The organism is Corynebacterium sp. HMSC074A09, from assembly GCF_001811545.1.
GTDB lineage: Bacteria > Actinomycetota > Actinomycetes > Mycobacteriales > Mycobacteriaceae > Corynebacterium > Corynebacterium hiratae.
The window spans coordinates 41,453-99,123 of record NZ_KV805146.1 but is presented as its reverse complement, the minus strand read 5'-3'; the positions used below and the strand labels follow the sequence as shown (position 1 = coordinate 99,123).

General features: G+C 65.4%; 44 protein-coding genes and 2 pseudogenes (1 of these 46 cut by a window edge). 15 read left to right on the top strand and 31 right to left on the bottom strand.

Annotation, left to right across the window (positions count from 1 at the left end; translation table 11 throughout):
* The 3 genes in view from HMPREF2807_RS05235 to HMPREF2807_RS14310 are tightly spaced (at most 31 nt apart) and all read left to right on the top strand, a layout consistent with a single transcriptional unit that may run on beyond the window.
* Positions 1-446, top strand: partial view of a universal stress protein gene (locus HMPREF2807_RS05235; RefSeq protein ID WP_070510956.1) — the 3' portion only. It extends 58 nt beyond the left edge of the window; the window shows 446 of its 504 coding nt (coding positions 59-504); its start codon lies off the left edge, out of view; its stop codon occupies positions 444-446.
* A 31-nt stretch (positions 447-477) separates the two neighbouring features.
* A complete protein-coding gene (locus HMPREF2807_RS05230; RefSeq protein WP_010188604.1) occupies positions 478-675 on the top strand; it encodes a DUF2613 domain-containing protein in 198 nt (65 codons plus the stop codon).
* A gap of 1 nt (position 676) precedes the next feature.
* Positions 677-3,961: an alpha-(1->3)-arabinofuranosyltransferase domain-containing protein gene (locus HMPREF2807_RS14310; protein WP_070510954.1), complete on the top strand. Its 3,285-nt coding sequence runs from the start codon at positions 677-679 to the stop codon at positions 3,959-3,961.
* Positions 3,962-4,120: 159 nt separating this feature from the next.
* On the opposite strand, the gene HMPREF2807_RS05220 is transcribed toward HMPREF2807_RS14310, so the two are convergent.
* Positions 4,121-5,335 carry an acyltransferase family protein gene (locus HMPREF2807_RS05220; RefSeq protein ID WP_070510952.1) on the bottom strand — a complete coding sequence of 405 codons (1,215 nt, stop codon included), beginning with the start codon at positions 5,333-5,335 and terminating at the stop codon, positions 4,121-4,123.
* Between the two features lie 53 nt (positions 5,336-5,388).
* Between HMPREF2807_RS05220 and HMPREF2807_RS05215 the strand changes: the two genes are divergently transcribed.
* Both HMPREF2807_RS05215 and HMPREF2807_RS05210 read left to right on the top strand, forming a co-directional pair.
* On the top strand, positions 5,389-6,363 hold the full coding sequence (locus HMPREF2807_RS05215) for a PorA family protein (protein ID WP_049156963.1): 975 nt from the start codon (positions 5,389-5,391) through the stop codon (positions 6,361-6,363).
* A 6-nt stretch (positions 6,364-6,369) separates the two neighbouring features.
* A complete protein-coding gene (locus HMPREF2807_RS05210) occupies positions 6,370-7,854 on the top strand; it encodes an MmpA family trehalose lipid delivery protein (RefSeq protein WP_070510950.1) in 1,485 nt (494 codons plus the stop codon).
* Here HMPREF2807_RS05210 and HMPREF2807_RS05205 read toward each other — a convergent pair.
* Positions 7,778-8,869, bottom strand: coding sequence for a glycosyltransferase family 4 protein (locus tag HMPREF2807_RS05205; RefSeq protein ID WP_070510948.1), 1,092 nt, complete (start codon positions 8,867-8,869; stop codon positions 7,778-7,780). The two genes, HMPREF2807_RS05210 and HMPREF2807_RS05205, sit on opposite strands and share 77 nt — an antisense overlap.
* A 24-nt stretch (positions 8,870-8,893) precedes the next feature.
* Between HMPREF2807_RS05205 and HMPREF2807_RS05200 the strand changes: the two genes are divergently transcribed.
* Positions 8,894-9,649, top strand: a complete 756-nt coding sequence (locus tag HMPREF2807_RS05200; protein ID WP_049156958.1) for a class I SAM-dependent methyltransferase — start codon at positions 8,894-8,896, stop codon at positions 9,647-9,649.
* 14 nt (positions 9,650-9,663) lie between these two features.
* On the opposite strand, the gene HMPREF2807_RS05195 is transcribed toward HMPREF2807_RS05200, so the two are convergent.
* The 5 genes from HMPREF2807_RS05195 to HMPREF2807_RS05175 form a co-directional block, all read right to left on the bottom strand.
* Complete coding sequence (locus tag HMPREF2807_RS05195; RefSeq protein ID WP_049156979.1) at positions 9,664-10,425, bottom strand: hypothetical protein; 762 nt, start codon at positions 10,423-10,425, stop codon at positions 9,664-9,666.
* Positions 10,422-11,159 (bottom strand): ABC transporter ATP-binding protein, encoded by a 738-nt coding sequence (locus tag HMPREF2807_RS05190; RefSeq protein ID WP_049156956.1) that lies wholly within the window; start codon positions 11,157-11,159, stop codon positions 10,422-10,424. Before HMPREF2807_RS05190 ends, HMPREF2807_RS05195 begins: the two co-directional genes overlap by 4 nt.
* Positions 11,160-11,168: 9 nt before the next feature.
* Positions 11,169-11,984 (bottom strand): MTB12 C-terminal domain-containing protein, encoded by an 816-nt coding sequence (locus HMPREF2807_RS05185; protein WP_053089094.1) that lies wholly within the window; start codon positions 11,982-11,984, stop codon positions 11,169-11,171.
* Positions 11,981-12,793 carry a class I SAM-dependent methyltransferase gene (locus HMPREF2807_RS05180; protein WP_049156954.1) on the bottom strand — a complete coding sequence of 271 codons (813 nt, stop codon included), beginning with the start codon at positions 12,791-12,793 and terminating at the stop codon, positions 11,981-11,983. The genes HMPREF2807_RS05185 and HMPREF2807_RS05180 overlap by 4 nt, the downstream gene beginning before the upstream one ends.
* Before the next feature lie 140 nt (positions 12,794-12,933).
* A complete protein-coding gene (locus tag HMPREF2807_RS05175; RefSeq protein ID WP_049156952.1) occupies positions 12,934-14,754 on the bottom strand; it encodes a phosphoenolpyruvate carboxykinase (GTP) in 1,821 nt (606 codons plus the stop codon).
* Positions 14,755-15,112: 358 nt separating this feature from the next.
* On the opposite strand from HMPREF2807_RS05175, the gene trmB reads away from it, so the two are divergent.
* The 6 genes from trmB (at position 15,113) to HMPREF2807_RS05140 (ending at position 21,246) form a co-directional block, all read left to right on the top strand.
* The gene (gene trmB / locus HMPREF2807_RS05165; protein ID WP_049156950.1) at positions 15,113-15,886 is read left to right on the top strand and encodes a tRNA (guanosine(46)-N7)-methyltransferase TrmB; all 774 of its coding nucleotides are present in this window, start codon (positions 15,113-15,115) and stop codon (positions 15,884-15,886) included.
* The gene (locus tag HMPREF2807_RS05160; protein ID WP_070510944.1) at positions 15,886-16,497 is read left to right on the top strand and encodes an NYN domain-containing protein; all 612 of its coding nucleotides are present in this window, start codon (positions 15,886-15,888) and stop codon (positions 16,495-16,497) included. The genes trmB and HMPREF2807_RS05160 overlap by 1 nt, the downstream gene beginning before the upstream one ends.
* A 7-nt stretch (positions 16,498-16,504) precedes the next feature.
* A complete protein-coding gene (locus tag HMPREF2807_RS05155) occupies positions 16,505-18,721 on the top strand; it encodes an MMPL family transporter (protein ID WP_070510942.1) in 2,217 nt (738 codons plus the stop codon).
* Entirely contained in the window at positions 18,718-19,731 is a 1,014-nt protein-coding gene (locus HMPREF2807_RS05150; RefSeq protein WP_070510940.1) for a lysylphosphatidylglycerol synthase transmembrane domain-containing protein, read from the top strand. The genes HMPREF2807_RS05155 and HMPREF2807_RS05150 overlap by 4 nt, the downstream gene beginning before the upstream one ends.
* Entirely contained in the window at positions 19,732-20,079 is a 348-nt protein-coding gene (locus HMPREF2807_RS05145; RefSeq protein WP_070510938.1) for a DUF3054 domain-containing protein, read from the top strand.
* 144 nt (positions 20,080-20,223) lie between these two features.
* Positions 20,224-21,246, top strand: coding sequence for an HNH endonuclease signature motif containing protein (locus HMPREF2807_RS05140; RefSeq protein ID WP_070510936.1), 1,023 nt, complete (start codon positions 20,224-20,226; stop codon positions 21,244-21,246).
* A gap of 460 nt (positions 21,247-21,706) precedes the next feature.
* Here HMPREF2807_RS05140 and HMPREF2807_RS05135 read toward each other — a convergent pair whose 3' ends face one another.
* The 12 genes and pseudogenes from HMPREF2807_RS05135 to HMPREF2807_RS05080 form a co-directional block, all read right to left on the bottom strand.
* On the bottom strand, positions 21,707-23,278 hold the full coding sequence (locus HMPREF2807_RS05135; RefSeq protein ID WP_070510934.1) for an acyl-CoA carboxylase subunit beta: 1,572 nt from the start codon (positions 23,276-23,278) through the stop codon (positions 21,707-21,709).
* The gene (locus HMPREF2807_RS05130; protein ID WP_070510932.1) at positions 23,251-28,050 is read right to left on the bottom strand and encodes a type I polyketide synthase; all 4,800 of its coding nucleotides are present in this window, start codon (positions 28,048-28,050) and stop codon (positions 23,251-23,253) included. The genes HMPREF2807_RS05135 and HMPREF2807_RS05130 overlap by 28 nt, the downstream gene beginning before the upstream one ends.
* 213 nt (positions 28,051-28,263) lie before the next feature.
* Positions 28,264-30,123 (bottom strand): FadD32-like long-chain-fatty-acid--AMP ligase, encoded by a 1,860-nt coding sequence (locus HMPREF2807_RS05125; RefSeq protein WP_070510930.1) that lies wholly within the window; start codon positions 30,121-30,123, stop codon positions 28,264-28,266.
* 125 nt (positions 30,124-30,248) lie between these two features.
* The gene (locus HMPREF2807_RS05120) at positions 30,249-31,181 is read right to left on the bottom strand and encodes a cutinase family protein (protein ID WP_070511010.1); all 933 of its coding nucleotides are present in this window, start codon (positions 31,179-31,181) and stop codon (positions 30,249-30,251) included.
* Positions 31,182-31,247: 66 nt separating this feature from the next.
* Entirely contained in the window at positions 31,248-31,766 is a 519-nt protein-coding gene (locus tag HMPREF2807_RS05115; protein WP_070510928.1) for a hypothetical protein, read from the bottom strand.
* An 8-nt stretch (positions 31,767-31,774) separates the two neighbouring features.
* Positions 31,775-33,688, bottom strand: a complete 1,914-nt coding sequence (locus tag HMPREF2807_RS05110; protein WP_369816140.1) for an alpha/beta hydrolase-fold protein — start codon at positions 33,686-33,688, stop codon at positions 31,775-31,777.
* Positions 33,689-33,984: 296 nt separating this feature from the next.
* Complete coding sequence (locus HMPREF2807_RS05105) at positions 33,985-35,016, bottom strand: alpha/beta hydrolase (RefSeq protein WP_175973789.1); 1,032 nt, start codon at positions 35,014-35,016, stop codon at positions 33,985-33,987.
* A gap of 144 nt (positions 35,017-35,160) precedes the next feature.
* A complete protein-coding gene (locus HMPREF2807_RS05100; protein ID WP_070510922.1) occupies positions 35,161-36,906 on the bottom strand; it encodes an arabinofuranosyltransferase AftB family protein in 1,746 nt (581 codons plus the stop codon).
* An 11-nt stretch (positions 36,907-36,917) separates the two neighbouring features.
* A complete protein-coding gene (locus HMPREF2807_RS05095; RefSeq protein WP_070510919.1) occupies positions 36,918-37,925 on the bottom strand; it encodes a decaprenyl-phosphate phosphoribosyltransferase in 1,008 nt (335 codons plus the stop codon).
* Positions 37,922-38,449 (bottom strand): phosphatase PAP2 family protein, encoded by a 528-nt coding sequence (locus tag HMPREF2807_RS05090; RefSeq protein WP_070443283.1) that lies wholly within the window; start codon positions 38,447-38,449, stop codon positions 37,922-37,924. The genes HMPREF2807_RS05095 and HMPREF2807_RS05090 overlap by 4 nt, the downstream gene beginning before the upstream one ends.
* A complete protein-coding gene (locus HMPREF2807_RS05085; protein WP_070510917.1) occupies positions 38,439-40,391 on the bottom strand; it encodes a glycosyltransferase in 1,953 nt (650 codons plus the stop codon). The genes HMPREF2807_RS05090 and HMPREF2807_RS05085 overlap by 11 nt, the downstream gene beginning before the upstream one ends.
* A 94-nt stretch (positions 40,392-40,485) precedes the next feature.
* A pseudogene (locus HMPREF2807_RS05080) lies at positions 40,486-40,644 on the bottom strand (protein tyrosine phosphatase); the annotation flags it as partial.
* Positions 40,645-41,571: 927 nt separating this feature from the next.
* Between HMPREF2807_RS05080 and HMPREF2807_RS13890 the strand changes: the two are divergent.
* A complete protein-coding gene (locus HMPREF2807_RS13890; RefSeq protein WP_154762579.1) occupies positions 41,572-41,739 on the top strand; it encodes a hypothetical protein in 168 nt (55 codons plus the stop codon).
* Positions 41,740-41,756: 17 nt separating this feature from the next.
* Here the strand turns inward: HMPREF2807_RS13890 and HMPREF2807_RS05075 are convergent, their stop codons facing one another.
* The 9 genes from HMPREF2807_RS05075 to HMPREF2807_RS05035 form a co-directional block, all read right to left on the bottom strand.
* On the bottom strand, positions 41,757-43,448 hold the full coding sequence (locus HMPREF2807_RS05075) for an ABC transporter ATP-binding protein (protein ID WP_232751630.1): 1,692 nt from the start codon (positions 43,446-43,448) through the stop codon (positions 41,757-41,759).
* 38 nt (positions 43,449-43,486) lie between these two features.
* Positions 43,487-45,265, bottom strand: a complete 1,779-nt coding sequence (locus HMPREF2807_RS05070) for an ABC transporter ATP-binding protein (RefSeq protein ID WP_046647600.1) — start codon at positions 45,263-45,265, stop codon at positions 43,487-43,489.
* Entirely contained in the window at positions 45,262-45,942 is a 681-nt protein-coding gene (locus HMPREF2807_RS05065) for a class I SAM-dependent methyltransferase (RefSeq protein ID WP_046647601.1), read from the bottom strand. Before HMPREF2807_RS05065 ends, HMPREF2807_RS05070 begins: the two co-directional genes overlap by 4 nt.
* A 73-nt stretch (positions 45,943-46,015) precedes the next feature.
* Positions 46,016-46,753: an ABC transporter permease gene (locus HMPREF2807_RS05060; protein ID WP_046647602.1), complete on the bottom strand. Its 738-nt coding sequence runs from the start codon at positions 46,751-46,753 to the stop codon at positions 46,016-46,018.
* Entirely contained in the window at positions 46,750-47,502 is a 753-nt protein-coding gene (locus HMPREF2807_RS05055) for an ABC transporter permease (protein WP_046647603.1), read from the bottom strand. Before HMPREF2807_RS05055 ends, HMPREF2807_RS05060 begins: the two co-directional genes overlap by 4 nt.
* Entirely contained in the window at positions 47,499-48,542 is a 1,044-nt protein-coding gene (locus HMPREF2807_RS05050; RefSeq protein ID WP_070510915.1) for an ABC transporter ATP-binding protein, read from the bottom strand. The genes HMPREF2807_RS05055 and HMPREF2807_RS05050 overlap by 4 nt, the downstream gene beginning before the upstream one ends.
* A complete protein-coding gene (locus HMPREF2807_RS14160; RefSeq protein ID WP_232751629.1) occupies positions 48,539-49,066 on the bottom strand; it encodes a hypothetical protein in 528 nt (175 codons plus the stop codon). The genes HMPREF2807_RS05050 and HMPREF2807_RS14160 overlap by 4 nt, the downstream gene beginning before the upstream one ends.
* A 166-nt stretch (positions 49,067-49,232) precedes the next feature.
* On the bottom strand, positions 49,233-51,479 hold the full coding sequence (locus HMPREF2807_RS05040) for an ATP-binding cassette domain-containing protein (protein WP_232751628.1): 2,247 nt from the start codon (positions 51,477-51,479) through the stop codon (positions 49,233-49,235).
* Between the two features lie 107 nt (positions 51,480-51,586).
* The gene (locus HMPREF2807_RS05035) at positions 51,587-52,300 is read right to left on the bottom strand and encodes an ECF transporter S component (protein WP_232751627.1); all 714 of its coding nucleotides are present in this window, start codon (positions 52,298-52,300) and stop codon (positions 51,587-51,589) included.
* Positions 52,301-52,720: 420 nt separating this feature from the next.
* Here HMPREF2807_RS05035 and HMPREF2807_RS05030 point away from each other — a divergent pair.
* Positions 52,721-53,116, top strand: a pseudogene (locus HMPREF2807_RS05030) (IS110 family transposase); the annotation flags it as partial.
* 2 nt (positions 53,117-53,118) lie between these two features.
* Here the strand turns inward: HMPREF2807_RS05030 and HMPREF2807_RS05025 are convergent.
* From HMPREF2807_RS05025 to glf, 3 genes are all read right to left on the bottom strand, one after another.
* A complete protein-coding gene (locus tag HMPREF2807_RS05025; protein WP_070510909.1) occupies positions 53,119-53,727 on the bottom strand; it encodes a three-helix bundle dimerization domain-containing protein in 609 nt (202 codons plus the stop codon).
* Positions 53,728-53,817: 90 nt separating this feature from the next.
* Positions 53,818-54,015, bottom strand: coding sequence for a hypothetical protein (locus HMPREF2807_RS05020; RefSeq protein WP_070510907.1), 198 nt, complete (start codon positions 54,013-54,015; stop codon positions 53,818-53,820).
* An 81-nt stretch (positions 54,016-54,096) separates the two neighbouring features.
* A complete protein-coding gene (gene glf / locus HMPREF2807_RS05015; RefSeq protein ID WP_070510905.1) occupies positions 54,097-55,293 on the bottom strand; it encodes a UDP-galactopyranose mutase in 1,197 nt (398 codons plus the stop codon).
* 169 nt (positions 55,294-55,462) lie between these two features.
* Between glf and HMPREF2807_RS05010 the strand changes: the two genes are divergently transcribed.
* Positions 55,463-57,403: an N-acetylmuramoyl-L-alanine amidase gene (locus HMPREF2807_RS05010; protein ID WP_070510903.1), complete on the top strand. Its 1,941-nt coding sequence runs from the start codon at positions 55,463-55,465 to the stop codon at positions 57,401-57,403.
* Positions 57,404-57,671: the final 268 nt, after the last annotated feature.

The window sequence follows — 57,671 nt, the reverse complement described above, 5'->3', positions numbered from 1 at the left end:
CCCTCGAGTACGCCGCGCGGCTCCTGCGCCCCACCGACGTCGAAATCCTCACCGCCTGGGAGCCGTCCGCGCGCCAGGCTGCCCGCGCCGTCAGCCGCACCGGGCTGCACCAATCCACGGTCTCGCCGGACAGCGTGGAGGACGATCCGGCCTACGAGGAGGCCCTCGCCATCTGCCGCCAGGGCATCGCCAAGGCGGAGACCTTGGGGCTGCGGGGCCATGCCCACCTGGTGGAATCCGTAACGACGATTCAGAGCGCGATTGTCGACGCCGCCCAAGAACTCAACATCGACGTCATCGTCACCGGTACTCGCGCCCTCACCGGCTTCCGCTCGCTGTGGACGAATTCCACGGCGGAGTACATCGTGCGCAACGCCGGTCTGCCGGTCTTCATCGTGCCGCCGGAGAACGACGATGAGGACGACGCGGAAGAAAGCGACTCCTAAAGGCAGCTTTTAGCTGCTAGAATCTGGCGCCATGGCATTCGACAGCGATTCCCTCAACAAGCGCACCCTGGGCCCGGCCCTGGGCAGCGCGGTCGTCGGCGTGGCGCTGGGAGTCGTAACCATCCTGGGCATTGCCCAATTCTCGCAGGCAGATGCCGTACCGAACGATAACTCCGTCAAGGCCTCCGACGCCGTGATGGGCGGGCCGGAGTACGGCTCCCGCGAGTAGCGTGCGCGCACGCATCGGGGGGCTTTTCTTTTTAGCCCTCGTGGTTCTGGTGCAGCCGTGGGGGCTGACCGCCGCCGATACCAAGCACGATCTGGTGGCCAACCCGGCTGGGTTTTTGGCCGGCGCGCTGCATGCTTATACCGATACTTTCACGCTGGGCCAGCTACAGAACCAGGCCTATGGCTATCTCTTCCCGCAGGGCTTGTTCTTCTTGCTGGCGGATCCACTTCCGGATTGGATAGCGCAGCGCGCCTGGTGGTTCTTAGTCCTGGCGGTGGGCTTTCTGGGTTTCTTCCGCGTGGTCCGCACAGTACTTCCCGCCGCGCCGGGCTATGCCGCGCTGATGGGCAGCCTCCTCTACGCGCTCTCCCCGCGCACGCTGACCACGCTGGGCGCGATTTCCTCGGAGACCTGGCCGGTCATGCTAGCACCCTGGGTGCTGCTGCCCTTCCTGCGGCCGGGCACACTGGGCTGGCGGGATGCCGCGCCCTCGGTCGTCGCAGTGGCGTACATGGGCGCGGTCAACGCCACGGCCACGCTGGCTGCCTGCTTGCCGGCGGGTGTGATTCTGTTGTGGCGGCGCGCGGGCAAGACTGGCCTGGCCTGGTTGGCCGGTTGCGCGGCGGTATCCGCGTGGTGGATTATCCCGCTGCTCATCTTGGGCCGCTATGCCCCGCCCTTTACGGAATTCATCGAGTCCGCCGGCGTAACCACTCGCTGGCTTAACCTGGCAGAAATCCTGCGCGGCACCACCAGCTGGGCGCCGTTTGTGGATACCGAGCGCGTCGCCGGCAATGAGCTGGCCACCGAGCCGGTCTTCGTGCTCGTCACCGTGAGCGTTGCCACCTTAGGCCTGGTGGGCCTGTCCCGCCTGCCGCGACTCTGGTCTGCGATGTTGCTCGTGGGCGTGGCCGTACTGGGCACGCATGCCGCCTGGTACCTCGACGCGCTCGACGGCCCGCTGGCCGCGCTGCGCAACGTGCACAAGTTCGACCCGCTGGTGCGCCTCCCGCTGCTGCTCGGCGTGGCCGCGATTGCCGCCCGGGTGAGGTTGCCGCGGACGTTGTCCCCGGGGCGTCGTGAAGCAGCGGGCCTTCTGGTGTGCCTCGTGGTGGTGGGCGCGACCGCCCCCGCCTGGGCAGGCCGGCTGCTGCCGAAGGGCGCCTACGAGGAGGTTCCCGCCTATTGGCACGAAGCCGCCTCTTTCATGAACTCGCTGGATACGCGCGTGCTCATCTACCCCCCGGCCTCCTTTGCGCGGCAGGACTGGGGCTGGACGCGTGACGAGCCGGCGCAGCCGCTTCTCGACGTCCCCTGGGCCGTCCGCGACGCCGTTCCCCTCATCCCGCCCGAGGCTATCCGTGGCCTGGACGGTGCGATGGCGCAGATTTCCCGTGATCCCGCGTCCGCGCCTTATGTGTTGCAGCGCCTGGGCATCGGGGCCGTCGCGGTACGCCACGACCTGATTTCTGGTTCTTCGGTCCATATTCCAGGCGAGGTCCACACCTTCGGGGAGGTCGATGTCGTTGTCTTCGACCGCGACCTCTCCATGAACCTGGCGCCTGCGGATCCGCCACGCGTGGCGGGCGGTGGGGAATCGCTCGCGCTCCTCTCCGGTCCCCATGAACTCGTCTCCGCCAACGCCGACATCGTGACCGACACACCCACCTTGCGCGACCGCAACTACGGCACGCTTACCGGCCCGGTCTCCGCGCCGCTAGCCCCTGATGACCCCTCCACCGTGCGCAATCGCCTGCGCGATTACCCCTCCGCCGGCCCTCTGACCCAAGTGGTGGAGCACGATGGTCGCGTCACCGCGTCCTCGTCTTCCGCGGATGCCTCTTCCTTCGGCGGGGCGAACCCGGCGCGCGCTCTCACCGCGGCCGTTGACGGCGAGAACTCCACCGCGTGGTGGCCAGCGCCCGGCGATTCCGGCTGGTTGGAGCTGCACTCCGACTCCACGTGGACCTCGCCCACGCTGCGTCTAATGACCACCGGCACGACTGAGGTGACCATCCACAACGGCGATTCCAAGGTGACGGTCACCATGGAGGCCTACCGCGCCCGCGATATTCGCGTGCCCGGCGCGAAGGCCTCCACCATCCGCATCGAGCCGCAGCGCCGCACCGGGATTGCGGAGGCGTCCATCGTGGACCAGCCCACCCCGCGGCGCCTCATCACCGTGCCCGATACCTCGCCCGATGCCGAGCAGTTCCTCTTCCAGCAAGACAACGAGCACATCCTCATCCGCTCCTTTACTACCCCGCGCGACATGACAGTGCGGGTCTCCGGTGAGAAGACAGTGCTTATCGACGGCTCCCCCCACGCCCCCAACTCCACCCTCAATCTGTCCGCCGGGCAGCACCTCCTGCGCACCACCGGCGACTGGGCGGCCCTGACCGATACCGCGTCCTCCCTGCCCGATCCCCTCCCCGCCTCCTCGCGTGCAGCTTCCGAGGACAAAACCGGTTCCTCCGCGGACCCGGCCGCCGCCGCTGCCGACCCATCCGACACCGGCTATACCCCGCTCGCTTCCGGCGAGCCCATCGAGCCCGCCGACCACGACCGCCTCCTTATCACCGGCCGCGCCTTCAACGAGGGCCTGCGCGGCGAGCTGCGCTCCCGCAGCACAGCCGCGGTCTCGACGTCAGGTTCGGCACAAGACTCAGCGCCGGACTCAACGCCGGCCTCCAGCTCGGAACCGCAGGCCCTCGAACCGCGCTCCATCGATGCCGACACGCAAGCCTTCCTCATCCCCGCCGGCGCTAGCGGGACCTTCCACATGTCCTTCGTGGCTGACCGCGCCTACCGCGTGGGCCTCGGCCTCGGCGGCGCGCTCGCCGCGCTGACCACCGCACTGTGCCTGCTCGTCATGGCCCGTCGCCCCCGCCATTCCGCTACCTCTGTCGCGGCTGCGTCTTACGCAGCTCACGACGCAGCCTCGACCAGCCCAGCCAGCTCCACCACTTCCGTTGCTTCTCGTACGCTCTCCCCTGGCCGTGTTTCTCCCTCGGCTTCGCTCCTACTTATCGTGCTCATTGTCTTAACCATGACACTCGTCGCGGGGTTGCCCGGTGTGGCCGCCGCTGCCGCGGCGTGGGGCGTTACCCGCTGGACCACGCTGCGCCCCGACTACTTAGCGGGCGCGCTCACCTTGGCCGCGGGCGCGATGCTCGCCCGCGCCCCCTGGCCCGCGGAGGGCTACGCCGGCGATTCGCTGCTCGTGCAACTGCTGTGCGTCGCGGCTATCACGTGTGCCTGCCTCCCGCCCCGCCGCACGTCCTAGATACGCGGCCCCGCCCCAGATGGTTCCCCTCAAAAGGCATTAGTCAGAAGGTGTCTTTGGGGTCAAGGAAACCATCTGCGGCGATGTAAAAGGTTTGTTTGGGGGCAAGGAAACCGTTTGACTAATGCCTTCTGGAAAATGCCATGTGTGAAGTGGCGTCTACGACCCCACCGAACCGGCGGAATCAGTCGAGCCAGCGGCGCTGGCGAGGGATCCGGAGCCCACGGTAGCGGAATGGGATCCGGAACTGGCAGAGCTCGCAGAAGCGGAGCCGGCAGGGCTATCTGCCTGGCGCGGTAACGAACGCGGGACGGCGATGCGGCCGCGAGTAAAGGCGAGAGAGCGGATGAGGTCGCGGCCGGGGACCTCCACAAGCACGTAGGTCGCAGCGGACAGCACACAGCTGACCACCACCGTAAAGACCAGTACCACCGCGAAATCCCAGGCAGCACCCGAGAAGGCAGACACGCCCAACAGCGGGAAAGCGATGGCCAGCACCGCCACATGCCACATGAAAACCCCATAAGACCAGCGGCCCAGCGCCCGCATCACAGCGGAGGAGAGCCAGCTTTCGCGCGGTGCCAGCGCTACCGGCACCACGATGCAAGCCCCGCACACCGCCCCCGCCGCAATGCGCCGCGCAAACTCACCCGGTTCTGGATGCACCAAGCCCTGCGGGCCGAACCACTCGCGGCTGGCCAGCCACACGCAGCCCGCGGCCACCACCCAACAAGCGAGCCGCACAATGCGCCCAGCGCGCAGGCGCACCCCAGCCGCCTCAGCCTCCGCGGCCAACATTCCCACCGCGAACCACGAAAAGTACGCCGGCGGCCAAATCTGCGTGTTGATATCGCCGGATTCATAACCGGCGACAAAGGGTAGGAAGCCCCACAACAGACTCAGCACGCTAGCAACCGCAATGAGCACAACCCGCCAACGCACAGAAAACCTATCCAATCCCCACGCCAACAGCGGCAACACCGCATAGAAGGCGAACTCCACGCACAGCGACCACAATTGCGTAAGCCCGGGAACCAGGCCATCGGCAATATAGAGCTGCGTACCAGTCAGGTTGGTGATGACTTGCGGGAGGGTTAAGGGGGAGGCGTCGGGAAGCAAGGCGAGTACCGCCACCACGCACACCACATACAGCGGTGCCAAGCGCGCCACGCGGGAAAGAAGATACTGCCCCGCCGTGTGCGCGTGCCGCCGGCGCCACAGCAAGAAACCACTGAGCACGAAGAAGACCGCCACCCCATAATCCAGCCTCTCAGCCCAGGCCCAGCCGGTTGCCGTCTGGAAAGACACGTGCGTGATCACGACCGCCAACGCTGCCAGCGCACGCACGCCTTCGAGCTCAGGGAGAAAGCGCATGGCCCACTACGATACTATTTCTGCAGTGAATCCCTCGACCGATCGGAGCTGACGTGTTCCTTCGCTCCCGCCTAGCGCAGGTGACGATTGCCGCCGCGGTGTTCCTCATACTCGGGTCCATCCTTCCGCCGCTGTATAACAACCAGGCCCGCCCGCTGCCCAGGGACCTCGACATCACGGTCCGCGCGGAACAGGACGGGGTCGAGTTCACCCGCCACACCACGACTGCCTCTGCGGAGAAGGATTCCGTGGCCCGCGCACAATCCACCACCACGCTCACCTTGGACAGCGACACCGTCGTGCACATCACCGAGGAATCCCTGCTCAACCGCGAGTCCACCTACCCGGTGGCGGGCCCGAACACGACGCAGAATATCGAGCTTCCCGCCCTTGACCTGCAGGTGGAAGACCAGGTCGAGCGCGACGGCATCAGCTACTTCTTCCCCGCCGGGGCGGAACAGCGCTCCTACCCTTTCTTCGACCCACTCACCCAGGACGCGGAGCCCATCGACTTTCTGCGCGACGAGAAGCTCGACGGCATCCCCACCTACGTCTTCCGCCAGGATGTCGCGCCGGTTTCGCTCGCGGAGGTCTTCGACCTCGATGCTCGTCGCTCCGGCCCGGCGGGTGATTTCTACTCGCCCGAATCCCTGGAACGCTACAACCTCAAGCCGAAATCGCACGTCATCCTCGAGCCCTTCTACGCGGTGAGCCGCACCGTGTGGGTCGAACCCACGACCGGCACCATCGTCAACGAGGAGGAACACCCGCGCATCTTCTGGGCCACGGATGCGAGCCAGGCCCAGGCCATGGTCGACGCCGATGACACACAAGAACGCGCGCTTCTCGACGTCCCCCTCTCCTGGTCCGATTCCACCCGCACCGAACGCCTCGACTCGGTTCGCAGGGTCATCGATACGGTCAAGGTCTTGAGCCTCGTCGGCTGGCTGGGCAAGGCCATCGGCGTGGCATTGTTGGCGGTGGCGGCCGCGATGTTCATGCGCCGTCATGCCGCCCAGAGCGCGTAGGCGCCCGTGACTACCTCCCTTGCGACGCGCGCCGCCCTCGGCGCGTGGGGCGTGGTGCTCGTGCTCGCGGTGTGCTGGCCTTTTGTGCTGCCCGGCGAGTTCCTGTGGCGCGACATGGTGCTGATTGATAACCCAGCTCTGAGCGCCTCTGCCTTCGGCGCCGGCGACCTGCCCGCACGCAATGCTCCGCAAGACGGGGTGCTGGCCCTGTTCGGCGGGGCGTGGCTGGCCCGGGTTTTTATCCTTGCTGCTGCGAGTGCCTCGGCGTGGGTGGCGGGCCGGTGGGCGCGCGAGTCCAGCCCGTGGGCAGCAGCCGCGGCGATGGCGTGCGCGGTGGCCAATCCTTTCGTCATCGAGCGCCTCCTGCAGGGCCAGTGGTCGCTGGCGGTCGCGGCCTGGTTGGCGCCCGTGATCGCGTGGGGTTGCCTCAACGCGCGCCCGCGCGTGGCGTGGCTAGCGCTGTGGGCCGCGTCCTTGACGCCCACCGGCGGGCTCTTCGGGGGCCTCATCGCGGTTGCCTGTGAGCGCGAGGGGCGAAGAAGGTGGCTCTTCGCGGGCGGCTCAGTCTTGTTGTGGTTGCCGTGGCTGGTTCCAAGCCTCGTGGGCGGTGTTCTCACCGCCCCTGCCGCTCCCGGCGACCCCGCCGCCCAGGCCGCGGCCTTCGCCCCGCGCGCGGAGGCCTACGTGGGTGCGGTCGGCTCGCTGCTCGGCTTCGGCGGCATCTGGAATGCCGCGGCGGTGCCGGCCTCCCGCGAGCAGGGGTTCGCCCTGGCAGGCTTGGCCGTCGCCGCCCTCGCCATTCTTGGCGCCACCCGCCTGCCCCGGCGCGAGCTGCGCCCGCTCGCGGCCCTGGCGATAATCGGGATGGGGCTGGCCATCTTCGGTGCACTGGCGCCCGGGCTTACCGCCTTCGCCATCGAGCACATCCCCGGCGCGGGCCTGCTGCGCGATTCCTCCAAGCTCACCTTGCTCGCCCTACCCCTTGCCATCGCGGGCATCGGGGCCCTGCGCCAGCTTCCGGCCGCGCTCGCCCTGTGCGCCTGCTTGCTCCAAGCCCCCGATGCCCCGCGGGAGCTCGCCGTGTTGAAACCACGCGAAACGGGCATCGATCGCCAGCTCATCGAAGACCTCGACGGCCGCCTCACCTTCTTCGCCGACCGCCCCGCCATGATTACGCTCGACGGCGGCATCGCCCTCGACCCCTACTCCAAAGCCGCCAACAAACTCGACTCCGGCGAGCTCACCGTCGACGGTGTGACAGTGGATGAGCCATCGCCGCGTTACCTCGCAGCCGCCGAGGCCTGGACCAACCGCGACCTCGACCGGCTGGAAGAGCTCGGTGTGGGCGCGGTCGTCGAGGACGGCCGCATCGCCGCCACCACTAACGCGCAACCGGCATCCGCCCCGTGGGGGCTTAGCGCCGCTTGGTGCGCACTTCCGCTTCTAGTAATTCTTCGAAGCGCGCGCCGGTCTTCTCCCACGAAAAAGTAGCCGCCAATTCGCGGGCAGCCTGGCCGAGGCGGGTGCGGAGGAGGGGGTCGTCGACAAGCATGCGCACCGCCGGAGCGAACTCGGACTCGTGGTGGACCAGCACGCCCGTCTTGCCGTCGATGACGCTGTCTTGCAGGCCAAATGCATAACCCACCGTGGGAACCCCATGTTGGGCCGCCTCCATGACTGCCAAACCCCAGCCTTCTTTGCGGGAGGGCATAAGGTGCACGTCGGCGCGCGCGAGGAGCGCATGTTTATAGTCCTCAGTGACCTGACCGCGGAAGCGCACGCGGTCTTCCACCCCGTGGGCCCGGGCGTACTCGCGCAGCTGGGATTCCCACCAGCCGGAACCGATGACGTCGAGAAGCGCGCCCGGAATCCGCGCCACGGTGTCCATGGCGTGCTCAATCTGCTTGTGCGGAACTAGGCGCGACAAGGTCACCAGGTGGATATCGGCCTCACGCTCCAAGGTGGGCACGTGCTGCGGCAGGGGATCAAGGCCGTTCTCAATGATGCGCGCACCGTGAATCCCCAGCTTCTCTAGGTCACGCTTCGAAGCCTCCGAGACCGTCACCCACGTGTTCTCGCGATACAGCGCGGGGACCACGCGAGATTCCAGGAACCAGCCCAGCCGCGCCAGGACGGGCCCGGCCACCGGCCACTGCTCGCGGTGGCAGTGGTGCGTCAGGATCACCACGGGCGCCCGGGTGGCCAGGCGCGCGAAAAAGGGAATGCCGTTGTGGGTATCCACCACAACGTCAGCGCCGCGCAAAGCGCGGCGCCCCAATAAAATCGACAACAGCGCACGCGGGTAGACGCTGAACTTGGCCCCGGCGCGCGAATAGAGCACGCCGTTGCGGCGCTCGCGCTTGGCGGCGTTCATGTGGCGCGCGGTGCGGAAGACCACCTCGTGGCCTTGGGCAGCGAGGTACTCGCCGACGCGCTCAAGGTAGCGCTCGGAACCGCCACCCTGCGGGTGGGTGGAATCGCGCCAACATAAAAGAAGGATTTTCATGACGATGCTTTAGCCTAGTGGGTTATGAAACGCACCCGCGCCTTGGCCACCCTGCGCCGCTCCTGGCGGCTGCTGCGCTCCTTCCGCTTCGAGCAGACAGCACCCGCGATCTTTTATGGCGGTCTGGCTGAGGACACCGCCGCGCTTGTCGACGCCCTCTCCCGCGATCATTCTTTGTCCCTCACCGGCGCGCGCGTGCTCGACGTCGGGGGCGGGCCCGGCTATTTCGCGTCCGCCTTTGCTCAGCGCGGTGCCAGTTATGTGGGGCTGGAGCCGGACGTGGGTGAAATGGCCGCCGCCGGCATCTCAGTGGCCCAGGCCGTGCGCGGCGACGGCACGTGCTTGCCCTTCGCGGATGACACCTTCGACATCACGTATTCCTCCAACGTGGCCGAGCACATCCCCAACCCGTGGGACATGGGCCAGGAAATGCTGCGCGTGACCAAGCCCGGCGGGCTGGTGGTCTTGAGCTACACGGTGTGGCTGGGACCTTTCGGCGGGCACGAGACCGGCCTGTGGGAGCACTACGTGGGCGGCGAGTTCGCCCGGGACCGCTATACCCGCCGCCATGGGCACCCACCGAAGAACGTCTTTGGCTCCTCGCTCTTTGCGCTTTCCGCACGCGAAGGCCTGGACTGGGCGCGCGGCGTGACGTCGCAAGGCTCGCAGCTCCTCGCGGCCTTTCCTCGCTACCACCCTGCCTGGGCCTGGTGGGTGACCAAGGTGCCGGTGCTGCGGGAGCTTGTGACCTCCAACCTGGTCATCGTCCTGCGCGCCTGATGGCTGAGTCAGACTTAGTCGAGGCGCCTGCGCAGAGAAGCCAGCCAGAGCGCCACGCCCACGGCCGCGAAGTACACCAGCGCCCCGTCACGGCCCCAAGGCGGGAATAGCGCCACGTCCTGGCCGGTAGCGAAGACGCCGTTGAGGAAGGGCAGCCAGCCGGTGAGGCGCGCGCCGCCGGGGATGAGCCACAGCGCGTTTTCTACCAAGAGCGCCCAGACCGTCAGCGCCGCGATGCTCAACGCCGGGGAGCGCAGCAGCCGGCCCAGCGCCACACCGTAGCCCACCGCCAACCACGCGTACACCGGGCCGAGAGCCACCATGCGCAGGCCCGCGAAGAAGTTCACCTGCCCATAGAGCACCGGGAAGAACGTGGGCAGGAGCAGCAGGCACAGGCTGACGCTGAGCAGTGTCGCGGCCGCCGCGAGCGCGCCCAGGAAGCACCAGCGGGCCAGCTGATCCAGCCCTGACCACGGCGCCGCCGCACGCAAGGCCCGCGATCCGGCGGTGGCCTGCGCCCACGCCCCCAATGCCGCAAACACGATGCTGCCCAGGTAGATGGGCCAATACGCCGCATTAGTAGTGTCCACGGACTGCGCCTGAAGGATGCCTCCCGCGGACTGGACGTGCTCCGCCACCGCTGCCACCCCGAAGGTCACCGCCAGCGGCAGCGCAAACCCCAGCGGCACGGCGACCCGCACCAGCGGGCCGCGCGCCCCGCCCAGGCGCACAGACTCGGCGCGCAGGCTTATCCGCCAGCGTTGCCACGCCTTCATGCCCGTGCCCCTAGCTCCGGGATCAGCGCCGCCACGGCGGATTCGAGGTCGGGGGCGCCGGTGGAGGCGATGACGTCCTCAAGGGAGCCGTGGGCAAGAGCCGTGCCCTGGCTGAGGATGGTTACCGAGGCGTCGGCAACCTCGGTCGTGGCCTCCACCTCGCGCAGATGATGCGAGGCCACGATCACGCAGCGACCCTCCTCCGCCCACGCGGCAAGCAACTCACGCAGCCACCACACGCCCTGGATATCTAGGCCGTTGAGCGGCTCATCCAGCACAATGTTGCGCGGGTTTCCCGCCAAGACGCTGGCGATCCCCAGGCGCTGGCGCATGCCCAACGAGTAACCTCCGATGGGGCGCCGCGAGGCCTCCTCGAGCCCGACGGCCCGCACCAGCGCCTCCGCCTTTTCCACCGGCGCGCCTGCGAGGGCGCACATCCACTGCAGGTGGCGCAGGCCGGTGTGCTGCGGTGAGAAATCTTCTGCGCTCAAGTAGCTGCCCACGTGGCGCAACGGATAGTCGGTACCGCGCAGCTCCCGCCCGTCCACCAGGACCCTGCCGCCGCGCGGGCGCAAGCTTCCGGAAAGGCAGCCGAGGAGCGTCGACTTTCCGGTGCCGTTAAGCCCCACGACGTAATTGATGCGGCCATCAGCGAAGGTGCAAGAAAGGTCGCGCACAGGCGCGGCTGTGCGGCGCGAGCCATACCAGTGGCTCAGGTTGTCAACGTCAATCACGCCGCCGCCTTAAAACGCGCCCGCGATGGGCAGGCCCACCGCATCGATGCCGTTGCGCAGCGAGTTCGTGGCCAGCTTCCAGCGCCCGTCGAGGTAGCGGAACTCCACCCGCAACGAGAGCGTGGGACGCCCGGCCGAGCTCGCGTTGAGCGTGGCACTCGCGGTGTTCCCCTCCACCGTCAGTGGCCCGCTAATCCGCTTCCAGCCCAGCGGCGGACGGAATATCCCCAGGTTGTAAATGGTTCTCGGCACCACCGTCCCCGGCAGACCAGCCTCGAGGTTGTGTGCCTTGTCCGCATCGGATCCCGGCGTGGCCACGAGCGCGTGCAGGACGCCGTTAAGGTCATCGAGCGTCGGCTCCGGGTTAGTAGCCGCAAAGCTCGCGCTGAAATCCCCACTGGGGTACCAGCCGGTGTTGGGGTCCTCCACCGTCTCATCCACCGCCTGCTCTGGCGCTGGGTCTGCCGCTTGATTCTCCTGCGGTGCCGGTTCCAACGCCACAGCGGGGGCGTCCTGCGCAACGCTTGGCGACGCCGCGGACGCCGCCGTTGTTGGTGCCGTTGTTGCCGCAGCCGCCGGCGCTGCGGAGTCGCTGCTCACGGGCACGCTCGGTTCGGCTGGCTGCGTCATCGCGGCACCCTGGGCTGCCGCCTGTTCCCACTTGCCTTGGCTGAGCTGCACGCCGAAACCCAAGACCAGCGCAGCGGCGACGCAACTGCTCACCACAGATACGCCAACCGTGGGCCAGCTGATCCCACGTGGGCGGGCCTCCATCACGCCGTCCGGCACGCCGCCGGCAACGTCACCGCTCTCACCGAAACTCATTGAGCAGCCGCGGCCGGCTTGGTCAGCACCACGCCGATGGCCTGCAGGTTGTCGCTGTATTTGTTGAACACCGAACGCATCGCGAAAACGCGGCGGCGGGCGTCGGGCATGCGCAAGACGTTAAAGGCGATACGCGCCACGCCCAGCACACCCTCGTCCTGCAAGTTGCGCTTGGCGCGCAGCAGCGCCATATCTGCATAGTGGCGCTCAGTCACCTCGAAGCCAGCCTCCCGTGCCACGCCGTCCCATTCCTTTGTGGTCAGCGGGCGGGCGTTGACGCGGATGGACGTGGCCAGCGCGCGGCGGATCTCGAGCTTCTGGGCGTCGTCAAGCGTGTCCGGCTCCAGGCACAGCTCATGGATGACATACCTGCCGCCCGGGCGCAGGATACGGAACGCCTCCGCCATGATCGCGGCCTTCCCCTTCTCGCCGTGCATGGTGAGCATGGCTTCGCCAAAGACGACATCCGTGCTGTTATCCGGCAAACCCGTGGCCTTGGCGTCATTGACCACCACGGTAGCCGAGGAAGCGCCGGCGAGGCTGGCCTTCGTGCGCGCCACGGCATCAGGATCCTCGTCCACACCGGTGTAGCTGCGCGGGCCTTCCGCCACGATCTGGCGGGCAGTGAGCCCGAGTCCAGGGGCCAGCTCCACCACGTCCTTGTTTTTCAGCTCGGCGGCGTCGATTAGCGTGGTGGTCATCTCCAGCCCGCCGGGGCGCAACACCTTCTTTCCCAGGCGGGCGAGGAGCCAGTGTCCACCAACCTCGGAGTCGGGACGATCGTGCATGGGCAAAGAAGAAGTTGTCATACAGCCAGAATATGCGAGACTTTCTCCATTTAAAAGGTTACCCTAACCTTATTGTGGCCAACCTAACATGCCAGAACGCGGCGACGCCCCGCCACCGCTGGGTGGAGGGGCGTCGGAAAGCAGCGGCGCGGAAAGCGGCGTTAGGAGGCAGCCTCAACGCGCTCCTTGAGGGCCTTGAACTGGTCCCACACCTCAGACGGCACGCGGGAGCCCAGGAAGGTCAGGTACTCCTTGTTGTCTTCCATGTCGCCAGCCCAATCGGCCGGGTTCACGGCAAGTGCCTCGCGGACGTCTTCAATGTCGAAGTCCAGGCCGGTGAGGTCGATATCCTCCGGGCGGGCGGTGTGGCCCACGACAGTCTCGACGGCGTCGACGTTGCCTTCGATGCGGTCCACAATCCACTTGAGAACGCGGGAGTTCTCGCCGAAGCCCGGCCACAGGAAGCGGCGGTCCTCACCGCGGCGGAACCAGTTCACCAGGAAGATAGCCGGCATACGGTCGCCGCCCTTTTCGCCCATATCTACCCAGTGCTGCAGGTAGTCACCGGCGTTGTAGCCCATGAACGGCAGCATGGCCATCGGGTCATGGCGCAGGGCGCCGACCTTGCCCTCAGCGGCAGCGGTCTGGCCAGAGGAGAGCAGGGCGCCGATCATGGTGCCGTGGTTCCAGTCGAAGGCCTGGGTCACCAGCGGGACGGTATCCGCGCGGCGGCCACCGAAGAGGATGGCGTCAATCTTGACGCCCTTCCAGTCATCAAACTCCGGAGCAGCAGACGGGCACTGCGTAATCGGCACGCAGTAGCGGGAGTTCGGGTGCGCCGCCTTGGTGGTGGAAGCCGGGGTCCAATCGTTGCCGCGCCAATCGATGAGGTGCTCCGGGGCCTCGCCCATTTCCTCCCACCAGACATCGCCGTCGTCGGTCAGCGCGACGTTGGTGAACAGGGTGTTGCCCGGCTCCATCGTCTTCATGGCAATCGGGTTGGAGTCGTAGTTGGTGCCCGGCGCCACACCGAAGAAGCCGTTCTCCGGGTTGACTGCGTACAGGCCGTCCTCGCGCAGCTTCATCCAGGCGATGTCATCGCCCACAACCTCAGCCTTCCAGCCCGGGATGGTCGGGGCGATCATGGCCAGGTTGGTCTTACCGCAGGCAGACGGGAAGGCGGCCGCGATGTGGTACTTCTTACCCTCCGGGTTGGTGAGCTTGAGGATGAGCATGTGCTCTGCCATCCAGCCCTCTTCCTTCGCCATGACGGAAGCGATACGCAGCGCGTAGCACTTCTTGGCCAGGATGGCATTGCCGCCGTAGCCGGAGCCGTAGGACCAAATCTCCTTGGTCGCCGGGAACTGCGTGATGTACTTCTTCTCGTTGCACGGCCACGCGACATCCTCCTGGCCCGGCTCCAGCGGAGCACCAACGGAGTGCAGGGCGTGGACAAAATCGCCGTTCTCACCAATCTTGTCCAGAGCCTGCTGACCCATGCGGGTCATGATGCGCATGGAGAGCACGACATAAGCGGAATCAGTAAGCTGCACGCCGAGCTTCGGGTCCGGGTCGCTGATGGGGCCCATGCAGAAAGGCACCACATACATGGTGCGGCCCTTCATGGAGCCACGGAAGGCCTCGGTCATCTCTTCCTTCATGGCTGCCGGCGGGGCCCAGTTATTGGTCGGGCCGGCGTCCTCGGCGGTCTCGGTGCAGATGAAGGTGCGGGACTCCACGCGCGCGACATCCGACGGGTTCGAGCGCGCCAGGTAGGAGTTCGGGCGCTTCTCCTCGTTGAGCTTAATCAGGGTGCCCTTCTCCACGAGCTCAGCGGCGAGACGGTCAGCCTCCTCCTGGGAGCCATCTACGAAGACGACCTCTTCCGGCTGGAAGAGCTCGACGCTCTCACTGATCCACGAAATAAGCTTCTCGTTCTTCGTGGGCAGTTCACCTACAAGGCCCTTAATGGTTGCGGTCATCTCACATTCTCCTGTGGTCGGTGTGGCCAGGGTGCTTTATATCGCCGAAGGTTTCCCCTATCGACGTTTCACCAACCAGAGTACGGATACTGGCGATAACAGAATGTGTAATACAGCCCACCCCGGTTATATCCACCCTGGTTAACCCGACTAACCCAAGGACAACGAAGTGTGAAATAGGGCACGCAACCACCAAAGATACCCCCGCACAGGGGTGGATTTTCTTTGGGTTGTCCATCCCGTACGCCCGTCCCGCTACCCCCACGGCGTCCTGTGTGGCCTCCACCTGGACGCCCCTCCGCCCTCCACGGCGCGGCACGTTGCCCCTCACCCCTGCTTAAGGGAACAATGTCAACTGATGAATAGTGCAGACTCCTCCCAGAATCCCGCCGCGCAGATGCCTCATGGCCGCGGCCTCCAGACGGATTTCAACGCCGAGTTCAACAATGATTTGGACTACCCACGCCTCGGCAACGTGACCTTCCGTCGCGGCACCCTCACCGACAACCAGAACGCCCTCTTCGAGGAGCACTGGCCTCAGTTGGGACGCCTGCTTGCCGACGAACCCCTCGACATCCCCGCCTGGTTCGGACGCGAGGGCGCCAAGACCATCGTGGAGATCGGCTCCGGCACCGGTACCTCCACTGCTGCGATGGCCCCGTTGGAAACGGACACCAACATTGTTGCCGTCGAGCTCTACAAGCCGGGCCTAGCCAAGCTGCTGGGCTCCATCGTCCGCAACGATATTGAGAACATCCGCATGGTCCGCGGCGATGGCATCGAAGTTCTCATGCGTATGTTCGCGCCCGAGTCCCTCGACGGCATCCGCATCTTCTTCCCGGATCCGTGGCCCAAGGCCCGCCACCACAAGCGGCGCATCATCCAATCCGGCACGCTCAACCTCTTTGCCTCCCGCCTAAAACCCGGCGGTGTGCTCCACGTGGCCACCGACCACGCCGGCTACGCCGAGTGGATTAACGAGCTCGTCGAGGTCGAGCCCTCCCTCGACTACAAGGGCTGGCCCTGGCCGGAGTGCCCCATTCTCACCGACCGCCAGGTCATCACCAAGTTTGAGGGCAAAGGCCTGGATAAGGAACACGTCATCACCGAGTACCTCTGGGAGAAGAAGTAATGGCCGGCACCTACCTATTGGTGTGGGATGCGCCCAACATGGACATGGGGCTTGGCGCCATCCTCGGCGGGCGCCCCACTGCCGCCTACCGCCCTCGCTTTGACGCCATCGGCCGCTGGCTGGTGGAGCTGGCCTTTGACAACGACGCCACCCCCGAAGCCGCCGTCTTCACCAACGTCACGCCCGGCGGCGCCGACGTCATCCGCCCGTGGGTCGAGGCCATCCGCAACGTCGGCTTCGCCGTCTTTGCCAAGCCGAAGCTGCACGAGGACGATGACGTCGACCCCGACATGGTCGAATACATCAAAGCCAACCGCGAGGATCTCTCCGGTGTCATCGTGGCTTCGGCTGATGGCCAGAACTTCCAGCACCTGCTGGAACAGCTCACGGCTTCCGGTCTACCCACCTGCGTGCTCGGTTTCCACGAGCACGCGTCGTGGGCGCTGACTCACCCCGACATCGAATTCGTCGACCTCGAAGACATCGAGGGCGTCTTCCGCGAACCGCTGCCGCGCGTTAACCTGGATAATCTGCCTCCAGGCGGCGCCTGGCTGCAGCCTTTCCGCCCGCTGTCCGCGCTGCTGCCGGACCGCGCGCCCGAGCACAATTAGGAGCCGCATGTTTTATTCTTGGGGCCGTTTTTCCTACGCCCACCGCAAGGTCATCCCGCTCCTCATCGTCGGGCTCATCCTGGGCCTCTTCTTTGGCTTCGGCACGCGCCTTGAGGAGCGCATGAGCCAGGAGGGCTGGGAGGACCCGGGGGCGGCGTCGACAAGCGCGGCACAGATCGAGTTGGAGACCTTCGGCCGCGACAATTCCGGCGACGTCATCCTGCTTTTCGACGACCCCGATGCCCACGCCGCCGAGGCCAAGGCCTTCCTGGATGAGCTCCAGACCCAGTATCCGGAGCAGATCGACTCCGTCACCAGCTACTTTGATAAGCGCAACCCGAACCTCATCACGCAGGATCACTCCACGGCCTTCGCCGCCATCGGGCTGAAGGGCGACGGCGAGCAAACGCTCAAGGATTTCCGCGCCATCGAGGATTCGCTGCACTCCAGCGGGCTGCCCGTGCAGGTAGCGGGTGCCACCGCGGTGGCCGATGCGCTGGATGAGGGCATGTCCAAGGACATCTCCCGCGCGGAGAAGGCCGCCCTGCCGCTTGTCGGCCTGCTGCTCCTCGTGGTCTTCGGCTCCGTCGTCGCGGCCTTCATGCCGCTCGTCGTGGGTGGGCTGTCGATCCTGGGCTCTCTGGGGATCCTCTCGATCCTGGCTGGCTTCCAGCAGGTCAATGTGTTTGCGCAGGCCGTCGTCACGCTGCTGGGCTTGGGCCTGGCCATCGACTATGGCCTGTTCATGGTTTCGCGCTTCCGCGAGGAGCTGGACAAGGGCCGCGATACCAAGGAGGCCGTGGCGATCACCACCGCCACCGCGGGCCAGACCGTGGTCTTTTCCGCCGCGATGGTGGCCGTGTCCCTCTCCGGGCTTTTCCTCTTCCCGCAGGCCTTCCTCAAATCCGTGGCCTATGGTTCCATCTCCGCCGTCGGCCTCGCCGCACTTCTGTCAGTGACGGTGCTGCCGTCGCTATTTGGCATGCTTGGCCCCAACATCGATAAGTGGACCGTGCGCAAGACTTCGCGGCGCGGACGCCGCATCGAGGACACCTGGTGGTACCGGATGCCGCGCTGGGCCATGGGCCGGGCGGGTCTCATGACCACCGCCATCTGCGCCCTGCTCATCGCGCTGACCCTGCCGGTGCTGGGCGTGAAATTCGGCGGCATCAACGAGACCTACCTGCCGCCCAACCAGGACGCGCGCGTGGCGCAAGACCAGTTCAACGAGCAGTTCCCCTCCTTCCGCACCGAGCCGGTCAAGCTCGTGGTGAAGAATGCCACGAATGAGCAGCTTGTCGACGTCGTCATGCAAGCCCGCTCCATCCAGGGCCTTACCGAGCCGATGGGTCCGAAGACCGCGACCGTCGACGGCACCACCGTCCTCGGCGCCGGCATCCAAGACCGCGAGGACTACGCACGCATCGTCCACGAACTCGAGAACATCGAGGCGCCGGAGGGCGTGAAGCTCTACGTCGGCGGCACCCCAGCCATGGAGGTCGAATCCCTCGACGCGCTCTTCGACACGCTGCCCTGGATGGCGCTCTACGTGGTGCTGGCCACCTTCATCCTCATGGCGCTCGTCTTCGGCTCCTTCATCCTGCCGCTCAAGGCCATCATCATGACGCTATTGTCGCTGGGTGCCACACTGGGCATCTTGACGCTCATGTTCGTCGACGGCCTGGGCTCTGGCCTGCTCAACTTCACCGCTGGCCCGCTGATGAGCCCGATTTTGGTGCTCATCATCGCCATCGTCTTCGGCCTGTCCACGGACTACGAGGTCTTCCTAGTCTCGCGCATGGTGGAAGCCCGCCGCCGGGGTGCGTCCACCGATGAGGCCATCGCCGCGGGTACCGCGCACACGGGTGGCATCATTACGGCGGCTGCGCTCATCATGATTGTGGTCGCGGGGGCCTTTGGCTTCTCCGATATCGTCATGATGAAATACATCGCCTTCGGCATGATTTTTGCACTGCTTATCGACGCCACCATCGTCCGCATGCTCCTCGTCCCCGCCGTCATGCACCTGCTGCGCGAGGACAACTGGTGGGCCCCGCGCTTCCTCACGCGCCTGACCCACCGCCTCGGCGGCGAGAACGCCCCGGCAGAGGAGGCGTCGGCAAGCGATGCTCCTGTACGCGGGGACCGCAGCGCCGACACCGACACCGAGCTCATCCCCTTCTCCGAGCTGGTGCAGCGCCTGAAGTCCACGGACGGTCGATGAATAAGAAGAATTGGCTGACCTGGATAATCTCCCTGTTTGTCCTGGCCGCGCTGGCGTGGTTCTTCCGCGACCAGTTGGACTTCATCTCCGAGGGGCTGCGCCGCCTGCGCCACGCCGAACCTTTCCCCGTGGTGCTGGTGGTGTTCTTCGCGCTGCTGTCCATCGCGGGCATGGCGGAAGTGATGAAGCGGCTCATCGGTGCGGGCGGCGTTGAGGTCCCGCTGCGCGAGACCTACGCCATTACGCTCGCCTCGAATGCGTGGTCCACGACTCTGCCGGCGGGCCCTGCTTTTTCGGCCGTGCTCACCTTCCAGGTGCAGCGCCGCTGGGGCGCGTCGGTGGCGCTGTGCAGCTACTTCCTGTTTTTATCCTCGATTATTAGCTCGATGTTCCTCGCGCTCATTGGGCTCGGCGGAGTGTTTTTCCTCAACGCCGACATGGCTTTGGGCTCGTTGATCACAACTATTGTCCTCATGCTCGCGGCGCTCGGCGGCATCTTCTGGCTGACCTCGCACCCGGTGACCCTCGAGGGCTGGCTGCGCAAGCTACGGCCCGGCCCGAAGCGGGACCGCGCCATCCAGGAGGTCCGCAACCTGGGAGAGGTCCACCTGTCGCGCGGCCCCTTTGCCGTGGTTGCCGGGGCCTCCCTTGTGCACCGCCTGGCCGATATGGCCGCCCTGTGGGCTTCGGTGTGGGCGGTAACCGGCGAGATTCCGTGGCTGCGTGCCGGCGCCGATCACACCACCCTGGCGGGCGTCGCACTGGCCTTCCTGGCGGCGAAGCTGGCTGGCTCCGCGCAGGTCACCCCGGGTGGCGTGGGTACGGTGGAGGCCGCGCTCATCGCCCCGCTGGTGGCGACGGGCCTCACCGCGGTGCATGCCACCTCCGCGGCCATCATCTACCGGCTTATTTCCTTTGCGCTGATCACTATCATTGGATGGGTCATCTACTTCGCCCACTACGCCCGCGATGGTTTCTCTTACGCGGCGTTGAACCGGAAGGAATCCTAAATGCGCGTTGCCCCGCTTATCGACGTCATCTCGCTCGTCCTCTTCGCCATCCTCGCCCGCCTGGCGCACGGCGGCCTGAGCTTTAGCTCGTGGGTTGATGCCTTCTGGCCGTGGACCGTGGGCGCGCTCGTGGGCTGGGTCATCATCATGGCAGCGAAGCTGAGCGGCCTGTGGCGGGAGGGCGTCGTCGTGTGGCTGAGTGCCATTATTGGCGGCATGGCTCTGTGGATGCTGGTCAATGGCCGGCTGCCGCACTGGTCCTTCCTCATCGTGGCCACCGTGATGTCGGCGCTGTTCTTCTTTGGCTGGCGAGCCATCGCGGCCTTTGCGTCCCGCTCGCGTGCCTAGAACTTCACCAAGTTTTCCATGGCCTGCTACCTGTCGGCCTCACACACCTGGATCCAGCCTTGTGCGGCCTTGCGAGTGGCTGTTTGAGCTGGGTTTTTAGCGCTCCGGTTGCGGGGGTGTGCGGCCCGGTTTAGTGTGTGGGGCATGAAGTTGGGGGACTTACTCGGGGTACTCGCTCGCGGCATGCACGTCGTTTCTTTGTGCGCGGGCCACACACGCGATGACATGCTCGCGCTGGGTGCGACGCCGCGCGTAGCGCGGCAGCTCGAAGGCCTGCACCGGATCTATTTCGGGCAGACCGCCTACAGCGCCAAGCAGCGCCGCGCGCGTAAAACTGAACACGCACTGGATACGCTGGTGCAGATTGAGCGCCATGTCGCGCGAGTCAAGGACTCGCGCAAGGCGTGGGACCTGCGCGTGGAGCTGTGCGAGACTCCGGCGGGTGAGATCGCGGGCGTGGCGAAGCGGCGCCTCGCGGAGCTCAGGCCTGAGCCCAGCCCCGGAGTGCGGGTGCTGCGCCGAAAAGGCGGCATGCACAGCCTCATCATCACGGATCGCCCGCGGGCTATTGCGAATCTGGTGGGCACGCTCAAGGCCACCTCCGCGGACCTGCTGAAGGCGGTCCACGAAGTCTTTGCAGGAGGCGGCGCGCCCACACCTGTCCTGCATGCGCACGTTCTTGTGCGCCTAGATCAGCTCGACACGATCGTGCGCGGTGAGGGTGACGACATCATTCTGCAGGCAACCGACGGCGGCACCATGACCGGCGCAGAGTTTATCCGCACGCAGTTTGCCGAGCGCGGCTTCGTCTCGCTCTTCCACCCCGTCGAAGGACCCGTCAATCTCTATTACGGCAGCCGCTTCGCCAACGACAAACAGCGCCTCCTGCTCAGCGCGGAGCATCCGACGTGCGCCTGGCTCGGGTGCAATAAACCGGCCGCGGAATGCCAGATGCACCACATCAGACGGTGGCAAGATGGCGGGCCAACCAACATCAACAACCTCGTCCCGCTGTGTAAGTACCACAACGCGATCAATGATGATGACCCCGCCCGACCCACCTATCGCGGGCACATCGACCGCATCGAGGGGCGGATGGCGTGGCTGCCACCCGGCGGTGGGCCACCAGTACTGATACCCAGCCCCGTCTGGGCTGACCTGCGGTAGGAATTCCCGCACTCCCTGAGTCGCACCGCGGCCTTGGGGCTCTTCGGCGATCCCGCATTCAGAGTTTTAGCGCACCGCGCCTTCTCAAGGCGCGTTGACTCCCTCGGCCACGCAAGCCAGGGCATGAAGAAACCCTCCCCGCTTTTGAGCCGCTCACGTTGGACTGAGCAATCAGTCCAGTGGGGAGCCGCACGTGTGGCGGAGAGGGGTGCGCGCGAACGCTACTTCGAGCTCAGGGACGAGCCAGAAATGGTCACGCCGACGCGGTTGAGCAGCATGATAACGAGGTTGATAACGTCGCCGCTGAGGTCAAGAACGCTAGACAGCATTGAAGTGCTCCTTTGATTGAATTCCTAGTCCTTAAACTTATCGGATAGAACGGGCCCGCACGTTACGCCGAGACACAAAATTCAGCGCGATCCGCAGGCCTTCTTCAGCTTCTATCCTGACTCAGACGACGCTAGAGCGGGGAGATGGTGTGCTTCTTGGGCAGGTCCTTCTCCTGCTTATCGGCAAGCTGGCGCAGCGCGCGGCGCAGGGCCAAGCGCGACTCAGAAGGCTTAATCATGCCGTCGAGGTAGCCACGCTCCGCAGCGACATAGGGCGCGGTCATGGTCTCGTCGTAGAAGTCCATGAACATCTTCTTCGTCATGGCGCGCTGCTCCGGGGTCTCGGCGGCCTCGAGCTGCTTGCCCGCAATCATGACCACGGCGGCGGCCGAGCCCATCACGGCAATCTGGGCCGTCGGCCACGCCAGGTTGATATCACCGGTCAAGTTCTTCGAGCCCATCACGGCATAGGCGCCGCCATAAGCCTTGCGCACAATCAGCGAGACCTTCGGCACGGTAGCCTCCACCACAGCAAAAGCGAACTTCGCACCGCGGTGAATCAGACCGGCCTTCTCCTGGTCCACGCCCGGCAGGTAGCCCGGCGTATCCACCACGAAGACCAGCGGGATGTTGTAGGCATCGCAAATACGGATAAAGCGCGCGCCCTTATCGGCGGCATCCGCATCGATGCAGCCCGCCGAGTGCATCGGGTTATTGGCCACAAAGCCCACGGCCTTGCCATCAATACGGCCAAAGGCGGTAATGACGTTGGGGGCGTAGTTTTCCTGGATCTCGATGAGATCGTCATCGTCGCCAAGCTGTGTGAGCAGGTCCATCATGTCGTAGCCGGCGTTCGTGTCATCCGGCATGAAGGAATCCAGCTCGGTGTCCTCAGCCACCTCCTCATCAGTAGGTGCGTCGAAGACCGGGGACTCGTCGAAGCAGGTCAGCGGCAGGTGGTCCAGCAAATCGCGCACCAAGTCAAAGGCCTCATCCTCGGAAGGCACCACGACGGACACGTTGCCGTTGAGCTCCTGCTGGCGCGCAGAGCCGAGGTCATGGGAAGAGATCTCCTCGCCTGTGACTTCCTTGATCACGTTCGGACCCGTCACGTACATCTCCGCCTCACCATCGACGGCGATGATGAAGTCCGTGGTCACCGGCGCATACACCGCGCCACCGGCGGACTTGCCCATCATGATGGAAATCTGCGGGCTGCGGCCGGACAGCGGCAGCTGGCGGCGGGCAATCTCGGAGTACATAGCCAAAGACGTCACCGCGTCCTGAATGCGCGCACCACCGGAATCCTGAATACCGATAACTGGGCAACCAATCTTGATGGCCAGATCCATGATGTCGGTGACCTTCTTGCCAAAGGTCACGCCCACGGAACCGCCGTAGACGGTCTTATCGTGTGCGTAGATGCACACCGGGCGGCCGTTGATGCGGCCGTGACCGGTGACCACGCCGTCGGAGTAAATCGCATCCGGGTCGCCGGGGGTCTTGCCCAGGGCACCCGTTTCGACGAAGGAGCCTTCGTCGAGAAGCGCGGCAATGCGTTGGCGCGGAGTCGAGCGCCCTGCCTCATCGCGACGGGCCCGGGAGCGTTCACTGCCGGGGTCCTGGGCGCGCTCGAGGCGCTCGCGTAGGTCCGCTAGCTTGTCAGCGGTGCTAGTCACTTCCGAATCTTCTCCTCGATCCATTCCTCCATGTGCTTGCCCACGATACCGATTGCGGGCTCGTCGGGAACCGCCAGGTGGTCGCCCGGCAGCTGCACAATCTCCAGATCCTTCACGATAACGCCCCAGCCGCCGTCCGGGTTAATCTCCGCATACGCCGGTTCGAGCTCGATGGCGCCGTCATGCATGCGCTCGGAGCGGAAGAGGATGACGGGCACGCTTACCGACGCCCACCGTCCCATATCCAGCGAACCCAAAATCTGGTTGTCCACGAAGGATGCACGCTGGTGCTCCAGCACACCGGCGGACAGGCCGTGTTCGGAAGCGTCGGTGGAGCTGAGGAATTCCGCGAGCATGGCCATGAGAGCATCTTCGCCCACGGTCTCCAGCATTTCGTAGGGCGGCTCGAAGTCCAGGCCGTAGGTCTTCTTGGCGAAGGCAGCGTAGCGGCCCCAGCGGGCCTTGGTCTCCTCCAGCGTCTTCGGGGCCGGATGGGCCGGCTGCGTGGTATCCAGCAGCGCGATGAAGGCTACCTCGGCGGAGTCCTCACCGCGGGCGGCGCGCTCCTGCAGCTGGTAGGCCACCTCATAGGCCAACGCACCGCCGAAGGACCAGCCGCCAAGCACGACCTTGCGCCCGCGCGCGTAGTGCAGGATGTCCTCGATGTAGGCGGCGGCGCGATCCTCCAGGCTGCCCTCGAGACGCTCCACGCCGTAGACGGCGACGTCGGCAGGCAGGCGGCGAGTCAGCGGCTGGTAAACCACGGTGGTGCCGCCGGCCGGGTGGAACATGAAGACGGCGGGGCCATCGGCCTCGCGCAGGACACGGATATTGCCCTCGACCTCGGTCTCCAGGCCTTCGCGGACCAGATCCGCCAGGTTCTCCAGTGCTTCGGCCTCGTAGACTTGTTGCGCGGTGACCTCGATGCCGGCGCGCTCGGTGAGACGCTCGGCAATCTTCTCAGCCACCTCATCGCTGACCTGCGGCAGCGCGGAGGTCACTCCGGCCGCGGCCTTACCGGTGAAGGTGGCCCAGGTGCCGAAGACCATGCGCTCGGAGGCATCGCGCGGTGCGACGCCTACGCCCGTGCTAGCCTCCTCGGCCGCTCCCTGTCCCGCAGCTTCCTTCGCGCTCGCAGCGGAAGAGTCTTCAGCGGAGTTGTCGTCCGCGGAGGGCGCATCAGCGGCCGCGTCGGCCGGCGCCTGCGCGGCAGCACCGGGCTGCTCGGACACGGCATCTTCGACCATGGTGATGACGTCGGCGAGGGAGGCGTCGCGAAGCGCCTGCACCTGCAGCGGCGGAATCTGGAAGTCATTCTCCACGCGGTTCTTGATGCGCATGCCCATGAGCGAATCCAGGCCGAGATCAATGAGCGGCAGCTCACGCGGGAGATCGGAGACGTCGTAGCCCATGGACTCCGACACGATGAGCGCCAAGCGCTCCTCCACGCTCTCCTTCTCCGGGTCCCAGCGCACGGCATCGGCGCCCACATCGGGGTCAGCGAACTGCGGCGCAGTCACCGCCTGCGGCAGGCTCGGCTCCGGGGCCGCAGCGGGTTCGGCAAGGTTGAGCGTCGACGCAAAACCTTCCGCGATGAGCTTGGTCGTCGCACCATCCACGTAGTGCACCGCCAACGACAGCCCGCCCAGCGTGCGGCGAACAATCGTGGTGACCTCGCCCTTCGCGGGCAGGTCGAGGTGCTCCTCGCTCGCCGCGATGTGGGCGCCCGGGGTCACGGCCTCGGCGGCAGCCTCCAGGATGGCCAGCGCGCTCGGCGCCTGGTCAGCGTTCGTGGAGAACGCCACCGCGCCCTCCGGCAGCGTCACGCGCGCTCCCGGCAGGCCGGATACGCCAGAAGAAGGACGAGCGTTGGTCCAGAAACGCTGGCGGCGGAAGCGGGTATGCGGGGCGGCGACAAGCGCACCGGAACCAAAGACCTTGGTGTAGTCCACCGGAGTACCCGTGACGTAGAGCTTGCCCAACAGGTCCAGCAGCGACTCGGTGGGATCCATCTTGCGCTTCAGGCTGTAAAGCAGCTGCGCATCCGCCTTGCCCGCGGCAAAGGCGGTGGACATCAGACCCATGAGTGCAATCGGGTTCGGGGAGATCTCCACGATCTGCGTGTGCCCAGCCGCAAACGCCGCCTCCGTCGCATCCTGCAGGTAGACGGGCTTGCGGGTCATGCGGATCCAGTAATCCTCATCGTGCAGCACCGCACCCGGGCGGTAGACCTTGCCGCGGTCGACGGAGGAGAAGAGCGTCGTGTGCAGCGGAGCGGCTTCCATGCCGGCGATTTCCGCATAGAGTTCACCCAACAGCGGGTCCACAGCGGAGGTGTGGCCCGCGCCCTTGACGTTGAGCGCGCGGGCGAACTTGCCCTCGCCGTCGAGCTTCTCCACCAGCGCGAGGACCTCCTCGCGCGGGCCGCCCACGGTGGTCATGCCGGGGCCGGTGTAGACGGCGGGCTCGATGGAGCCTGGTAGGGCGTCGATCTCCTCGGCGGAGAGCTCGACGACGGCCATGGCGCCCTGCTGGTCGTCGGGAAGCGAGGCCTCGCCCTCACCCATCAGGCGCGCGCGGTGGCAGGCGATGCGCATGGCCTCTTCGGCCTTAATGCCGCCCGCAGCGTAGGCCGCGCCGATTTCGCCCATGGACATGCCGATCACACCCGCCGGGCGCACGCCGAAGGTGGCCAGCAGGTCCGTCAGCGCGATCTGGATGGCGGTGATGGCTACCTGCGCGGTTTCGGTGTTGTAGGTCTGCTCGTCATCATGAACCAGCTCCAGAATGGACCAGCCGGATTCGCGCTCCACGATGACGTCGAGCTCCTCCAAGCGCGCGAGGAATTGCGGCGAAAGGGCAATCATGTCCTTGGCCATCTTGCGGTGCTGGGAGCCGAAACCGGAGTACATGAACACCGGGCCGTGCACCGTCGGGGAGTCCGCCGCGGCGATGCCGACGGAGACGGTTCCCTCGGACACCTGGCGCAGGCGCTTGACAGCTTCTTCGCTTGACGACGCCACCACTACCGCCCGCGAGCGCCCATGGTTACGGCGCGCGAGAGTGCGGGCCAGGGAGAGCAGGTTCGGGTTCTCGGCTTCGATGTAGTCTGCCAAGTCGGCTGCGGCTGCGGCGCGGCGCGAGGGCAGTAGACCGGAAACGGGCAGGGCCACCGGGTGGCCTTCGCCGATGGCGACCTGCGGGGCGTCCTGGTGGGTCAGCCCGCAGTAGTCGGTCAGTACCACGTGGGCGTTGGTGCCGCCAAAGCCGAAGCCGGAGACACCAGCGATTTTCTGGCCGGAGTACTCGGGCCACTCGCGCGGGTCTTCGACGACTTCGAGGTGCTCGGCGTCGAAGTCGATATAGCGGTTCGGGCCCGCGTAGTTGATGTTTGGCGGGATAACGCCGTGGCGCATGCCCTCGATGACCTTGATGAGGCCCACCACGCCGGCCGCGGACTCGGAGTGGCCGATGTTGGTCTTGGCGGAGCCCAGCAGGGTCGGGTTATACGGTTGGCGGCCCGGGCCCAGCACGCGCCCCAACGCGGTGGCCTCGATGGGGTCACCGAGGATGGTGCCGGTGCCGTGGGCCTCGACGTAGTCGACGTCCTGCGGGCGGATGCCGGCGTCGGCGTAAGCGCGCTCGAGGACGTCGACCTGTGCGTCCGGATTGGGGGCGGTCAGGCCGTTGGAGTGGCCGTCGGAGTTGACTGCGGAGCCCTTGATGACGGCGTGGATGGTGTCGCCGTCGCGTTCAGCGTCTTCGAGGCGCTTGAGCACGAGCACACCGGCAGCGTCCGCGCGGACGATGCCGTCGGCGTCGTCGGAGAAGGCGTGGATGGCGCTGGTGGGCGAGGTGACACCCAGTTCGCTGAAGCCGATGGAGGCGTGCGGCGAGGCCAGGATGTTCACGCCGCCGGCGAGAGCCGTATCAGCTGCGCCTACGCGCAGGTCCTTGACCGCCTGGTTGACCGCCACGAGGGAAGCCGAGCAGGCGGTGTCCACGTTGAGGGAAGGCCCGCGCAGATCGAAGGCATAGGACAGGCGGTTGGCCACGATCGCCGAGGACGTGCCCGTCAACGCATAAGGGTGCATCTCGGCGGGGTCGGCGGTAATCAGCATGCCGTAGTCATTGTTGGTGGAGCCCATGTAGACACCGGTGGCGGTGCCGCGCAGCTGGTTGGCGGGCAGACCGGCGTCTTCGAGGGCCTCCCACGCCACCTCCAGGAGAATGCGCTGCTGCGGGTCCATGTTGGCCGCCTCCAGCGGGGAGAGGCCGAAGAACTCGGCGTCGAAGGAAGCGATATCCTCGATGTAGCCGCCGTCGGTGTTCTGCTGCTCCATCTTCTCGCTGGTAATCGGGTCAGAGGAGTACTCCGACCAGCGGCCGACGGGCAGCGGGCCGGTGCCGGCGCGGCCCTCGACGAGCATGTTCCAGAACTCGTCGACATTCTTGGCGCCCGGGAAGCGGCCGGCATAGCCGATGACGGCGATGTCCCCGCCCGCGATGGCGGCCGAGCGCGGTGCCGCCGCTCCCGGCGCGCTGTCTGCCGGGGCGCCGGCGACGCCGTTGACGAGGCGCTCGGCCAGCTGCGCGATGGTGGGGTACTCGTAGGCCACGGTGGGCTCGAGCTTAATACCGAGGAGGTTTTCTAATTCGCCGGAGAGGACGACTGCGTCACGCGAGGACAGCCCGAAATTCTCCAGTGGCTTGGTGTCCGTGATTTCCTCTGCCGACAGACCGGTGGTCTGCGCAACCCAGGTGCGCAGCCAGCCACGAAGCTCTTCAACGGTCATAAATCTCTAGCTTTCTTACGCGGACTAAAATTTTCTATCTATGCGGTCGATTTTGCGCAGCACAAAAGCGCGCACATCGATGCGTCTATAGGGGTTATCGGACGATTATCTCACTTTGTTAACTTGGGTTTCATAACCGACATACCCACAGGCAGCGGCAACCCCCGCCCCCACGGCTCACGCGGGGAACGGGGGTTGGAGGGTGCGGCGCCTTTAAGAGGCGAGGTAGCTCTTCTTGGCCACGCGGCGGGCAATCTTGCCCGAAGAGGTGCGCTTGATTTCGTTAGCGCTGAACCACTGGATGACGGCCGGGGTCACGCCGTGGTTCGCGGAGACCGCGGAGCGGATGACCTCGGATGCAGCGGCGTCATCGGCCGGGTTGGCGTCGTCGGCGCGCTCGATGAGCAGCACGAGCTCCTCGGTGCTGCCGCCTTCCACGGAGAAGGCCGCGATGGAGTCCGCGCGCACGTGGTCCGAGGCCTCCTGCACGGTGCCTTCAATGTCCTGCGGGTAGTGGTTGCGGCCAGCCACCACGATGAGGTCCTTGAGACGACCGGTGATGTACACCTGGTTATCCACGATGGCCGCCAGGTCACCGGTGGCCAGCCAGTTGTTGTCCTCCGGCGCGTTCGGCACGCGGGTGCCCTCCGCCAAACGCTCGCCGAGCGTGTTGTGGAAGGTAGAGGCAGTTTCTTCCGCTCGGTCCAAGTAGCCGGCGGCACGGTTCTCTCCATGCAGCCAGATCTCGCCCACGCGGCCATCCGGCAACTCGACCTTGGTCTCCGGGTCCACGATGGTCAGGTGCTGAGCCACGACGCTCTGACCACAGGAGGCGTAGGCCACGGAGTCCGCAGACTTTTCGACGATGACCGCTTCGCCCTCGGCCAGACGCTCGCGATCGAAGTGCGAAATGATCGGGCGCTCCAGAGTCTGCGGGGTGGTCACAATCAGCGAGGCCTCCGCCATGCCGTAGGACGGGCGCAGGGTCTCACGGCGCAGGCCATACTCCTCCTTGCCGAAGGTCTCCCAGAAGGAGTTCACCGCAGATTCCGTGACCGGCTCCGAGCCGATCACGATGCCATCGACGTTGCTGAAGTCCAGCGTCTCCCCCGCCGCCGGAGCACCGTAGCGCGCGGCGAGCTCGAGGGCGAAGTTGGGAACCACGGCGTAGGTTCCCTGCAGCTGCTCATCGATGGGCTGACGCTTGAGCTGGTCAATCCAGCGCTTAGGCTGCTGGACGAAGTCACGCGGCGTCATGATCTCCAGGTTGACGCCCAGGATGGTCACGAAAACCGCCAGGATGATGCCCATGTCGTGGTGCATCGGCAGCCAGGACACCACGCGGGCCGGCAGCTTGATCTGCACCGCGGTGAAGATCTGCAGCACGTTGGTCATGATGTTGCGGTTAGTCAGCAACACGCCCGCCGGGGTGCGGGTGGAACCGGAGGTGTACTGCAGGAAGGCGGGCTGGTCCAGCGGCGCGGTTTGCAGCGCGGCAAGCGCGGCCTTGCCTTCCTCCGTCTCCAACGGGTTGACCCAGCTCTGCGCCAGCGAATCCGGCAGGGAGTCGATGGAAATGATGCGCGGGCGCTCAGCCGCCGGGCGGTCCGAGAAGTACGCGCGGTTGGCGGCAGCGGAAAGGTTGTTGGTCAGCACGATCGACGGGTTGGCATCCCCGAAGACCGCCCGCAGATGATCGGTGTGGCCGGGTTCATTCGGATCATAGAGCGGAATTGGGGTCATGCCGGCGTACATCGCGCCCAGGAAGCCGAAGATGTACTCAGGGGAGTTGCCCGCCAGGATGGCGACGCGGTCCCCCATTGTGCCCACCTGCTGCAGGCGTGCGGCCACCGCCTTGATTCGGGTATTGACCTGGGAGCGGGTGATATCGCGCGGCGTTCCCTCCGGGTTATCGCTAAAGACCCACTGGCGCATCACCGGGCGATCCGGGATTCCCGCCTGCTGCTCCGCGGCATAGACGTGTTCGGCGAGGCCCGCCAACGTGAGGTGAGGCGGTAGGGCGATGTTGCCCTTCTCGTCGAAGAACTGGCCGATCAAGGCTTTCAGGTCCATGTGGGAAAGCTCCTTCGTAGGGTAGAGAGGGGCGCGCACCCCTGCTTCACGTACTTTTGACATTGAAAATATCAGAAGGGATGTGCCGAACGTTACATGGCGCGCGGACGGGACGTCGTCAAGCGCTACTGCGCGTCGATGATGTCCTTGGCCCACTGCGTCACCCACTGGTTGGCCGTGGCGCCGTCGATGACGTCCGGATTGTAGGCATACAGTGCATGAACACCGTTGGCATCGATGAGGTCGCGCGCGCGTTCGAGCCCGTTGCTCACGTCCAGCGGGGCATCGCAGATGGAGTCATTCGGCGCGCAGATTTGGAAAGTGCGGTCCGCCAGCGCTCCGAAGCCATTGGCGCGCTCGCCACGCATTGTGGCGCCCGGAACGATGCCCTGAATCAAGGTCGATACCGGCTGCAAGGCAATCTCCGCGCCCACGCCGCCGACGTGCGCGCCCGGGTTAATGCCCACGCCGTCTTGGCGCCGGCCGTCCGCAATGAGCGCCACGCCCGCCACGTTCTCTGCGGGGATGGGCCCGTTGCCGCCACCAATCCTGTCCGCCACATCGCCCGCAATGACCGCACCCTGCGAGAAGCCACTCAGGATGAACTTCGTGTCCGGGCAGGTCTCGTGCATGTAGGTCAGCTCGCCCTCGAGGCGCGAGGTGCCTTCGTTGCGGGAATCGTCGTAGCTCATCTCGTGCTGCGCGTTGATGTTCTTAAACTGCGCGGTGTACGGCAGCGTCCACACCTTAACGTCCTCGGGGACGTAGGCCTCCTTCAGGGGATTCGTGATCGAGAGCATGAAGGAGTTCGGGTTCGCCCCCGGGTTGATCGGATCATCGTCCGCAGCAGACTCCCACGTTCCCGGCGCGGAGATGAACTCCACGCGCGGGCACCAATCCGGCTGCTCGGGGTCCGTGTTGCCCTCCTCCTGGGAAGGGGCAGGCTCCGCAAGGTTTCCTTGTTCCCCTTCCCCGCGGGTATTGAGGAAGTGAACCGCTCCCCCGCCAATCAGGGCGAGGAGGACGACCACGGCAAGGACGGTCAGAGTGTTACGCATGGTTTTACGCATGAAGAAATTTCTACCTTGGGAAGGTGCGGGATTGACTGGAAAATCCCTGCCACATTACTGAGCGCAGAGCGCGCGGCCCTGCTCGGTGATGAGCTGGACGAGTTCTTCGTGGCTGAGTTCGCTACGGCCCTGCTCGATGAGCTGCCCGGCCACCGCGGGCACGGTGACGGTATCGCCCTGGCAGGAGGCCTGCGCGGCACCCACCAGCTGGTCTTCCACACCGTCGATGTTCACGCCCTTCTCAGCCACTGCGGCCAGGAAGTCCTGGTCCGGGCCCTGTTCAGGCGCGGGCGCGGGAATTTCGGAGATCTCGCGCGCGCCGCGGTCCTCCGGCTCGTCTTCCTGCGCTCGCTCACTCTGCTCGGAGGGGGACTCCGACGCTGAGCTGGCCGACGCCTTGCTTGCCGACGATTCACCGCTCGCCCCCGAGGAGCGCTCCAGCGGCGCCACCGATGTTTCGGTGGCCTCACCTTCCTCGACGGTGGCGGAACCGCAGCCGGTCAACAGCGCACCGGCGGCCAGCAACACGGCCGCGCCGGCTGTCGCAGCGGGACGGGCGGAGAAAAATCGCATAGCCGTCCCTACTTCTTATCCGCCTGAACCTGGCCCATGACCTTGCGGATAACACCGTGCTGGAAGGTCTGGGTCAGCCCGCCGGCCGGGATCGTCGCATAATCCTCGGTGGGCCAGCCGAACTCGCCCTGCTCGTAGCCGTGCTTTCCCCACTCATCGAAGATCTCTCCCTTGAGGATGTAGTGCGCGCCGGAGTCCATGGACCAGTAGATGTTGCCGTGCTCGAACTCCTGGAAGAAGCCGCCGTTGACGGCCTTCTCCTCACCCACCGGGAAGCCCAGCTCGGAGTCAGCAGCCTTCAGCTCCTTGTACTTCGCGCCGATAGCACCGTGCACGATGTGGAAGGAACCGTCTGGATTGCGGGTCAGTACGCCGTCCTCGAACTCCTGGACCTCGCCGTCGCCGACCTTGCGCGGCTCGGCTACCGGGTACTTGAGGTCGCCGCCCTCGAAGCCGTTCTTGCCCCAGGCGTCGAAGAAGTCCTTCGAGATAGGCCAGGCGCCGGTCTCCGGGGTCCAGTAGATGGAGCCATGCTCGAAGTGGACGTAGCGTCCGCGACCGTCGGGGGTCTTCTCCTCACCGGTCTTCGGGAAACCCAACCAGGAGGTCGGGCCACCGAGCTCGGAGTAGCGTGCGCCGATGCGGCCGATAACGGCGTGCGCACCAGTCTCCGGGGACCAGTAGGCAGTACCGGCCTGGAAGTCCTGGGCCTTGCCGCGCTCGGCGACGTCATACTCGTTGTTCACGCAGGAGCCGATGATGCCGGACTTGGTGGCCTCAGCGATGGCCCCAACCGGGGTGCAGTCCGCGCCACGGTCGCTCTTGTCCAAGCCGAGAGAATCGGCGATGTAGGGCCATGCCTCGGTCATCTCGAACTGCCAGTATTCCCAGCTGTGAACGCCGGTCGGGCGGAACTTCACGACCGGCTCGACGCCGACGCGCTTGGCGTAGTCAACGAAGGTCTGGGTGGACATGCGCGAGATTGCTTCTAGGCCCACGCCGGCCATGTTGGCCTGGCCCTTCGCCACGGAGCCGATTTGGCCGTAGTCGTCCTTGCCGTTGCCGGCGGAGACGTAGACCTTCATGTCCTTGAGGTTTTCAATACCCAGCTTCGGATCGTGATCGATCCAATCCTGGGAGTAGAGATCGCCCCACATGTTGGTGGAGGTGAATCCGCCGGCATCAGCCTGCGCGGCGGTAATGGCCTCCGGCATACCGGTGGTGGTGGTGTCGAGGTAACCCGAGAAAGAGCCAACATACTTGAAGGCCCAGGGGTTGCGCTCGGCCAGGTTCATGGCGGCGGTACCACCCATGGAGATACCGGTCACGGCGCGCTTGCCGTTGGAGCGGTAGCCCTTCTCCAGGATCGGGATGAGCTCCTTCATCAGGAAGGTCTCCCACATGTAGTGGGTGCCGTTGTCTTCCTTCTGCCAGTCGGAGTAGAAAGAGGACTCGCCGCCCACCGGCATGATGAGGTTGACGTTGCGGTCGGCGTACTGGGACAGGATGTTGGTCTCGATGGTCCAACCGGACTCATCGTCACGCGCGCGCAGGCCGTCGAGTGCCCAGACCTCCGGGAAGGTCTTGTCCGGGCTGGAGTACCAATCGCGCGCAAGCTGAATCTGCACGACCTGCTCCTTGTCCGGCATGGCGGCGGACTTGATGTAGACCTTGAGGTGGCGGTTGGTCAGGTATTCCACGCGGGAGACGGACACGCCCTCCGGCAGGCCGTCGATCTTCGGGTACTCCGTCTCCACCGGGGTACGCTGCGGCGGGTTGGACGGGGCGAAAGAATCGGAGAAGTTAGAGCTTCCCAGCAGGTCGGTAATGCCCTCGCTCGAAGAGCTTGAGGACTGCGCGTTTGCGATAGGCAGCAACGCAAAGCCCACTGCCACGGCGGTGGGCAGCGCAGCGATGGTCAGGCCCTTGCGGGCTGCGGACGGGGAACGCAGGCCGGAATCCTTAGCGGACCGGCGAGGCTGAGATGACGCAGTGTTCGGCATTGAAGAGTCCTTTTAAGGGGTATATCGAGATAAGGGCACGCGGTACCGCGCGCGAGTTCCGCAGGTTCCCCTCCTGCGGAACTCGCCGCCGCACGCGTGGTGAGCGGTCTAGTGTGTTCTCAAGTTTAAGTTTAACTTGAGACTTTCGGTAGGGGGACACGCCCAACGGTGGGATGAAAAAAGCCGCCACACCCAAGGGCACGGCGGCTAGCTGGTTACCAGGCGTTCATAACGTTAAGCACCTGCGGCTTGGAGCGTTCCAGCTGGTAACCGAACTGCTCCCAGTTGTGCAGACCCTGGGCTGGGTAATCCGTCTGCAGGCGAACACCCATCGCCCGAGCCTTGAGCTCCCACAGGCGGGTGGTGCCGTTGGCGAAGGCTTCCAACGCCATGCCCGACGCGATGTGCTGCGGCAAGTAGCGTTGTTGATCCAGCGGCCCCGGAACACCGGAAGCGGCGGACACGTAAACATCCGTTCCGTTTGCAGCCAGATCCGGGATCAGGTTGAAGGGATCATTGCTGAAGCGCTTCGGGTTGATGACGGAGCCGTACATGGCGTTGATGTTGAAGCCGCCGGCGTCGAGAAGCGCCAGGCGCATAAAGGTCTGGGCTCCCGGCAACGTCGTGGTGAGGTAGCCGGAGTAGGACAGCGCCTGACGGAACTGCTCGGGGTGCTTGCCAGCGAGGGTAATCGCTGCGGTAGCGCCCATGGACAGACCAGCAATGGAGTTATTGTTGCGGGCCACGCCGAAGTTGCCCTCAAGGTAAGCCGGCAACTCCTGCGTCAGGAAGGTCTCCCACTGGTAGTTGACCGGCTTGACCAGATCGTACGTAGCCGGACCGTTCCAGTCTGCATAGAAGGAGCCAGCGCCGCCCACCGGCATCACCAGGGTGATGTTGTGATCCACGTAGGTGCGCGCGGCGTTGACGTCATGGATCCACGCGTTGGTGGAATCGGTCGCGCGCAGACCATCGAGCAGGTAGAGGCCCGCGTTGCCGCCGTTCTTGGCAGGCTGGATCTGCACCGGGATGTTTCGGCCCATCGCCTGGGACCACACATCGCAGCGCTGCACCCAGAAGCCAACGCGATCCCACTCGCAGGTGCCGGTGGCGTCCGCGCGCAGCCAGTCACGGTGAGCCGCGGATGCTTCCTGGGTGCCGGCGGTCACGACCAGGCCCAAGGCCACGGCGATAGCGGCCACCACTGAGAGGACCCGAGTCCGCAGGCCAGAGCTTAGTGAACTCATGTTTCTCCTTAACATTTTTACTGCCATTACTACATCGCCAACACGCCAGCGATAGTTACGGATCAATAACGAGAATCTTTTGTAGCGTAACGCACCCTGGCAATTTTTGCCTCCCCGTGGGGGTATTTGCCAGCCCGCCCCAAGCTAGTGGGCAGGGTAATCGGCCGGATCGGCAGAAAACATGAGGGTGCGCCCCGTGGTCACGGAGAAGGCCAGGTTCGCGCGGAAGCGCTCCCACGTCAGGGGCTCGCTGTAGGAAGCAACAAGCTCCTGCACCTCTGGCGTCGCCAGCGCCGCCCGCGCCTGCCGAGTCTTCTCCTTGTCATACCACGGCGGGAGGTACTCAATGTCCGCGCCGGTCAGCGCCGCCTGCCACTCCAGCTCGAGGTGCTTGTCGTGGCCCACACGCCCGCCTTCCTCGCGGGGCATCCGTGCGGCCAGCGGGGTGGCCAGGCCGATGGTGTCGAGCACCCGCACGTTGAGCGGCGCGTTCATTGAGGTCATGCCCAGATTGACCAGGTAGACCGTCGGCGGCTCCTCCGCGCCCGGCTCGCGCGGAACGGTGAGCCAATTGAGAAGGTCCTTTTCCTCGTCCTCTACGTAGATAACACCCAGCGCATCGCCGTCCGCTAACTTTTCGGCGGCTTCCCCGTATCCGCGCATGAACTTCATCCCCAGGTAGTCTTTGGCCGAGCGCGGCGGGTAGCCTGCCTCGCGGTTCGTGGCGTAGGTCCAGAAGTCGCGCTCATCCACGATGGACAGCGGCTGCTCGTAGGCCTCCCAGTCCGTGGGGTGCCCGCGCAGCACGACCACCACGGCCCACACCGCGCAGAAGGCCGCCGCGAGCCCAGACACCAGGCCTCTCAGCGGCAGCACGAAGACCGGCAGGAGGGCGGCAAACAGCGGCAACAGCAACATGCGGCCGTGCATGAAGTCGCCGCCGACGCGCAGCACGTACACCACATGCACCACCGCCGCACCGACCAGCAGATAAGTGACGGTCGTGGAGCTTCGCAGGGCCGCCGGACGCAGGTGGGCGCGGAAGGTCCACAGCGCAGCACCCGCCAGCACGAGAACGGGCAAGTACAGGGCATACGGACCAACGAAGTCACCGACATAGTCCAGGCCGCTGCCCCACGCGCTTGACGACGCCGACTTGGCCACCGCCGTGTGCGGCGTCAACAGGCCGTAATAGCCCATGCGGAAGAATTGGTAACCCGCCGGGATGGGCAGGGCCGCGCCAAGAATGCCGAGCCAGACTTTCCAGTTGCGGTGCGCCGCCAAGAGGAGCAGGCCGGCCAGCCCGCCGTAGAGCGCGAATTCCGGGCGCACGAGCCAGGACAATCCCGCCCACAGCGCCAGCCAGTAGGCGCTGGCGTTATCGCGAGACTGCGCCCAGTGCTGGAGCAACGCCCACAGGGCGGCGAGGTAGAAGATGGACAGGCCCCACTCGAGTCCGGAGGTAAAGAAATCACGGGCAGGCGGCAGCGCGAGGTAGACCAGCGCGCCCGCGGGCGCCAGAAGCGGAGTGGCGAGTTGGCCCGAGCGGAAGAAGGCCCGGGCTGTGGCCCACGCCCCCAACATCATGGCCGCGACCGCCAGAAGCAATCCCAGGTTGACGGCGATGGACTCCAGCGGGGCGTTGGTGACCCAGCGGGCAAGCAGGATGAGGTACTGCCACAGCGTCGAGGTATTGGCCTCCACGCGCTCGCCGTTGTTGAAGACGGGGCCGTTGCCCTCCTCCAGGTTGCGCACCGTGCGCAGGACGATCAGGCCATCGTCAGAAATCCAGCGGCGGGCGAAGCCACCCCACAACGAGAAAACTCCGATCACGATGACCGAGGCCAACGCGCTGAGCGCCGCCGCGGTACGTGATCCGGATTTTCGCATGAGGAGAGAGTTTAGCCCATCATGACCGGCATGATGTAAACAGCCATAGCAATGCAGGCCAGCCACAGCAGAGCCAGAATCTGGAGGACGCGGTCCTCCAGGGCAATCTCATCCGGGGCACCACCGTTGCCGCGGTCCACGTCGGCGGCATAGCGCAGAATCGCGATAGTAAACGGCACCATGGACACCTGGTACCACACGCTGGCCGGGCCATCAGACTCGTTGGAGAGCTGGAATCCCCACAGGGAGTAGGACATGACAACTGCGGTGGCCGCCAGAGTCCACACGAAGCGCAGGTAGGTAGGCGTATAGCCCTCCAGGGATTTGCGGATCTTGGCGCCCGTGCGCTCCGCCAGAAGGATCTCCGAGTAGCGCTTGCCCGAGGCCATGAACAGCGAACCAAATGCGGCCACCAGCAGGAACCACTGGGAGAGCACGATGCCCGCGGCCACACCACCGGCCATGGTGCGCAGCATGAAACCGGAGGACACCAAGGCGATATCGATCACCGGCATGTGCTTCCACCCGAAGCAATAGCCCAGCTGCAGGCCGATGTAGATGGCCATGACGATGGCGAGCTGCAGGCCTGCGGTGGCCAGGAAGGACAGACCAATCGAACCCATGATGAGCACCGCCGCCATGGCATAGGCCAGGCCCACCGGAAGCACACCCGCCGCAATCGGGCGGAAGCGCTTCGTCGGGTGCGCGCGGTCAGCCTCCACGTCGCGGGCATCGTTGATGAGGTAGATGGAGGACGCGCCCATGCAGAAGACGATGAAGGCGAGGAGGACGTCGAGAAGCACGCGCGTGTGGAACAGCGACTCCGCACCCGCTGCCGCAGGGGCGGCGAGAACGAGGACGTTCTTGACCCACTGCTTGGGGCGCAGGGCCTTCACCATGCCATCGGCGAGGTTCTTCGGCGGCTTGCGCTTGCGGCCAGTATCGATGCCGGAGGTGTGCGGCTCAGAGTGGAAGACTCTCTGCTCACCGTCGTCGACGCGGTTAGGACGTTCGCTCATGCCGTCTTCCTTTCATAGCGGTGACATGCTTCCGCGGTGGCGGCTCCCAGCAGGGCACCGATCGCCGTATCGGATGGGTAATGTACCCCGAGCACCATACGCGAGGCCATCATGACCGGCACACCAACGAGCGGTGCCGGGGTTCCTAGAACGTGCGCTGCACCCACGAGGAACGCGCTTGTCGACGTCGCGTGGGACGACGGAAAAGACAGCTTAGACGGGGTTTTCACGCCGACTTTGACGTAGTCATAGTCCGGGCGCTTGCGGCGCACAATGCGCTTGATCACAACGCTGGCCGCGTGCGCCGTGAAAGCACCCGCACCGACGGCTAGCCACTGGCGGCGACGCGCCGGATTCTGGTAATTCACGGCGACACCCAAGCCGGAGAGCGCCAGCCAGCCCAGGGCGTGCTCGCCGAAGTGGCTTAAACCCCGCGCGGTGGGCAGAACACCGGGCGCATCAAAGGCCGCGTCCTGAATCTTTTCAAGGACGTGGGATTCGGCGACAGAAAGCTTATTGGGCATCGAAGACCTTTCGCCAGGACTCGCGGGAGGTCAGCTCCGGCAGGGCCGCGCGGTACTCGGCGCGCAGGTCATCGAAGTTATCCTCGATTTCCTTGAGCAGCTCGCGGGTGGACTTCACCAGCTCGAGGGCCAGCTCGCGGTCGCGCTTGCGGAAGGCCACGCCGGTGCCACCCGCGGTAGAGACGGTGGCGGAATCGACGCGGGAGAGCGTGAACCAGCGGGCCTCCTCCGGGGTGAGGTTGAGCTGCGGCGCTTCATGGTGCGCTGGATCTTCCTTGGTGACCAAGTGCTTGGCAGACTTGATGAGCCACGGAATCTTCTTGATCTTGCCCAGGCGGCCACCGACATTGCGGGTCGGCACGCCCGGCGCGCCGGTGGGCGCGGGCAGTTGGTCCGCCGAATCGATAATGACAGCATCCGGGAATTCCTTACGGATTGCGGCGATGCGCGGCAACGAGGACTCCAAGATGTCGAAGAGCTGATCCGGGCCGGCCAGGAAGTCCTTCATAGCCTCCAACTGGATGGCCATGGTGGAGTACTCCATGCACATGGTGTGCTTGAGGGTGGACTTAAAGATCGACTTGGTAATCCCGCGCGCATCACCCTCGTGGTAGAGGGCCGCCACGATGAGGCGGTTGCGCAAGTGGAAGTAGGCCTGCCAGTCGATGGCATCGTCCTTATCCGCCCACGCCATGTGCCAGATGGCCGCGCCCGGCCAGGTCACCGTGGGGAAACCGTGGGCGGCAGCACGCAGGGAGTATTCGGTGTCGTCCCACTTGATAAACAGCGGTAGCGGCTGCCCGATGCTTTCCGCGACGACGCGCGGGAAGAGGCACATCCACCAGCCGTTGTATTCCACGTCGACGCGGCGGTGCAGCGCGCGGGAGTCATACTTCTTCGGGTCGAGGCGGGACTGCGTATCACCGATGGCGCGCAGCGGGTACTTGGCAAAGTCGTGGTCGTAGACGGCGTGCTCGGCCGCGCCCCACATGAAGTCAGCGCGGTTCACGCGCTCGCCGGTGGTGCGCAGCTGGGAGCGCTCCTGCAGGTTGAGCATCTGCCCGCCCACGATGAAGGGCTTGGCGGCGTAGCGCGCTGCTTGGACCGCACGAAGAATGGAATCCGGCTCGATGGCAATGTCATCATCCATGTAGAGGATGTAGGGCGAGTCTGTGTTTTCCAGCGCCTCGAACATGATGCGGGAGTACCCACCCGAGCCGCCCAGGTTGCCCTGGCGGAACTCGCGGAAGCGCTCACCAAAGTGCGCAACGGCTTCGTCGTAGCCTGGTTCGTCCGCGGGGTGCTGGTTCCCTTGGTCCGGCATAAGGACGTAGTCGATGATGCCGTCCACCACCGGGTCCTCCGCCAACGCCTGCAGCGCCGCGACAGCATCCGTCGGGCGGTTAAAGGTCGGGATACCCACGGCGACGCGCTTCTCCTGCGCCGGATACTCGCTGCCGTCCGGCAGGAGCTGCGGGTTCGGGGCATGCGGGGCGCACCAAGCGGCGTCGGTAAGCACGGTGTCCTCAACGGCGGAGGCATCGAACCACAGCAGGCCGCCGTCCTCGAAGTTCTTCAGGGGCAGCTCAAACTCGTGGTGCCCGGTGGTCACCACGTGGTTGGCCACGGCGATGCGCTGGCCGTCCTGCTTGGAGCGGTACAGGGAGATGTTGGCCTCTCCCTCCACGTCCATGACCAGCACGATGGACTTCAGCTGGGACCAACGGCGCCAGTAGGCGGCCGGGAACGCATTGAAGTAGGTCTCGAAGGAGGCCTCTTCGCCGGCCGGGATGGTCACGGAAGTGCGGCCACTCCAGCTGAGGCGCTCGCGGTTTTGCTCGGACTCGATGAGGTAGAGCATGCGGACGTCGACCGGCTCGCCACGCTTGGGCAGCAGGATGCGCTGTACGGGTTCGTACGCAGCAGTATTGTTGGCAGTCACGATATCTTCGGTTCTCCACACAGATTTCGACAGTATTCAGGAACCAAGATTAGTGGTTTCGCACTCTTCAGCTGAGTTCCCACGCGGCTGAAAGCTAAGCCGAGAGGGGTGCATCCTCCGAGATGGGTTCGATGCCCAGACGGTTGAGCATGTAAAGCACGCGGGCGCGGAGGTCGTCAGCCAGCTCGCGGGTCTCCTCTACGGTTTCTGCCGTAGCGATATCCCAAATCTTGATGTCCTTGCCGACTTCGTCGCCTATGATTGTGGCGCCAAAAGGAAATCGACCTCGATGGTCACGAACTCGTGGCCGCAATTGTCAGAGGCTCAAGAGAGTGTCGAATCGGAGGGAGATTGAGAAAGTAGAGAACAATACTGACTAATTTTTCGCTAACTGACAACTATTAACTCTGTACAATAAGAAGGATACTCCTCATAGCAACACATGATCAGTGTGTCTTTCTTCCTATTTCAGTCAGCTCAAAGAGTCGACTTTAGCGAACCTCTTCCCAACTGCTCCCAAAGTGAGATAAACGCCGGTACAAACAAGAAATGCTGCAAAAAGAACGCCAGCAAGGGAAAACGAAACCTTCAGAGAAATCCCCGCCATCACATGCCCCAATGAGGAACCAAGGATGGGCCTGACCCCCGACGTGTCTACTTTCCGGGGGTCAGGCCCCAAGCCCACCCGTGGAGTTCACAACCTATATAGGAACACCCCCCGACGAGGTGACGAGAATCCCCTCGTTGCTGTCGGACGGCGGTTTCCCGACCGGTGGCCCGGCCGCCGGCAAACCTCACCCGCGGCCGCCCGGGCCCTGTCCATGGCCAAGCCCGGTCTGGTGCCCCCGGCGCCAACGACTTCCGGTGCCGCCCCGGGACGGTGAATTGCCCGTCATCCTCATTCCCGGGACCGGGTCGTCGAACAGCTCATCGGTACCGATGCCTCGAACCACGGGCCCCGGGCGCACAGCGCAGCCGATCGCTTTGACGTCCACCCCGAGATGCGCCACGGATACTCCCGAAACGCCGGCAAACGAACGCGCTTGCCTGGGAACAGCAGATCTCCGGTTCCATGCTGCTGAATGAGCTGACCATCGGCGACATCACTCGACCGGGCGTGCGGTACACCTTCCTAGGCACGCGGCACGACAATGCCGTGCTCCCCCACTAAAACTCCTTCGTGCGGGAACCCGGCGTCACCAACATCACCGTCCAAGACGTGTGCCCCGCCCACCGCACCGAGCACTACGGCTTCAATTACGACCCTGTCGCCCAGGGCATCGTCGAGGACCCGCTGACCGGGACGGCGTGGCGGGACCACTGCACCGGTACCGGACCGGAGCGATAGTCCTCGACGGACGAGGATCAGGCGCCCGGGGAACTCCCCGTCCGGCACGCCCACGACTCGGCATAGCGGCCGCCCTTCGCCAGCAATTCATCGTGCGTGCCCCGTTCTGCGACCGTCCCGTCCTCCGAAAGCACGACGATGAGGTCGGCATCGCGGATGGTGTGCAGGCGATGGGCGACGACGATCACGGTGCGATCGCCGCGCAACGCCTCAATCGTGCCGATGATCGCCCGCTCAGTGGCCGCATCCAGCGAGGACGTCGGCTCGTCGAGAAGTACCACCGGGGAATCCTTCAGAAACGCCCGGGCGATGGCGACGCGCTGCCGCTCGCCTCCCGACAGCAGCGTCCCTTCCTCCCCCACCGGGGTATCCCACCCGGAAGGCAGCAGCTCCACGATGCGGTCCACCCCGGAACGCCGGGCGGCCTCGCGCAAGCGGTCCCCGTCACCGGGCCTGGAACCGAATCCGGGGTCGGCGAAGACCACGTTGTCCCGCACGGACGCGTCGAAAAGGAACGTCTCCTGGAACACCGGGGTCACCAGCGAGTTCACGCCGTCGGTGCCGATCCGAGGCAAGGGCACCCCGCCGATGAGGATCTCCCCCGAGTCCGGATCATGAAAACGCGACAGCAGCCGCATGACCGTCGTCTTGCCCGCCCCCGACGGTCCCACTACGGCAACCAGTGCTCCCTGAGGTGCACGGAAGCTGACGCCGTCGAGAACCTTCTTATCCCCGTACCCGAAGCTCACGTCGCGGAACTCCACGTCATGCCCGTCGGGCAGCTCCGGTGCGGCAGGTTCGGGAAGGGCGGGGATTGCCCGCAGGTCACGCAACGCAGCCAACGTGTTGCGGCCCGCACCGAACCCGCCGGACAACGCTCCCGCCGTGGTGATCGGTCCGGTGAACTGGACGAGCACGATGAGCATCGGCGCCAAATGCGTCGGCGCCATCCCACCCGTCGCGGCGACTGCCACGGCGACGATCACCGCCGCTGTGAACACCGCATGGACGACCGAACCCAACCGTCCGATGGCCGCCCCCTGCGTCGACGTCGCCTTCGCGAACGCATCGTGTTGGGCCCGGATCGCCTCATCCACCATCGCGTCCGCCGCCGAACCGTCGCCCGCGGCGCGAATCGCCTGCTGGCCGCGGGTGAACTCGATCAGCCTGCCGGAGACGGCAGCGACGGCGTCAGCATGCGCTTCGTCCGACTCCCCGCCGACCCGGCCAATGGCCCGGTAGGCGAAGAAGAGCACCGGTGCCGACGCGACAAGAACCAAACCGACGCGCCAATCCACCGCCAGAATTCCGAAGGCGATGACGGTCGGCGTAACCACCGCGGCGATGACGGGCCGCAGGATCACGTGCGGCACGGACGCCGCGAACGCGATACCCGACGACGCCATCTCCGAAAAGCGGCCGGCCGTGGACTTGGTGACGTACCCGAGTGGCAATGTCAGCACGCGTTCGCCCAGGGAACGCAGCAGGGACGACAGCACCGCTGCGGAATTCGCTCTGCCGACCGTCCCCGCGGCGAGGGACAGCACCGCATGGGCGGCCGCGAGGCCGGCGATGACGCCGGTGAAACGCCATGCCGTCGCATCATCTCCCTCGGCCAGAGCCGACAGCAGCGGCAGCAGCGCGACGAACGCCGCTCCCTGGGCCAGCGCGGCAAGCGTGGCCAACGCAATGAGCCACACCAGTGTCATTCTCGAGAGCCGATCCGTCATCGACCACAAGTCCCGAATCATCGGTTCCCTGCCTTTTCATCGTCTGATTCAGTGCCCCGCGGAGCGGATGGTTCGTCGTCGAGCGCGAACGCGCGCCACAGATCCCGGTAGCGGCCACCGCGCGCAAGCAACTCGTCGTGGGTGCCCGCCTCCGCGACCGCTCCCCCATCGAGAACGAGGATGCGGTCGGCGTTGCGGATCGTGCTCAATCTGTGCGCAATCACGATCACCGTCCGCGAACGAGCCAAACGCTCGATTGCGGACTGAATGAGGGCCTCGGAAGCCGGATCCGCGTAAGCGGTTGCCTCGTCGAAGATGAGCACCGGCGCGTCCGTGACAATCGACCTCGCGATGGCCACGCGCTGCGCCTCACCACCGGAAAAGGTCACGTCGACGTTGACCACCGAATCCAGGCCCTTCGGCAGCGCCGCGATGACCGTATCGAGGTTCGCGAGCTTCGCGGCCGCCATGATTTCGCCGTCGGTGGCGTCTCTCCTGGCCAGCCGGATGTTCTCCCGCAAGGGCAGCGTGAGCAACTGCGGATCCTGGAACACCACCGACACCGAACGGTGCACGTCGCGCACGGCGATGTCGCGAAGATCGTCGCCGCCCAGCAGCACCGATCCTTCGACAGGGTCGTGGAAACGCGCCAACAGCCGGGCGACGGTGGACTTTCCGGAACCGGAGGACCCCACCAGCGCCGTGAGGGTCCCCGGTTCGAACGTCGCGGACATCCCGTCGAGGACCCGCGGCCCATCGGCGTAGGAGAAGACCAGGTTCCGGACCTCGAGCGCGCCTCCGCGCGCGGGCACCGGATCGGCGGGCTCGGCGATCGGCGGCGTGCTCAGCACCTCCGCGATGGACTTCAGGGCGGCGATCCCCGCGATGATGGGTTCGGAGTTCATGGCCACCCGCACGATCGCCGCGGAGAGTCCAAGGCTGAGAACCAGCCCGGCGACGAGACCCTCCGGTATGCCGCCCGCGGCGTCCCTCAGAGCGAGGCCGGCCCCGCACACCACTGCGAGAACTGTGGTCGGGGACGTCACCACGTCGATGAGCCCGAGATAGATGTTCGACTGCCGGGACCAGGCGGACCACGCGCGGACGAACGACAACGCCGCGGCATCGTAGCGACCCGCGCCCTGGTTAGCACGCCCGAAGGACTTCATCACCGGGATACCGCGCACCAGCTCGATGACCGCGGCCGTCACTCCTTCGGAGGCTCGCTCGTAGTCGCGCTGAAGACCGGCTCCGCGCGAAATCATCACGCCCATCAGGGCGAAGGTGACCAGCACCGGGACGACCGCCACCACCGCGATCCGCCAATCCACCATGACGAGCGCGATGAGGGAAAGCAGGGGAACCAGCACCGCCACCACGGTCTCACCGACGGTGTGGCCCATGAGCTGGTGGACAGCCGCGACGTCCTTCTCAACCGACTCGATGATTCCCGACGACCGCCGGGCATCCAGCCAGCCCAGGGGCAACTTCCGGATTTGGGCGACCAGTCGGCGCCGGAGGTGGAGCTGCAGGTCATTATCCGCCCGGTGCGAGAGCATGCCGGCGGCGCCGTCCGCGGCCATGCGCACCGTTGCGGCGACGACGATGACAGCCACGGCCAACCACGTCCGATGCTCCGGGGCCTCCGGGTACGTCATCGCGATGTCGATGATGCCGACCAGCGAAGCGACGGTAGCCACCGACGACAGGACGGATAACGCGACCACCGCACGCATCCGGGTCCGAATCGGGGCGAGCAGCGACCACGGGCCTACGGTCCCGTCCACGGCGCTCACTTGCCCGCCTCCCCGATCGCGCTTTTCTTCGTGAGAGTGCAGAAGTACACCATGCCGGCGTGTGAGGCTCCGCCCAGCTTCAGCCCGTTGGCTTCGGCGAGGTCCTCGACCTCGCTGCCCCGGAACACCCGGTGGCCCATCTTCGCAACGACGGCCATGTCCACATGCTCGTTCACGTCGGGATCCTCGACGAACGTCTGCACGTAAGCGATGCCTCCATCGGCGAGCAGCCCGGCGACCCTGCCGAGCGCGGCTCCCGCATCCTTCATTTGGTGGAGCGCGCCACACACCCAGATTTCACAGGCCCCGCCGGGCTCTCCCGCGAGCGGCGTGAGGATGTCGGCAACGTGGAATTCCGTCCGGGCCCCAAGCCCGTCGGCGGCGGCGCGTTCGCGGGCGATGCGGATCGCATTGGGCGACAGGTCGTAGCCGACGATGTTCGCCCTGCGATAGCGAGACTCAGCGGCGAGCGTGCGGGCGAGCCACCCGGTTCCGCAACCGAGGTCGAGGACCCGGGCCGGCGCATCCGGCCCGGGATTCAGCGCACGGAGCTTCCGGTACACGGCGGCGTCCATCGGTTCGCGCGCATAGCGGCTGAGGAACCTCGGCTGGACCTTGTCCTCGTAGGCCGCGAGGAGCCTGCGGTTGTTCTGGACGATCTGGGCAATCGACTTCATCTGGTTCTGTCTCCGGGTGTGTGGGCCGCATCCACGCGGCGGTTTCGGGTTAGATGCTCGGATTCGCGGGCCGTCATGCAGACTCCCCCGGCCTCGTTTTCACGGCGATGCCCCACGCCGCGAGCACGGCGATGCCTAAGAACCAGGCCGCGCAGACCACCAGACCCGCAGCTCCGGTGCCGTTGACGGCCTCGCCGGCCGCGGATACGGGGGTGTGCCCGGCGATTCCGCGCAGGAGGGGACGGAAGTGGTCGGCGGGCATGAGCACCGTGTTGACGAACATCGCAACGATGATTAACGGGATGAGGGCCACGGAACCCTGGGGGCTGGTGATGGAGAACGCGATGTACGTGCCGGTGCATGCGGCCGCCGCGGCAACCATCGCGCCGGTCACCGCGATCCTCCACCACCAGGACACCTCCGGTGGGCCGTCGGAAAGCAAGGCGGCCACCGCCGCGACGACGGCCGTCATCGCCATGATCTGGATGAACTCGGCAATGATCCGTGCGGCCGGCACGGCCGCGTACGGCGCCGGCATGGTGATCAACCGCTCGTGGAAGCCATTGCTGCGTTCAACGAACACGGTGGATGATCCCGTGATGGCCAGGATGAACGCCCACGCCGTCACGACCAGGATGACCGCGTTCCGGAGTTCGAACTCTCCGGTGAGCTGCCTGACCAGGCCACCGAACATGCGGTTGACGATGAACAGGTACACGAGCGGAGCAATGAACGTCATGAACCAGAAGTCGGGGCGCCGCAGCCAAATGTGGGCGATGCGCCGCAGATGCACGAAGATGGCGCCAATCATGATTCGCTCCTCGAGGTGAACCGGCGGATGAACAGGACGATTCCGGCGACCGCCGCGACACCGAGCCACAGGGCGGCCTCTTCCCCGGCGCGATCCGGGAAGGCGTCCGGGGACGCCGCCCTAATCACCTCGATCACCGGCGAAAAAGGCATGTGGCGCACGACGTCGCGAAGGGAGCCGTCCAAAGCGGTCGCCGGAATGAACGCGGTGGAGAACATGAGCAGCAGCATTTCCAGCGCCTGGATCGATGAGGCCGTCGACACCGGGGCGGGCACCATCAGGATCACCCCGTCCGTGACCAGGGACAGGACCGCCGCGGCGAGCAGCGACCACAGGACAGTCCACGCGACTTCACCGACAGCCATGTCGAGGCCGCAGGCCCACGCGACGACCAGCAGCGCCGCGATCGACGCGGACATCCGCAGCACATCGGTGACGAGCCTGCCGGCGACATAGCCGCCTGTGGCCCCGGGCAACACGCGCACGCGGTCAACGAGCCCGGATTCGACGTCCTGTCCCACCGCCATCGCCGACGCCGCGGCGGTGAACATCGCCGCCTGGAACAGGCAGCCGCCGAGCACGAAACGCAGGTACCCGAAGCCGGATTGCTCCGCCGAGTACCCGAACACCGCGTACAGGCACAGCAGGAAGAGGGGCGGAACCACGAACATGGAGATCAGCGACGCGGTGTTGCGTCGCAACAGCAGCAGATCCCGACGGAGAAACGCCGCGACCGACGTCGCACTCATCGCGCCGCACCCCCTGCGTTCATCGATATGAACACCTCGTTGAGGGTGGGCGGCGACACGCTCAGCGAATCCGGCAACGCTTCCGAGGCCTCCATCGCCTGCGCCACCGCCTCGAGGACCCGCGGTCCGGGGTCGACGTCGAGGGACACCGACTTCCCCGCGACGCGGGCGCCGTCCAGGCACGTTCCCCCGAGGCAGCGGGCGAACGCCTCCGCCTCGGCGGCGGTGGCAAAGGACACGCGGAGCACGTGCGACCCGAAGTCGCGGCGCAATTCCTCCGGCGTTCCGCTGGCGACGATGCGGCGGTCCTTGAGCAGATGGACGTGGTCTGCCAGCGCCTCCGCCTCTTCCAGGTACTGGGTGGTCAGCACCAGGGTCATTCCGTCGTCCCGCAGTTGCCGGATGAAGCCCCACAGCTCTTCGCGGCTGACCGGGTCCAGCCCCGTCGTGGGTTCGTCGAGGAACAGCAGCCTGGGCACGACGCACAGCGACGCGGCGATGTCGAGACGGCGCCGCATGCCACCCGAATAGGCCGACGCCAACGTCGAAGCACTGTCTGCGAGCGAGAATTGCGCGAGCAGTTCCGTCGCGCGGGCGGCCGCGTCGGCGCGGTCGAGTCCGCGCAGCCGCCCGAAGAACTCCAGGTTCTCCCGGCCGGTGAGGTTCTCGTCGATCGCCGCGAATTGGCCGGTGGTGGCAATGTCGGCGCGCACGCCCGCCGGATCCTCTTTCACATCGCGCGAGAAGATGCTCACCTCGCCGGAGTCTGCGGTAATGAGCGTCGACAGGATTCGGATGAGGGTGGTCTTGCCTGCGCCGTTGTGGCCGAGGAACGACACGATCGACCCGGCGGGCACGGTGAAACTCACGCCGTCGAGCACATGCTTGCGCATCCGGGCGCCGCGCTTTCCCTTGCGCCCGCCGTCCGGCGGAGCACCTGCCCCGCCTTCGGGCGCGGTGCCGGCTTTGCCCGCAATCGGGTAGCTCTTCGTGAGGTCGCGGACGACGATCGCCGCACCCCGTTCAGCTTGATCTGTCATCGTTTCTCCTTTTCTTTGGTGTCGCAGTGGGCCGCTGCCGGCAGTGGCCCCGTGGTCGGGTTGTCATGCGGCGTTTCGATATGGATGCCCGCATCGCGGGCGAAGGCGAGGACCGGTTCGAGGAGCCGGGGGTGGCCGACGAGATCCCGGCACCCCGGCGCGACCGGCTTCCCCGCGACCGACGCAACGGTGGCGGCAGCAATCGCCGCGGTCATTTTGTAGGAACCTGGGCCGGTCGCCCGGACTACGGTCGTCTCGGCCGCCGGCCCCGCATCGCCCGCGCCGGCGTAGACGCAGCCCCAGAACGCCCGGATGAGCCCGCGGTTCTCCGAAACTTGGAAGATCACGCGATCGCCGGGGCCGATGCCGGCTTCGGCCAACCGAGTCGCAGCCGCCACCGCCTCCGCATGGACCCGGCCGTACGGGACGAGGACGTCCCGCCGACTCTCGACGAAGGTGATCCCCTTCTTCGTCTCATCGGCCTTGTCCCGAGGCACGTCGCTGATGGTCCGGATCGTGTTCACTGGTACCTCTTTCGGTTGTCGGCGCCATGCCGGTGCCGGGCGGACCGGGCCCGCATGGCGCGACCCGGAGGATGTGTCTGAAGGGTTGAAGCAACTGGGTGGGGCGCGTCTCCGTACAGGCTCGGAAACGCTCGCGGGCTCGGGGCCCGCCGGTTCCGGGTGCCCGTCAAGTCACTGCGGACACCAGGGCGGCAACGAAGGCCGCGGCGGACGCTGCGGCCGCGAAACCGTCACGCACTCGCCAGGGGTGATCGGTGCGGAAGGTACGCCGCGGATGGCGGCCGAAGTTGCGCATCGCCAGGGTCAGGGACAGCTTTTCGGCGCAGCGCACGGCGCTGACGAACAGGGGAAAGGCGATGCGCGCGGGCGTCGTCGCGCGAATGAAGCCGGAGCGGAAAGACTGCCCCGGTCGCATCGAGCGCAATCTAATCGCCCATGTCAGCTGGGGGATTTCGCTGCGCAGGAACGCCGCGATGCTCACCCCGGAAATCGCTATGGTGCACCATGTGTAGGGCACCCGGAGGCGTTGCACCATGGCGTCGAAAAGCTCCTCGACGCGCATACACGCGGAGACCAGGACCGTCCCCGCGAACACGGCCGTCAGCAGCAGTCCGTGATGGATGCCGTGGCGGACAGCCTCCGCCGGATCCCCACTGCCGTAGAACTCGGAGCGCCACCCGAGCAGGCCGAAGAACACCCCGATCAACAGGGCGAGGAGGACCTTCCCCGCCGTCGCCCGAACGTCGCGTTCCGCGATTGCAGCGAGTGCGAGGAACGCGACCACCGTCAGGGCGAGAACGGCGTCTCCGCCGGAGAGCAGCCCGGCGACGAGGACGAGCATCACCGCCGCGACAATCGTGATGGCGTTCAACCCCGCGCGCATTCGAGCGGCGGATCCACTGGTCCAGGGGCTTTCGTCCAAGGACGTCCGTGCGCCGGCCGCGGGCAGTGCGCGATCCCGCCGGGACGACTCCGGGGAAGCCGGCACGTCGGCTGCGGGACCGGACCAGGTGACCTTCCCTTCGGCGACGATGCTCGCCCGATCCGCCCACGTTCGCGCAGCACGGCGGTCGTGGCACGTGAACACAACGGTTCCGCCGGCCCCTGCGTATTCCGCTAGGGCATCCAGTACGATGCGCGAGCTCGGCGAATCCAGATGCGCCAACGGCTCGTCGAGAAGCAGCAAACGGCGATTGGCCGCCACCGCCAGGAAGATGCCCAACCGTCTTTTCTGTCCGCCCGACAGGACGAACGGCGAGACGGGGTCAAGTGCCCGGGGGCACAAGGCTTCCCGCAGTTTCCGCAGCTCATCGGCGCCGAGTGGTCCGTGCGGGTCCGTGCCGGCCAGCGCGGAGTCGATTTCCGCGGCGACGGTCGCGCGGGTGAACTGGTGCTCGGGGTTCTGGAACGCCAACGACGCGAAGGCGTCGGGGACGCGCCGGGCCGACGCGCCGTCGATCCGGAGGTCCGCTCCCGCCTTCATCTGGCCCGACAGCACCGCCAGCAAGGTGGACTTACCGGCTCCGTTGGTGCCGACCAGGGCATGGATCTCGCCCCGTTCCAATGTCAGATCGGCCCCGTTCAGGATCCGCTCCCTGCCCCGGGCCACATGGGCTCCGGTCAAGGCCAGCAGTGGAACGGCGTCCGCCTCCGATTCCGGATCAGCGCCATCCCCGGCTCCCCGGGACCTTCGCCGCCGGTCCGGACTGAGACGGTCCGGTGCCCCCGTGCCCGGCGTACTGGCGTCCGGCGTTCCGGCGGTCGCGGCCGTCGTCGCAATGCCCTTCACCGCGATGCCATCCGGCGCTCCGTGGGCGGCGACGCTCCCGTCCGCATCGAGGATTGTCACCGTGTCGACCCACCCGTCGAACGGACGGAGGTCGTGCTCGATGAGCAGGATGACGCGCCCCGGGGCCCGCAAATCACGGATGGCGGCGAACAGCGACCGGCGACCGTCCTCGTCGACGTGGGCCGCGGGCTCGTCGAAGATCATGACCTCCGGCGCCCTGGCCACCGCACCGGCGATGGCCATCCGCTGGCGTTGCCCGCCCGACAAAGCCCACGGATCCTTCTCCGCGAGCTCTGACAGCCCGAGCTCCGATAGGGCCGCGGCTGATCGCTTGGCGACGATGTCGGCTTCCACGAGGGAAAACTCGAGGGCCATGGACACGTCATCGACGACTCGGAGCGTGAGCACCTGCGTCGCCGGGTCTTGCCCGACGAAGGTGACCCGGTCCCCGTCCACGGGGCGTTCGGTGCCGTCGGCATCGACGATGTGCACGAATCCGGCATGGTCGATGGGGATGTGTGAGGGAATCAGTCCAGCGATAAGGTGGGCCAGGCTCGTCTTTCCGCATCCCACGGGTCCCGTGATGGCGTTGATCGTGCCGAAATCGAAGGAGAGATCCACCATGTCGGGTGCCCATCGCCCATCGGCGTGCCGCACGCCCGCGCCACTAACCCGTAACCGGGCCGGGACCGTCCCGCGTGTCGCACCGGCGCACGCGGATGCTCCGCCGGTCACCGGGTGACCCCGCGGCTGCGAAGCCCCTTTGCGACGGCAAAGCCCAGGACCAAAAACACCAGGCTCGATGCCAAGGCTACGGCGAAGCTGATCAGGGTCATGGGCGTGGTCGGCGAGTCGACGCCGACTGCGCGCGGGGCCATCGTTCCCATCAGCGCGGAGAACAACATCGCCGACGCCACGAACTGGGGACGCGTCCACCGCCGGTACAGGGTGACCATGAACGGAAGCTCGATGAGTAATCCTTCCATAATCAGCGCCCCGATTGCGGCGACGCCGAACGGGGTGGTCGCCGCGGACACGACGCCCATGGCAAGGCACGCGATAAGGCTCGCGCCAGGCTTGCGGACGACGATGAGGGGAACAACGCACGGCAGGAACCACAACCCGAGCGTCGCCGCGACGAGATAAACGTGGGCGATGCCGGCGAACACCTGCAGGTAAGTCAGGGGCACGATGATGAGAGACCCCGCGACGCCGATCGCGGCGGCGACGAGCATGTCGCGGGTGGATGGTCGGCCACCCGCTGCGACCGGTGCGACGTGCACCAACCGCCCGTCATCCGTCTGCGACGCCACCGCGTCGCCGTCGCCCGTCCCGTCCGAGCCCGCGTCCCCGACTCCCCCTCCGGAGAGGGGTTCTCTGGTCGATCCACGTTTTCTGTTCATCGTCGCCGCCTCGCTTCCGGTGCCGATTCCCGATCGGAACATAACTTGAAACAGTATTAGGTTAGGCAATCCTTATCAACTTATGCCAGACTCGAATTATTGACTTTGCCCCCGATCCCCCCCCCCATTACGTTGTTAGCAGTTCCACCCCAGGGCACCGAAGATTCATAGCCTGTCCACCCGATTGGGCTGGTTATGTTTATTTCCGGTCCCTCCGTCCGAAAGGACAGTGGAACTAGTCGCTGGCTTCGGTATGGCTTATTCCCGCCCCTGTCTGAAAATGATCCGGGGGTGATGCCGCCGAAGACAGTGACATCCTCAAACTGCTAATAGGAACCCGACCCAGCCCAGGTGGTATGAGGTCTCACAGTAATGTGGATGCCAGCGCAAGCATGTCCGACAACCCCAGCGATGAAGCTTAAATAGTCCAACTTCTAATTCATCGCTAGGAGGCATACACCCATGGCCTATGACTTCGTCATTGGCGTAGACGTCGGCAAATACTTCCACCACGCCTGCGTCCTCGATCCCCAAGGCAGGCAAGTCCTGTCCAAACGCATCAATCAGCATGAAGGCTCGCTACGCAAGCTCTTCGGCCAATTCCTCGCCGACAACGCCTCGGTCCTTGTCATTGTCGATCAGCCCAACAACATCGGCCGATTAACCGTCGCAGTCGCCCAAGACATGGGGGCAGATATTCGCTATCTACCAGGGCTTGCGATGCGACAGCTCTCTCGCATCCACGTCGGCAACTCCAAGACCGATGTACGCGACGCCTACGTCATCGCCCATGCCGGTCTTAACCTTCCAGATTCCCTGCGCAGTGTCGACCGCGTTGAGGAAGTCTTTATCCAGCTGATTTAGGCCGTGACAGCGGCATCCTCCGAGATGGGATCGATGCCCAGGCGGTTGAGCATGTAGAGCACGCGGGCGCCGAGGTCATCGGCCAGCTCGCGGGTCTCCTCCACGGTTTCTGCCGTGGCGATGTCCCAGATCTTGATGTCTTTGCCGGCCTCGTCGCGCGGGATCTCGCGGCCCAAGTACACGATGTAATCCGGGATGGTCACCAGACGCAGGTCCTCGACGTAGCGGTCCGGGTGCTCCGCCATGCCGCGCTCCTGGAGCACGTGGGCCATGTGGGAGTCAGGGTCGTTTTCCGGGTGGGCTACGGCGGCGTCCACCAGCAGCGCGTTACCGGCATACTTCTTCGTCAGCGCTACGGCAGCCTGCGCCAGCGCGTGGTCAGCTCCTGCGGCGAAACGCACGTGGATGCGGTGGGTGCCGAAGTGCTCGCGGACCTCGCGCTCCACCATCACGGGGATGAACTCTTCTAAGGTTGCGCCGGCCTCGTGGCGCTCAATGGTGGCGTCGAGGAAGGAATCAATCTCCTGCGCGGTGTACTCGTGGCCATAATCTGCGTGCAAGTCGTGGCGCAACGTATCGAAACGGCGGGCGTTCGGGGAAGTCATCTCTAAACTCACTTTCTGTTCGCCTATTGTTAACCTACTGTTAACCTTAAGTGATTGTTGGCCAGACCACAAGTTTTTATTTTCTTTGGTCTAGTTCCGCACGCTGGTACAACCTCCCCGTAAACGGCCAAAGGCCCGCCGGGTGTTCCGGCAGGCCTTCTTGGATTGTTCCTTCTTCTTATCGGGAATGCGCGTTGCGCGACTGCGCAGCTTGAGGTGTTCCTCGAGCCGCTCCGGGGACATCTTCCACATGCTGCGGTCTGCGCGCTTCTTCTTGCGCTGCGCCATGCCGTCACCTCCTTCCATCGAGGTGTTTCAGCATAGCGCGCCACGCTGCACTACCGCGAGCAGCCGGGGCAGCACCGCAGCCTAGTGACCGCGCTCCTGTTCCAGCGCCTTGCCCTCGTTCCAGAACGGGGCCAGCTTGTTATCGAACAGGCTCAGCGCAGACGCGATGGCCATGTGCATGTCCAGGTACTGGTAAGTGCCCAGGCGGCCGCCGAAGAGGACCTGGTTCTCGCGGGCCTCAGCGGCAGCGAGCTTGCGGTAAGCCTCCAGCTTGGAGCGGTCCTCCGGGGTGTTAATCGGGTAGTACGGCTCATCGCCCTTCTCCGCGAAGCGCGAGTACTCCTTCATGATCACCGTCTTATCCTTGGGGTACTTATCGGCGCGCTCCGGGTGGAAGTGGCGGAACTCGTGGATGCGGGTGTAGTCCACGTCCGCGTCGTTGTAGTTCATCACCGGGGTGCCCTGGAAGTCACCGGTCTCCAGCACCTCCATGTCAAAATCGAGCGTGCGCCAGCCCAACTCACCCTCGGCGAAATCGAAGTAGCGATCCAGTGGGCCGGTGTAAACCACCGGCGCGTTTGGCGACGCCTCTCGCAGCTCCTCGCGGACGTCAAACCAGTCGGTATTGAGGCGGACGTCGATAAGCTCATGCTCCGCCATCTTCTCTAGCCAGGCCGCGTAGCCGTCAACGGGTAGGCCCTCGTAGGTGTCGTTGAAGTAGCGGTTGTTGAAGGTGTAGCGCACCGGAAGGCGCGTGATGTTGCCGGCCGGTAGCTCCTTCGGGTCGGTCTGCCACTGCTTGGCCGTGTAATCGCGGATGAAAGCCTCGTAGAGCGGGCGGCCAATGAGCGCGATAGCCTTCTCCTCCAGGTTCTGCGCCTCATCCACGGCGAACTCACCAGCCTGCTCCTTGATGAGCTGGCGCGCCTCATCCGGGGAGTAGTAGCGGCCGAAGAACTGGTTAATCAGGCCCAGGCCCATCGGGAACTGGTAGGCCGTGCCGGCATGCATGGCAAAGACGCGGTGCTGGTAGTCAGTGAAGTCGGTGAACTGGTTGCAGTACTCCCACACGCGCTTATTCGAGGTGTGGAAGAGATGCGCGCCGTACTTGTGGACCTCGATGCCGGTCTCCGGCTCGGCCTCCGAGTAGGCGTTTCCGCCCAAGTGCTCGCGGCGCTCCACGATGAGCACCTTCTTGCCCAGCTGGGAGGCTGCGCGCTCGGCCACGGTCAGGCCGAAGAATCCAGATCCAACAACGATGAGGTCATATGCAGTCATGAGCATCAGCTTAAAGCAGTAACGCGCATAGAACGGCGGGTGACACCCAAGCGAGAAAACTCGCGTGTCACACCCCCTTTCACTCCAACACCTGACGTAACATCTGTCCCGTTAGTTAACTTTTTGCGCTCCTCTTAACCTTGTGGCGCACACCATCCTAGGAGTAACAGTGCACCTCAAACGTCGTCTTGTTCCCGCGAAATCGACGTGGTCTACGCCGGTTATCGCTACGGTCACCTCGATCGCTGTAGTTGCTGCCGCAGCCGTGGGCGGCCAAACCCTTATCCACACCCAGGAAGCGGGCAGCGGGCCCATCGAAGTGAGCTCGGCCTCCGAATCCTTCGGATCTGGCGAAACGGTCGTGGTGGATGACCCGGCCATCGCCGCCCAAGGCGAGGGCGAAGGCCCGCGCGCCGTCAAGCAATTCCACCGCGATGAGACCTTCTCCTCTTTTGCCGTGACTTGGAAGGGCGCGCGCGATGTCGCTGCCTTCGTCCGCGCCAAGCAGCCAGACGGGTCCTGGTCCGAGTGGTACGACATGGACTCAATGTCCTACAACAACGATGATCCGAACGCCACGAACGGCACCGAGCTCATCTTCGTGGGCGATACCAACGACGTGCAGGTCTCCATCAACAATGTGGATCTGGTAACCGGGTCGAATCTGGACGAAGAGTTCACCGAAACCCCCGTTGAGGACACCGCGCTTGACGACGCCTCCTTCAACGTCGGCGACATCGCCCCCGTCGCTGAGACCGAAGAGCTTCCAGCCAATAGCGACGTGGAAGGCCTCGAGGCTGTCTTCATGGACGGCAACGCCCAGGAGGGCGAGGTCATTGAGCCGACCGCTGAGACCGACGGCATGCCGCGCGTGGTCTCGCGCGCAGGTTGGGGCGCGGATGAGAGCATCCGTTGCAAGGGTGCTGACTATGATGACGGCGTCAAGGCCATTGCGCTGCACCACACCGCGGGCTCCAATAACTACACCCGCGCGCAGGCGGCCGCACAGGTGCGCGCCGCGTACAAGTACCACGCCCAGAACCTGGGCTGGTGCGATATCGGATACAACGCGCTGGTGGATAAGTACGGCACCATCTACGAGGGCCGCTACGGCGGGCTCGACGAAGCCGTGCAGGGCGCCCATATCGGTGGCTTCAACCGGAATACGTGGGGTATTTCCATGATTGGTAACTACGAGACTGCGCAGCCGACGGAAGCCCTCTTGGAATCTGTCACCGACCTTGCCGGCTGGAAGGGCGCCATTTCCGGTGTCGATCCGACCTCCCGCGTCTCCCTTCGCTCGGAAGGCTTCGGTGGTTCGCGCTACCCAGCAGGCGCCTCTGCCCCGGTTTATGGCCTTTTCGGTCACAGCGACGTTCATTTCACTGCCTGCCCGGGTAAATACACCATTGCCCAGTGGCCGACTATCCGCCAGGCAGCGCACAAGAAGTACCTCGCCATTAAGTCGGGCGCGTCTGGTTCGACGTCGACAGACTGGGGCAGCGGAAATACCTCTACCCCAGACTCCTCTGGCTCCACGCCGAACGGAAACGCGCCGTCTGCTCCCGCACCGGCTGCCCCGGCACAGGAGGCAACGTCCTCGCTGGGCGATACTGAAATCCCGATGAGCACCATCACCGCGCTAGTCGGTCTGGCTGGCACCCTCTTCGCCATCATGTATGCCCGCTCGGACCAGCAGATTGACACGGACCAAACCGTCAATGGGCTGCCGGTGGAGCAGATCCCGGGCATCGTGACCAAGGTGTTGGCCCTGAGCAAGAACGAGGGCCTGAAGCAAACGTGGACGGCAGTTCTCAATGCCTTCGGCCCAGCACTTGGCCTGGCAGTTGGCGGTCCGGATGAGTCGGCAGGCATCATCTACCAGCTCTTCCAAAACGGCATCGTGCTCAGTTCCGAAGACACCGGTACGCACGCGCTGGTGGGACGCATCGCAAAGGAATGGGCCTCCGGCAACAACTCGGCAACGCTCGGCTTGCCGACGTCCGACGAAGTCCCCACCGGCCTCGGCAAGGAAGTCCGCGTGCAGTTCCAGGGCGGTTCCATTGTCTACAACCCGGAGACTGAGCAGATTCAGGTCTTCACGAACTAATCCCAGCCGCACCGCGTGTGCGCAAAACTCACGCGCACAGCCCTGTGGGATCGCCGATATTGCGGGAGCCACCTCGGTGGCTTCCGCTTCGGCATGTTATCTATTGGATTTAGGTATCCGGCGGGGATCCGCCCACTAAGCCCCCGTTGGCCTGCTGCTTCAACGCTGCTTGTGCTGCCTGGTACGCCGCCTGGGAAGTAATCGGCTCCGCCCAGGGTGGCACATAATCCACCCCGCCCCGCAACCGGAAGACATAGCCAGCACCAGT

Coding starts and splice junctions, on each gene's coding strand:
- HMPREF2807_RS05230 (WP_010188604.1), top strand. CDS start 478: ATGGCATTCGACAGCGATTCCCTCAACAAGCGCACCCTGGGCCCGGCC.
- HMPREF2807_RS05220 (WP_070510952.1), bottom strand. CDS start 5,335: ATGCGCTTTCTCCCTGAGCTCGAAGGCGTGCGTGCGCTGGCAGCGTTG.
- HMPREF2807_RS05205 (WP_070510948.1), bottom strand. CDS start 8,869: ATGAAAATCCTTCTTTTATGTTGGCGCGATTCCACCCACCCGCAGGGT.
- HMPREF2807_RS05200 (WP_049156958.1), top strand. CDS start 8,894: ATGAAACGCACCCGCGCCTTGGCCACCCTGCGCCGCTCCTGGCGGCTG.
- HMPREF2807_RS05195 (WP_049156979.1), bottom strand. CDS start 10,425: ATGAAGGCGTGGCAACGCTGGCGGATAAGCCTGCGCGCCGAGTCTGTG.
- HMPREF2807_RS05185 (WP_053089094.1), bottom strand. CDS start 11,984: ATGAGTTTCGGTGAGAGCGGTGACGTTGCCGGCGGCGTGCCGGACGGC.
- HMPREF2807_RS05180 (WP_049156954.1), bottom strand. CDS start 12,793: ATGACAACTTCTTCTTTGCCCATGCACGATCGTCCCGACTCCGAGGTT.
- HMPREF2807_RS05175 (WP_049156952.1), bottom strand. CDS start 14,754: ATGACCGCAACCATTAAGGGCCTTGTAGGTGAACTGCCCACGAAGAAC.
- trmB (WP_049156950.1), top strand. CDS start 15,113: ATGAATAGTGCAGACTCCTCCCAGAATCCCGCCGCGCAGATGCCTCAT.
- HMPREF2807_RS05160 (WP_070510944.1), top strand. CDS start 15,886: ATGGCCGGCACCTACCTATTGGTGTGGGATGCGCCCAACATGGACATG.
- HMPREF2807_RS05155 (WP_070510942.1), top strand. CDS start 16,505: ATGTTTTATTCTTGGGGCCGTTTTTCCTACGCCCACCGCAAGGTCATC.
- HMPREF2807_RS05150 (WP_070510940.1), top strand. CDS start 18,718: ATGAATAAGAAGAATTGGCTGACCTGGATAATCTCCCTGTTTGTCCTG.
- HMPREF2807_RS05145 (WP_070510938.1), top strand. CDS start 19,732: ATGCGCGTTGCCCCGCTTATCGACGTCATCTCGCTCGTCCTCTTCGCC.
- HMPREF2807_RS05140 (WP_070510936.1), top strand. CDS start 20,224: ATGAAGTTGGGGGACTTACTCGGGGTACTCGCTCGCGGCATGCACGTC.
- HMPREF2807_RS05135 (WP_070510934.1), bottom strand. CDS start 23,278: ATGGATCGAGGAGAAGATTCGGAAGTGACTAGCACCGCTGACAAGCTA.
- HMPREF2807_RS05130 (WP_070510932.1), bottom strand. CDS start 28,050: ATGACCGTTGAAGAGCTTCGTGGCTGGCTGCGCACCTGGGTTGCGCAG.
- HMPREF2807_RS05125 (WP_070510930.1), bottom strand. CDS start 30,123: ATGGACCTGAAAGCCTTGATCGGCCAGTTCTTCGACGAGAAGGGCAAC.
- HMPREF2807_RS05120 (WP_070511010.1), bottom strand. CDS start 31,181: ATGCGTAACACTCTGACCGTCCTTGCCGTGGTCGTCCTCCTCGCCCTG.
- HMPREF2807_RS05115 (WP_070510928.1), bottom strand. CDS start 31,766: ATGCGATTTTTCTCCGCCCGTCCCGCTGCGACAGCCGGCGCGGCCGTG.
- HMPREF2807_RS05105 (WP_175973789.1), bottom strand. CDS start 35,016: ATGAGTTCACTAAGCTCTGGCCTGCGGACTCGGGTCCTCTCAGTGGTG.
- HMPREF2807_RS05100 (WP_070510922.1), bottom strand. CDS start 36,906: ATGCGAAAATCCGGATCACGTACCGCGGCGGCGCTCAGCGCGTTGGCC.
- HMPREF2807_RS05095 (WP_070510919.1), bottom strand. CDS start 37,925: ATGAGCGAACGTCCTAACCGCGTCGACGACGGTGAGCAGAGAGTCTTC.
- HMPREF2807_RS05090 (WP_070443283.1), bottom strand. CDS start 38,449: ATGCCCAATAAGCTTTCTGTCGCCGAATCCCACGTCCTTGAAAAGATT.
- HMPREF2807_RS05075 (WP_232751630.1), bottom strand. CDS start 43,448: ATGACACTGGTGTGGCTCATTGCGTTGGCCACGCTTGCCGCGCTGGCC.
- HMPREF2807_RS05065 (WP_046647601.1), bottom strand. CDS start 45,942: ATGAAGTCGATTGCCCAGATCGTCCAGAACAACCGCAGGCTCCTCGCG.
- HMPREF2807_RS05060 (WP_046647602.1), bottom strand. CDS start 46,753: ATGATTGGCGCCATCTTCGTGCATCTGCGGCGCATCGCCCACATTTGG.
- HMPREF2807_RS05055 (WP_046647603.1), bottom strand. CDS start 47,502: ATGAGTGCGACGTCGGTCGCGGCGTTTCTCCGTCGGGATCTGCTGCTG.
- HMPREF2807_RS05050 (WP_070510915.1), bottom strand. CDS start 48,542: ATGACAGATCAAGCTGAACGGGGTGCGGCGATCGTCGTCCGCGACCTC.
- HMPREF2807_RS05040 (WP_232751628.1), bottom strand. CDS start 51,479: ATGGTGGATCTCTCCTTCGATTTCGGCACGATCAACGCCATCACGGGA.
- HMPREF2807_RS05035 (WP_232751627.1), bottom strand. CDS start 52,300: ATGTTCCGATCGGGAATCGGCACCGGAAGCGAGGCGGCGACGATGAAC.
- HMPREF2807_RS05025 (WP_070510909.1), bottom strand. CDS start 53,727: ATGACTTCCCCGAACGCCCGCCGTTTCGATACGTTGCGCCACGACTTG.
- HMPREF2807_RS05020 (WP_070510907.1), bottom strand. CDS start 54,015: ATGGCGCAGCGCAAGAAGAAGCGCGCAGACCGCAGCATGTGGAAGATG.
- glf (WP_070510905.1), bottom strand. CDS start 55,293: ATGACTGCATATGACCTCATCGTTGTTGGATCTGGATTCTTCGGCCTG.